This is a genomic window from Companilactobacillus kimchii DSM 13961 = JCM 10707 (assembly GCF_001435445.1).
GTDB classification, from domain to species: Bacteria; Bacillota; Bacilli; order Lactobacillales; family Lactobacillaceae; genus Companilactobacillus; species Companilactobacillus kimchii.
In genome coordinates this window covers 1-57,671 of the sequence record NZ_AZDH01000027.1, presented here as the reverse complement: position 1 = coordinate 57,671, position 57,671 = coordinate 1, and the positions used below count along the sequence as shown (strand labels likewise).

At 35.1% G+C, this 57,671-nt stretch carries 53 protein-coding genes and 1 riboswitch (1 of these 54 running past the window's edge); of the genes, 41 read left to right on the top strand and 12 right to left on the bottom strand.

Annotated features, from left to right (window positions below; genetic code table 11):
• The 6 genes from FC97_RS11745 to FC97_RS11720 form a co-directional block, all read left to right on the top strand.
• Positions 1-534, top strand: the 3' portion of a protein-coding gene (locus tag FC97_RS11745) for an alpha/beta hydrolase (RefSeq protein WP_054641900.1). Its footprint begins 375 nt before the window's first position; only the last 534 of its 909 coding nucleotides appear in the window; its start codon lies beyond the left edge, outside the window; it ends in the stop codon at positions 532-534.
• A gap of 98 nt (positions 535-632) precedes the next feature.
• A complete protein-coding gene (locus FC97_RS11740) occupies positions 633-1,130 on the top strand; it encodes an NUDIX domain-containing protein (RefSeq protein WP_054641899.1) in 498 nt (165 codons plus the stop codon).
• 138 nt (positions 1,131-1,268) lie between these two features.
• Positions 1,269-2,276 carry an ABC transporter ATP-binding protein gene (locus FC97_RS11735; RefSeq protein WP_056968271.1) on the top strand — a complete coding sequence of 336 codons (1,008 nt, stop codon included), beginning with the start codon at positions 1,269-1,271 and terminating at the stop codon, positions 2,274-2,276.
• Complete coding sequence (locus FC97_RS11730; RefSeq protein ID WP_054641898.1) at positions 2,269-3,087, top strand: ABC transporter permease; 819 nt, start codon at positions 2,269-2,271, stop codon at positions 3,085-3,087. The genes FC97_RS11735 and FC97_RS11730 overlap by 8 nt, the downstream gene beginning before the upstream one ends.
• A gap of 1 nt (position 3,088) precedes the next feature.
• The gene (locus FC97_RS11725) at positions 3,089-3,874 is read left to right on the top strand and encodes an ABC transporter permease (RefSeq protein WP_054641897.1); all 786 of its coding nucleotides are present in this window, start codon (positions 3,089-3,091) and stop codon (positions 3,872-3,874) included.
• A gap of 47 nt (positions 3,875-3,921) precedes the next feature.
• Complete coding sequence (locus FC97_RS11720) at positions 3,922-5,919, top strand: beta-galactosidase (protein ID WP_082397444.1); 1,998 nt, start codon at positions 3,922-3,924, stop codon at positions 5,917-5,919.
• Between the two features lie 110 nt (positions 5,920-6,029).
• Here FC97_RS11720 and FC97_RS11715 read toward each other — a convergent pair whose 3' ends face one another.
• Both FC97_RS11715 and FC97_RS11710 read right to left on the bottom strand, forming a co-directional pair.
• Positions 6,030-6,404: a YxeA family protein gene (locus FC97_RS11715; protein ID WP_082397443.1), complete on the bottom strand. Its 375-nt coding sequence runs from the start codon at positions 6,402-6,404 to the stop codon at positions 6,030-6,032.
• Between the two features lie 133 nt (positions 6,405-6,537).
• Complete coding sequence (locus FC97_RS11710) at positions 6,538-6,924, bottom strand: hypothetical protein (RefSeq protein WP_054641894.1); 387 nt, start codon at positions 6,922-6,924, stop codon at positions 6,538-6,540.
• 287 nt (positions 6,925-7,211) lie between these two features.
• Here FC97_RS11710 and FC97_RS13445 point away from each other — a divergent pair, with 287 nt between their 5' ends.
• Positions 7,212-7,352 carry a hypothetical protein gene (locus FC97_RS13445; protein ID WP_156314041.1) on the top strand — a complete coding sequence of 47 codons (141 nt, stop codon included), beginning with the start codon at positions 7,212-7,214 and terminating at the stop codon, positions 7,350-7,352.
• Positions 7,353-7,420: 68 nt separating this feature from the next.
• On the opposite strand, the gene FC97_RS11705 is transcribed toward FC97_RS13445, so the two are convergent.
• Positions 7,421-8,710, bottom strand: coding sequence for a glycosyltransferase family 2 protein (locus FC97_RS11705; RefSeq protein WP_054641893.1), 1,290 nt, complete (start codon positions 8,708-8,710; stop codon positions 7,421-7,423).
• A 205-nt stretch (positions 8,711-8,915) separates the two neighbouring features.
• On the opposite strand from FC97_RS11705, the gene FC97_RS11700 reads away from it, so the two are divergent.
• The 24 genes from FC97_RS11700 to FC97_RS11585 all read left to right on the top strand — a co-directional run bounded on the left by FC97_RS11700 (position 8,916) and on the right by FC97_RS11585 (position 41,951).
• Positions 8,916-9,863 carry a LacI family DNA-binding transcriptional regulator gene (locus FC97_RS11700; RefSeq protein ID WP_054641892.1) on the top strand — a complete coding sequence of 316 codons (948 nt, stop codon included), beginning with the start codon at positions 8,916-8,918 and terminating at the stop codon, positions 9,861-9,863.
• Between the two features lie 93 nt (positions 9,864-9,956).
• Complete coding sequence (locus tag FC97_RS11695) at positions 9,957-11,615, top strand: glycoside hydrolase family 13 protein (RefSeq protein WP_158163545.1); 1,659 nt, start codon at positions 9,957-9,959, stop codon at positions 11,613-11,615.
• Positions 11,616-11,629: 14 nt separating this feature from the next.
• Positions 11,630-12,922 carry an alpha-amylase family glycosyl hydrolase gene (locus FC97_RS11690; protein WP_056968269.1) on the top strand — a complete coding sequence of 431 codons (1,293 nt, stop codon included), beginning with the start codon at positions 11,630-11,632 and terminating at the stop codon, positions 12,920-12,922.
• A 208-nt stretch (positions 12,923-13,130) separates the two neighbouring features.
• Positions 13,131-14,366: an extracellular solute-binding protein gene (locus FC97_RS11685; RefSeq protein WP_054641891.1), complete on the top strand. Its 1,236-nt coding sequence runs from the start codon at positions 13,131-13,133 to the stop codon at positions 14,364-14,366.
• Positions 14,367-14,407: 41 nt separating this feature from the next.
• A complete protein-coding gene (locus FC97_RS11680; RefSeq protein WP_054641890.1) occupies positions 14,408-15,757 on the top strand; it encodes a carbohydrate ABC transporter permease in 1,350 nt (449 codons plus the stop codon).
• Positions 15,758-15,762: 5 nt separating this feature from the next.
• Complete coding sequence (locus FC97_RS11675; RefSeq protein WP_054641889.1) at positions 15,763-16,626, top strand: sugar ABC transporter permease; 864 nt, start codon at positions 15,763-15,765, stop codon at positions 16,624-16,626.
• A 155-nt stretch (positions 16,627-16,781) separates the two neighbouring features.
• A complete protein-coding gene (locus FC97_RS11670) occupies positions 16,782-18,536 on the top strand; it encodes a glycoside hydrolase family 13 protein (RefSeq protein ID WP_056968267.1) in 1,755 nt (584 codons plus the stop codon).
• A 13-nt stretch (positions 18,537-18,549) separates the two neighbouring features.
• Positions 18,550-20,175, top strand: a complete 1,626-nt coding sequence (locus tag FC97_RS11665; RefSeq protein ID WP_054641888.1) for a glycoside hydrolase family 13 protein — start codon at positions 18,550-18,552, stop codon at positions 20,173-20,175.
• Position 20,176: 1 nt separating this feature from the next.
• Positions 20,177-21,814 (top strand): glycoside hydrolase family 13 protein, encoded by a 1,638-nt coding sequence (locus tag FC97_RS11660; RefSeq protein ID WP_054641887.1) that lies wholly within the window; start codon positions 20,177-20,179, stop codon positions 21,812-21,814.
• Positions 21,815-21,846: 32 nt separating this feature from the next.
• The gene (locus FC97_RS11655) at positions 21,847-24,090 is read left to right on the top strand and encodes a glycoside hydrolase family 65 protein (RefSeq protein WP_056968265.1); all 2,244 of its coding nucleotides are present in this window, start codon (positions 21,847-21,849) and stop codon (positions 24,088-24,090) included.
• A gap of 66 nt (positions 24,091-24,156) precedes the next feature.
• Positions 24,157-24,828 carry a beta-phosphoglucomutase gene (gene pgmB, locus FC97_RS11650; protein WP_054641886.1) on the top strand — a complete coding sequence of 224 codons (672 nt, stop codon included), beginning with the start codon at positions 24,157-24,159 and terminating at the stop codon, positions 24,826-24,828.
• 18 nt (positions 24,829-24,846) lie between these two features.
• Positions 24,847-25,833 (top strand): aldose epimerase family protein, encoded by a 987-nt coding sequence (locus tag FC97_RS11645; RefSeq protein WP_054641885.1) that lies wholly within the window; start codon positions 24,847-24,849, stop codon positions 25,831-25,833.
• 270 nt (positions 25,834-26,103) lie between these two features.
• A riboswitch (THF riboswitch) is annotated at positions 26,104-26,198 on the top strand.
• A gap of 28 nt (positions 26,199-26,226) precedes the next feature.
• Positions 26,227-26,766 (top strand): folate family ECF transporter S component, encoded by a 540-nt coding sequence (locus FC97_RS11640; RefSeq protein ID WP_173585298.1) that lies wholly within the window; start codon positions 26,227-26,229, stop codon positions 26,764-26,766.
• Positions 26,767-26,768: 2 nt separating this feature from the next.
• The gene (locus tag FC97_RS11635) at positions 26,769-28,058 is read left to right on the top strand and encodes a bifunctional folylpolyglutamate synthase/dihydrofolate synthase (RefSeq protein WP_054641883.1); all 1,290 of its coding nucleotides are present in this window, start codon (positions 26,769-26,771) and stop codon (positions 28,056-28,058) included.
• 133 nt (positions 28,059-28,191) lie between these two features.
• A complete protein-coding gene (locus tag FC97_RS13595; protein ID WP_225868638.1) occupies positions 28,192-28,752 on the top strand; it encodes an LbetaH domain-containing protein in 561 nt (186 codons plus the stop codon).
• A gap of 3 nt (positions 28,753-28,755) precedes the next feature.
• Positions 28,756-29,343: a maltose acetyltransferase domain-containing protein gene (locus FC97_RS13590; protein WP_054641882.1), complete on the top strand. Its 588-nt coding sequence runs from the start codon at positions 28,756-28,758 to the stop codon at positions 29,341-29,343.
• A gap of 14 nt (positions 29,344-29,357) precedes the next feature.
• Entirely contained in the window at positions 29,358-29,963 is a 606-nt protein-coding gene (locus tag FC97_RS11620; protein ID WP_054641881.1) for a putative quinol monooxygenase, read from the top strand.
• A gap of 81 nt (positions 29,964-30,044) precedes the next feature.
• Entirely contained in the window at positions 30,045-30,857 is an 813-nt protein-coding gene (locus tag FC97_RS11615) for a Cof-type HAD-IIB family hydrolase (protein WP_054641880.1), read from the top strand.
• 160 nt (positions 30,858-31,017) lie between these two features.
• Positions 31,018-33,309: an alpha-xylosidase gene (gene yicI / locus FC97_RS11610; RefSeq protein WP_054641879.1), complete on the top strand. Its 2,292-nt coding sequence runs from the start codon at positions 31,018-31,020 to the stop codon at positions 33,307-33,309.
• A gap of 136 nt (positions 33,310-33,445) precedes the next feature.
• Positions 33,446-34,600 carry an ROK family transcriptional regulator gene (locus tag FC97_RS11605; protein ID WP_054641878.1) on the top strand — a complete coding sequence of 385 codons (1,155 nt, stop codon included), beginning with the start codon at positions 33,446-33,448 and terminating at the stop codon, positions 34,598-34,600.
• 145 nt (positions 34,601-34,745) lie between these two features.
• Positions 34,746-36,044, top strand: coding sequence for a PTS sugar transporter subunit IIC (locus FC97_RS11600; RefSeq protein ID WP_054641877.1), 1,299 nt, complete (start codon positions 34,746-34,748; stop codon positions 36,042-36,044).
• Between the two features lie 3 nt (positions 36,045-36,047).
• Positions 36,048-37,505, top strand: a complete 1,458-nt coding sequence (locus tag FC97_RS11595) for a glycoside hydrolase family 1 protein (protein WP_054641876.1) — start codon at positions 36,048-36,050, stop codon at positions 37,503-37,505.
• 253 nt (positions 37,506-37,758) lie between these two features.
• Entirely contained in the window at positions 37,759-39,015 is a 1,257-nt protein-coding gene (locus tag FC97_RS11590) for a GH25 family lysozyme (protein WP_054641875.1), read from the top strand.
• A 245-nt stretch (positions 39,016-39,260) separates the two neighbouring features.
• Positions 39,261-41,951: a cation-translocating P-type ATPase gene (locus tag FC97_RS11585; RefSeq protein ID WP_054641874.1), complete on the top strand. Its 2,691-nt coding sequence runs from the start codon at positions 39,261-39,263 to the stop codon at positions 41,949-41,951.
• 80 nt (positions 41,952-42,031) lie between these two features.
• On the opposite strand, the gene FC97_RS11580 is transcribed toward FC97_RS11585, so the two are convergent.
• From FC97_RS11580 to FC97_RS11550, 7 genes are all read right to left on the bottom strand, one after another.
• Positions 42,032-42,712 carry a YjjG family noncanonical pyrimidine nucleotidase gene (locus FC97_RS11580; protein ID WP_054641873.1) on the bottom strand — a complete coding sequence of 227 codons (681 nt, stop codon included), beginning with the start codon at positions 42,710-42,712 and terminating at the stop codon, positions 42,032-42,034.
• Positions 42,713-42,818: 106 nt separating this feature from the next.
• Positions 42,819-43,226, bottom strand: coding sequence for an iron-sulfur cluster biosynthesis family protein (locus FC97_RS11575; RefSeq protein WP_054641872.1), 408 nt, complete (start codon positions 43,224-43,226; stop codon positions 42,819-42,821).
• Positions 43,227-43,389: 163 nt separating this feature from the next.
• Complete coding sequence (locus tag FC97_RS11570) at positions 43,390-43,797, bottom strand: iron-sulfur cluster biosynthesis family protein (protein ID WP_054641871.1); 408 nt, start codon at positions 43,795-43,797, stop codon at positions 43,390-43,392.
• 109 nt (positions 43,798-43,906) lie between these two features.
• On the bottom strand, positions 43,907-45,037 hold the full coding sequence (locus FC97_RS11565) for an MFS transporter (protein ID WP_054641870.1): 1,131 nt from the start codon (positions 45,035-45,037) through the stop codon (positions 43,907-43,909).
• 88 nt (positions 45,038-45,125) lie between these two features.
• A complete protein-coding gene (locus tag FC97_RS11560) occupies positions 45,126-45,659 on the bottom strand; it encodes a GNAT family N-acetyltransferase (RefSeq protein ID WP_158163544.1) in 534 nt (177 codons plus the stop codon).
• A 158-nt stretch (positions 45,660-45,817) separates the two neighbouring features.
• Positions 45,818-46,240, bottom strand: a complete 423-nt coding sequence (locus FC97_RS11555) for an SLAP domain-containing protein (protein ID WP_054641868.1) — start codon at positions 46,238-46,240, stop codon at positions 45,818-45,820.
• A gap of 138 nt (positions 46,241-46,378) precedes the next feature.
• On the bottom strand, positions 46,379-46,786 hold the full coding sequence (locus FC97_RS11550) for an iron-sulfur cluster biosynthesis family protein (RefSeq protein WP_054641867.1): 408 nt from the start codon (positions 46,784-46,786) through the stop codon (positions 46,379-46,381).
• A 190-nt stretch (positions 46,787-46,976) separates the two neighbouring features.
• On the opposite strand from FC97_RS11550, the gene FC97_RS11545 reads away from it, so the two are divergent.
• Positions 46,977-47,264: a bacteriocin immunity protein gene (locus FC97_RS11545; RefSeq protein ID WP_056968264.1), complete on the top strand. Its 288-nt coding sequence runs from the start codon at positions 46,977-46,979 to the stop codon at positions 47,262-47,264.
• 53 nt (positions 47,265-47,317) lie between these two features.
• Here the strand turns inward: FC97_RS11545 and FC97_RS11540 are convergent, their stop codons facing one another.
• Positions 47,318-48,679, bottom strand: coding sequence for an FAD-dependent oxidoreductase (locus tag FC97_RS11540; protein ID WP_054641865.1), 1,362 nt, complete (start codon positions 48,677-48,679; stop codon positions 47,318-47,320).
• Between the two features lie 154 nt (positions 48,680-48,833).
• On the opposite strand from FC97_RS11540, the gene FC97_RS11535 reads away from it, so the two are divergent.
• Positions 48,834-49,535: an EAL domain-containing protein gene (locus tag FC97_RS11535; RefSeq protein WP_054641864.1), complete on the top strand. Its 702-nt coding sequence runs from the start codon at positions 48,834-48,836 to the stop codon at positions 49,533-49,535.
• A 44-nt stretch (positions 49,536-49,579) separates the two neighbouring features.
• Here the strand turns inward: FC97_RS11535 and FC97_RS11530 are convergent, their stop codons facing one another.
• On the bottom strand, positions 49,580-50,755 hold the full coding sequence (locus tag FC97_RS11530) for a multidrug effflux MFS transporter (RefSeq protein WP_056968262.1): 1,176 nt from the start codon (positions 50,753-50,755) through the stop codon (positions 49,580-49,582).
• 244 nt (positions 50,756-50,999) lie between these two features.
• Between FC97_RS11530 and FC97_RS11525 the strand changes: the two genes are divergently transcribed.
• The 8 genes from FC97_RS11525 to FC97_RS11490 all read left to right on the top strand — a co-directional run bounded on the left by FC97_RS11525 (position 51,000) and on the right by FC97_RS11490 (position 57,595).
• A complete protein-coding gene (locus FC97_RS11525; protein WP_054641863.1) occupies positions 51,000-51,278 on the top strand; it encodes a hypothetical protein in 279 nt (92 codons plus the stop codon).
• Positions 51,279-51,432: 154 nt separating this feature from the next.
• A complete protein-coding gene (locus tag FC97_RS11520; protein WP_054641862.1) occupies positions 51,433-52,674 on the top strand; it encodes a PTS transporter subunit EIIC in 1,242 nt (413 codons plus the stop codon).
• The gene (locus FC97_RS11515; RefSeq protein ID WP_054641861.1) at positions 52,664-53,533 is read left to right on the top strand and encodes an alpha/beta hydrolase; all 870 of its coding nucleotides are present in this window, start codon (positions 52,664-52,666) and stop codon (positions 53,531-53,533) included. Before FC97_RS11520 ends, FC97_RS11515 begins: the two co-directional genes overlap by 11 nt.
• Positions 53,534-53,630: 97 nt before the next feature.
• Positions 53,631-54,206: a hypothetical protein gene (locus tag FC97_RS11510; RefSeq protein ID WP_054641860.1), complete on the top strand. Its 576-nt coding sequence runs from the start codon at positions 53,631-53,633 to the stop codon at positions 54,204-54,206.
• A 74-nt stretch (positions 54,207-54,280) separates the two neighbouring features.
• Positions 54,281-54,772: a VanZ family protein gene (locus tag FC97_RS11505; RefSeq protein WP_054641859.1), complete on the top strand. Its 492-nt coding sequence runs from the start codon at positions 54,281-54,283 to the stop codon at positions 54,770-54,772.
• A 47-nt stretch (positions 54,773-54,819) separates the two neighbouring features.
• Complete coding sequence (locus FC97_RS11500; protein ID WP_056968259.1) at positions 54,820-55,551, top strand: sulfite exporter TauE/SafE family protein; 732 nt, start codon at positions 54,820-54,822, stop codon at positions 55,549-55,551.
• Positions 55,552-55,630: 79 nt separating this feature from the next.
• Positions 55,631-57,253: an ABC-F family ATP-binding cassette domain-containing protein gene (locus tag FC97_RS11495; protein WP_054641858.1), complete on the top strand. Its 1,623-nt coding sequence runs from the start codon at positions 55,631-55,633 to the stop codon at positions 57,251-57,253.
• A gap of 102 nt (positions 57,254-57,355) precedes the next feature.
• Positions 57,356-57,595, top strand: a complete 240-nt coding sequence (locus tag FC97_RS11490; RefSeq protein ID WP_054641857.1) for a hypothetical protein — start codon at positions 57,356-57,358, stop codon at positions 57,593-57,595.
• Positions 57,596-57,671 lie beyond the last annotated feature (76 nt).

Genomic DNA, 57,671 nt, shown 5'->3' with positions numbered 1-57,671 from the left:
AAATATGCTGGGTATGGTTGGAAAGATCGGACCGATATGATGAATTGGATCAAGCGACTTAATCAGAAGTTTGGTTCTGATTCACAGATTGGATTGTATGGTATCAGTATGGGTGCTGCTACAGTCATGTATACTTTGGGAGAACATCCCAAGAATGTTCGATTCGCCATAGCCGATTGCGGTTATTCGACCATTTCTGGCGAATTATCTTATCAATTAAAAGATATGTTTCATTTACCAAGCTTCCCAATCGTACCTACAGCTAGTCTCTTTGCTGATTTCTTAGCAGGGTATAACTTCTATCAGGCCAGTACTAAAAATAGCTTGAAGAAGAATAAGGTGCCATTGTTTGTTATCCATGGTTCGAAAGATGATTTTGTACCAACTAAGAATGCCTATTTGAATTATGATTATACTAAAGGTCCTAAGAAGCTTTGGATTGTTAAGGGCGCTAGTCATGCTAATTCATATAGCAAGGCCGGGCAACTTTATATTGATAAAGCAACGGATTTTGCTAATAAATATTTCAATTAAAATAATAGCCAGTAACTCGAAATGGGTTACTGGCTATTTGTGTTTTTATTCACATTTTTGGTATATGATGACATTATTAAATGAGGGTAGGTGATTGAATGCAAGAACAAGGTGATTTACGTTATTTTTTGAATCAAAAACAAAAATTTGATGTTCGAGCGGTATTAATCTTATTACATAAAGGTAAAGTCTTTGTTAGACGAGAAAATACGAAGCAGGACTTGTATATCCTACCTGGTGGAGCCGTTAAATTCAATGAAGAAAGTCAATCTGCTGCCGAGCGTGAAGCGTATGAAGAGCTGGGGTTAACTGATTTGAAACTGGAATTTGCAGGAATTTTGGAAAACTTCTGGAAATTGAAGAAAATCGATTATCAACAATTGAATTTGATCTATCGTCAAGAAGTCAACGATGAAATATATCATCAGTTACAACATTTGGATTACCGGAATTTTGATTTGCCACCTAATTCTGATTTGAAATGGGTTAAAGTTGATCAAATGGAAGGTGTTTTGCGGCCGGAGGGAATTGTTAAGACTTGTTATCCCGGGGCTGGAATACAGCATTTAATCAATCATCAAAAATTTGATTTCTAAAAAATGATTCGTTATCGATTTTGTTATCGGTAACGAATTTTTTTTGGAAAATCTAATTGACTATGAAAGGTAGGATGACTAATATTGAAAGTACGCTACTACAGTAAGCGCTTACTATGTATAAAAGGAGGGATTTAGATGTCGATGATTGAAGTATCTAATTTAACAAAGGATTTTCGAAAAACTATTAAGTCACCAGGACTAGTAGGAGCCTTTAAATCATTGATTAAGCCAAAATACGAAACTTTTGAAGCCGTCAAAAATTTGAGCTTCGAGGTACCTAAGGGAGAAATTTTGGGCTTTATTGGTGCTAACGGTGCAGGTAAATCAACAACCATTAAGATGCTAACAGGAATCTTAACGCCGACTAGTGGATATTGCCGGATCAACGACAAAATCCCTCAAGAGGATCGTCAAAATTATGTTAAAGATATCGGGGTTGTTTTTGGTCAAAGAACCCAATTGTGGTGGGATCTACCATTACGTGAAACTTATTCAGTTTTAAAAGAAATCTACAATGTACCTGATAAAGATTTTTATAAACGAATGGATTTTCTGAATGAGGTCTTAGATTTAAATGATTTCATCACTAGTCCCGTAAGGACTTTATCATTAGGACAACGTATGCGAGCTGATATTGCCGCTTCACTATTACATAACCCCAAAGTTTTGTTCTTGGATGAACCAACAATTGGATTGGATGTATCGGTTAAAGATAAAATCAGACATGCTATTGAACAAATCAATCAAGAAGAACAAACCACAATCATTTTGACGACACATGATTTAGGCGACATCGAATTATTGTGCAATCGTGTCTTCATGATTGATCATGGACAAGAAGTTTTTGATGGAACAATCAAACAATTGAAGAATCGTTTTGGACACATTAGAGAAATTGAGTTTGAATTGGTCAATGCGGAGGATGCGAATCGTCTAAACTTTTCTCAATTTGGTTCAGCTATTGAGTATTCGCAGAATGAAAAGAATGTTCGAGTTAAATTTGATAGTAGCAAAGTATCAGTTCCTGATGTTATCAGATTGACCTTGTCACAAGTCGACGTTCAAGATATCAGTGTTAAAGATGCGGATATAGAAGATATCGTTAGGAGGATTTTCCGAAAGGAGGCGGCCGAACATGACTAACTTCTTGAGAAAATATCGTCCCTTTGTATCAGCGGGAATCGAAGAGGCAATTGTTTATCGTGCTAATTTTCTGCTATTTGCGTTGGGTAATACTTTGGGAGCCTTTGTAACTTACTTTTTATGGAAAGCTGTCTTCCAATCGAGTACGAATTCAAGTTTAAATGGTTTCACTTTTCCAGAGATGGTTTTGTATATCTTTTTGAGTTTCTTTACTGGAATTTTGACTTCTAGCGACGGTTCTAGCAGTGTTGGGGATGAAGTCAAAGATGGCTCAATTGCAATGCGTATCCTCAAACCAATCAGTTTTACGGCCAATTACTTTTATGAAGAGATCGGTAGCAAGCTTATCGACGTTGGAGTTTTAGCGGTACCACTATTTGGTGGCATTCTAATCTATCAAATTGTTGGTAAAGGTACACCGGTTCTTAATTTAGTCAATTTGTTGTTGTACTTCTTTAGTGCAACAGTTGCATATCTAATTAATTTTTACTTTAATATTTGTTTTAGCTTTACCGCATTCTTTTTTCGGAATCTGTGGGGATCAAACGTTTTAAAAAATGCTCTAGTGATCTTTATGTCAGGATCATTAGTACCTTTGGCATTTTTCCCACCAGTCTTACAGAATGTTCTGAAAGTATTGCCATTTTCGTCGTTGCTATACACGCCGGTAATGTTATATCTCGGAAAGTATAGTGCAGAGCAAACTATTTCTGTATTACTCCTACAAATCTTTTGGTTGATATTCTTTATTTTCTTAGCAAAAATTATTTGGCATTTTGCTATCAAACATTTGAGTATCCAGGGAGGTTAATATGAGAAGAGTCTTACACTTAGAAAAAATTTTTATTTCACAATATTTAAAGCAGACGATGGAATACAAAGCTGATTTTATCGTTGGAGTTTTAGGAGTTTTACTCAATCAAGTTTTGAATTTGATCTTTTTACAAGTTATCTTCAGTCAAGTGCCGAAGTTGGCAGGTTGGAGTTTACAACAAATCGTCTTTATTTACGGTTTTGCATTGATTCCTAAGGGCTTAGATCATCTTTTCTTTGATAATCTCTGGATTGTCGGTCAAAAATTAGTTAGAAAAGGTGAATTCGATAAGTATTTAACACGCCCTATCAATCCACTATTTCACGTTTTAGTTGAGACCTTTCAAGTCGATGCTTTTGGAGAATTGTTAGTTGGCGTTATCTTACTAGTTATGTCATCAGCTACAGTTCATTGGACTCTGTTAAAAGTGATCTTATTTATTGTTTCAATCCCATTTGCCACAGCCATCTATACAGCTTTAAAAATCGGTACTTCGGCTGCAGCCTTTTGGATGAAGAAAAGTAATACCATCACTTACTTATTTTACATGTTTAATGATTTTGCTAAGTATCCCGTTAGCATCTTCAATCATCTAATTCGCTGGATCATTTCTTTCATCATTCCATTTGCTTTCACAGCCTTTTATCCAGCTAGTTACTTCTTAACTGGAAAGAACGTGCTATTTAACTTAGGTGGGTTAGTGGTTATCTCAATTGTCTTCTTGTTTATCGCAATTAAAATTTGGAATAAGGGAATTTCATCCTATGAAAGTGCTGGATCATAGTTTTAATTTAGTCTGTTTAAAAATAATAATAGAAAGTTAGAGGTAAAATGATGTCAATTTTGTACGGTGGTGACTACAATCCTGAGCAATGGCCTGAAGATACTTGGCAAGATGACTGGGATAAATTGAAACAAGCACATGTTAATTCAGCGACAATTAATGTTTTTTCATGGTCTTTGTTAGAACCAGCGGAAGGTGTCTTTAACTTTGATAAGTTAGATAAAATTGTTGCGCTATTGGAAAAGAACAATATAAAAATTGTTATGGCTACTTCTACCGCAGCGTTGCCATTTTGGATGACTAAAAAGTATCCGGAAATCAATCGTGTAGATGATTATGGCAGACGTCAAGTTGGCGGTAAACGTGAGAATGCTTGTCCTAATAGTCCTGAATTCCAACGTCTGGCTAGTCAACTAGTTGAAAAAGTAGCACAACGTTATGCTTCAGTTAAGAATATTACGCATTGGCATATTTCAAATGAATACAATGGCTACTGTTACTGTGAGAATTGTACGAAGGCTTTTAGAGAGTGGCTGAAATATGAGTATGACAATGACTTGGATAAAATCAATCAGGTTTGGGGAACTAATGTCTGGAGTCATACTTATCATAAATGGGATGAAATTGTACCACCAATGAGGATTGGTGATACATATGATAATGGAAAACCAGTAATGTCAGGATTAGATATGGCTTATCGTAGATTCCAATCGGATAGTCTTTTGAAAAATTTTAAGATGGAGAGAGACATTATCAGAAAGTATGATCAACGTCCGGTAACAACCAACTTAATGGGGTCACAAAAAGATTTGGACTACTTCAAATGGGCTAAAGAAATGGATGTTGCTTCTTGGGACAACTATCCTAGTTTTGATACACCGGCTGGTTATACTGCTATGCAACATGATTTAATGCGTGGTGTCAAAGATCAACCCTTTATGTTAATGGAACAAACGCCTAGTCAACAAAATTGGCAACCATTTAATTCTCTGAAAGCACCCAATCAGATGCGGATGCTCAGTTATCAAGCAATGGCTCATGGAGCCAAAACCATTCAATTTTTTCAATTGAAACAGGCTCGTAATGGTTCGGAAAAATTGCATAGTGCTATGATTTCACACGCTGAATCGACTCAGACACGTGTCTTTGGTGAGTTAAAGAAGTTGGGTACTGAATTGAATCAATTGCCTGAAGATTTGGAAAATTCACGCAATCAATCGAAGGTTGGAATAATTTTTGATTGGAATAGTTACTGGGGCCTAGAGGATTGTATGGGGCCAACGACTAATCTAGATTATGTTCAAGAAGTTTACGATTACTACAGAGCTTTTTATGATCGCAAGATTGGCGTTGATATGATTTCTAAAGAGACTGATTTAGAAAAGTATCAGGTCGTCATCGCACCAAGTATGTATATCAATTCACCGGAAATGACAACTAAGATTGAAAAGTTTGTTCAAGATGGAGGGATTTTTGTCACTAATTACATGTCTGGTTTAGCTGATAAAGACGATAATATTTATCTGGGTGGTTACCCTGGTCTTTTAAGGAATGTTCTAGGGTTAAAGTACGAAGAAACTGATGCTTTACCATTTGATCAAACACATAAGTTGGTATCTGACGGTAAAATTATTGGAAAAGGTAGTTTGGTTTGTGATTTGATTCAACCGCAAACAGCGGAATCACTGGCTCATTACAGTGGTGAAGTCTTCTATCAGAATAATTCTGTTTTGACAAAGAATCACTTTGGAGAAGGTTTTGCTTACTATGCAGGTAGTAGGTTAGATAAGCAGGCTATGGACTTCTTTATGAAAGACATTTTGCAACAGGCTCAGATCGTACCAGATGAGACAAAGACTGGTGTTGAGATTATTACCAGAACAGGTAAAACAGCCCGCTATACTTTTGTTATTAATACTGACGGAAAAACTAAACAAATTAGTAATCCTTATCCCAACAGTAGAGATTTGTTGACACAAACGACGACAACTAAAGAAATTGATTTAAAGCCTTATGATGTATTGATTTTGGAAAATAAATTATAGGCACTAAAAAGGTAGGATTTTTTCTATTTTTTTATATGTTTCAATATTAAAAAGTGCATCTCGAAACGTAAACCGAATTGGTTCTACGCTTTGAGATGCACTTTTTAAATTCACTTTAATATTTGTTCAACTGTCTTACGAGGGACCTGTTTCTTTTGTACTTTTTCCCAAGAAAGAACTTTGTCGTATTTGCGGTTATAAACGACTTTTAAATAATTATCGGCTTTGATAGGACGACCGATGGTGCTATTGAACTTTAATAATTTTTCATTGCCATCCTTATCGTAAGCTTTTTGTTTATAATAGTATTCCTTATAGTCGGCACCAGAATCATCTTTTTCAATGATTTCCTTATATGAGTCGCCAACGTAAGTATAATAATCATCCCCAGTAAAGTTAGGAACATACCATAATTGATAAGCCATCAATGGTATTAAAACGATTAATGCAATCACTAAACTAATGCCAACTTTTTTATTCATCATTTATCCCTCCGAGTTCATTAGGAATAATATCATAGATACCAAAACAATAGTCCTAACGGTTTTGTAAGGTCTGTAAGATGAATAACAAGAAGGTTCTTATAACAATAAATTGCCCGTAGTGAAAATGTTAGATTCAGATGGTGAATTTTTCCTCAAAATTACTAATTTGGTCGTGATACTTCACAAGAATATTCACATCTTGATTTTCGGCGATTGGAAAATTGAAAAACTGACCGGAAAAGAGGTTCTTTTGATTAAGATATGAAAAATCTACTGTATCACCCTGAATTTCATCGATTCTAGCAGGACTATTGCCGACATTACGAATCTCAATAGTTTGTTTATTAATACGACGACAGATCACGTAAGGACGACTCTTTTGGATTAACAATTTATTTTTAGTCTTCATCAACCCTTTGATTTGGAAGAGACTAGTAGAGATTAAAATTAAGCCAACTAAAACTGACAAAGCCAGAATGAAACTGGCGATAACTAATAAAATTTGTGTTGCTGAATTCATGATTTCACCTCAAATTCATTATTTCATAACTATGTTCACCTTACAATTCCGTCACATCAAACTAACAGTTTAGTTATAGAGATACTTGTTAGTTTACATTCGGGTAAATAGGTTAGATAATTACTTTCGATAGGTAAGTACATTGCGTATCTATCAATCAAAAATAATTCAAAAAGGTACATACACCAGTACGTTTACTCCGTAACCAGAGAAGTCGTCTTTAGGACGACTTTTTTGCTATATAAAAATGATGATGAGATAATTATAGCTAATAAGAGGCGAGGATTATGAAATTTAATATATTTGTAAATCAAATCCCTAAAGATTTATATTTTCCTAATTTTTTAATAAATCCTTTTATTGGAGCAATCGTTATAAGTTCAATTATTTTTATAATAATAGAAGTTACAAATAAAATAAGAAAATAAAGAATATTAAAATAATAGATCCAATAACTCAATGTTAAGTTATTGGATCTATTATTTTGTCTTATATTCTAATTACGTTGTGTTTTATCCCAACTAGTGTGTCCAATCAATAAGTGATAACCAGAGATAATTAAACTGAAGAATAAAATAACATAGATATAAGAAATTAGACCGATGGAAAGGATAGTTTTTCTGAGATGCATATTTTCATTGATCATATCATCCTTTTGAATAACCAAGTTGCATTTATCATGCAGTTTAAGCTCTTTATGATAAATAAGTGTAAAGACTGTTCCAAAGAAGAAACTGATGGTGGTCATGATGACTGTTACGATGAAGATAAATTCAGGATTACGAGAGTAATGTGAAATGAAATCGAATGTAAGAAAAATAATACTGAAATCGGCCAGAATATTTAAAATGGGTTGGATAAAAAAGAAGTAAGTATCAAGTTTTTGACCCGTTGTAACAACATTGGAAGTAGTGATCTGTTTAAGATACTTCCAGCAATTCCAACCTCCTTGTGACCAGCGTGCTCGTTGTCGAATTAGTTTTTTGACTTTTTTGAGAGCTTCTTGTTCAACGTATGCCTCGTCAACATATTTTATTTTCAAACCTTTTAATTCCATTCGTAAAGTCAATTCGTAATCTTCCAGTAGAGCGTTACCCCAAGGTTTATTGCCTAATTTTGAGAGAACTGATGAAACACGAAAAAATTGTCCGTTACCACACAAGGAAACTGCTTTAATGTAAGTTCGAATTAATTGAATCATATGATTAACGACAAAGAATTCAACATCTTGAAAAGTTTGTAAAATTTTCTCAGGCTTTTTCATCTTAATACGTAACTGCACAGCATCAGTATCAGGATTCTGGAATGATTGATTTAACTTGTAAATAGTATTGCCACTGAGAACACCATCAGCATCAAGGACTCCAATGATGCATTTTTGAGGATCAAGCTTTTTCTCACTAACAATACGATTTATTTCAGGAATGGCACTGTTCAAGGCATCACCTTTGCCAGTTTGAGCATTAGGAAACTTTCTTTGGATAATACTGATGGGACCAGTAACGCTTTGAGCTTTGGATATAGTGTCATCTGTTGAATTGTCATCGATAACGATAATATGCATGCGACCTTTTAAATCAATTAAGTGGTTTAAGGAATTTTTAATGACTTTTCCTTCATTTAGGCATGGTAGTAACATAAAATAAAAGAATTGATTCAAATCTTGCTGTGGTTCATAAGGATTTTGCATATCCTTTTTAAAACGCTTTTGTTGTGAAAGATAAATATAGAATAAAATGAAACATTGAGCCATGAAAACAGTGATGGCTATTAAATAAATAATCATTTTTATCATCTTCTCAATTAATATTCGACTAGATTTTTGCTCAATTGTAAAAGATGTTCAAACATGTTGCTCATTTAAGTGATTTTAAATACAATTAGTCAAATTTTAAGAGCTAAAAATACTATTTATTTAATTTTATAAAAAAGCACCTGAAAGGGCTTTTAAAGTGTTATATAATTAACTTGTGATGTATGGAGGGGAATTCATGACCACTTTATTAGATGTAGCAAAGAAAGCTAATGTTTCAAAAATGACGGTTTCACGAGTAATCAATCATCCTGATAAGGTTACAGATGAATTAAAACAGTTGGTATATGAAGCGATGCGAGAATTAGATTATCATCCTAATGTAATTGCTAAAGCTTTGGCCAACAATAGTACAAGAATTATTAAGCTATGTATTTTGGAAGATATTGATACAACGGAACCTTATTATATGAATTTGATGATTGGTATTGCTAAGACTTTAGATCTACATCAGTATTCCTTGCAATTGGTTACACGTCGAAACTTTGATATTGGTAACTGTGATGGATATATCATTACGGGAATGCGTATCAGTGATGTTGATTGGATCAAGGATCTTAAAAAACCAGTGGTTCTATTTGGTGAGAATCGTTATGGATTTGACTTTATTGATACAAATAATAAAGCAGGTACTTACTTGTTATCACAATTGGCCTTGAAAAAAGGATATGAGAAATTAATTTATGTCGGCATCGACAGTAAGGAATCTTTCGAATATTCACGTGAAGCGGGTTATTTGCAACAAGTTCAAGAGAAGAGAATGGTTCCTGAATTACATCGATTTGGTAATCATAGTCATCTGTCTGAAGATTTTATCAGACAAAATTGGGATAAGATTCCTAAGAATACAGCGTTTATCTGTGCTTCTGATCGTCTAGCACTTGGAGTAGAACGTGCCATTGTTCGTTGTGGTGGAAAAGTTCCCGATGATTTTGGTGTAACCGGTTTTGATGGCGTCTTTTTGAATCAAGTTGCTTCACCAAAGATAACTACGATCAAGCAATCAATTATTCAGATGGGTAGTGCTTGTGGCGAAACGCTCTTGGATAAAATTCAAAGTGGTGAATCACAGGGCTCTCTAGTCTTTGAGCCTAAGCTCAGTTTAGGCGGTACGTTGAGAGATTAAACTGTTACCGATAACATCAAACAAAGCCTTGCGGTTGTGGGGCTTACTTTTTTATACTGGTATGTAAGGGTTTACAAGAGGGGGTTATGTATTGTGAACTGGTATGATAAAGCAATCGTATATCAAATTTACCCCAAAAGTTTTCAGGACACCAATGACGATGGTATCGGAGATCTTCAAGGAGTAATCGCTCATTTAGATTATATTAAAAATTTAGGCTTTAATACTATTTGGCTGAATCCAATTTTTGTGTCACCACAAGTTGATAATGGCTATGATGTCTCAAATTATTTTGCAATTGATCCAATCCTCGGAGATATGGATGATTTTACAGAAATGATGGAAAAAGCACATCATCTAGGATTACACATAATTTTGGACTTGCCGATCAATCATACTTCGGATCAACATCCGTGGTTTAAAGATGCCATCAGCAATCCTAATAGTATTTTCAAAGATTATTATATTTGGCATAAACAAGTTGATGGACATGAACCTAACAACTGGGGTTCATTCTTTGGTGGTAGTGTTTGGGAGAAGAACCCTAATGATTCAGGAGAATATTATTTCCATTTATTTGATAAGAAAATGCCTGACCTAAATTGGAAGAATCCAGAAGTGCGCAAATCAATTGCGGATATTGCCAAGTTCTGGATTGAAAAGGGTGTCGATGGTTTCAGGTTGGATGCCTTTATTCATATTGCTAAAGCTAACTTGGAACAAAATTCTCTAATTCAGGGTGAACAATTTCCAGCTGATGATACTTTCTATGCTAAATTGCCAAAAGTTAAGGATTACTTAGCTACGTTCGTCAGGGAAATCAAAGACTTCAAATCCGATACTTTCTTGTTTGGCGAAGCGTCTTCAGCTAATGCTTTAAATGCAGCTGAATATACTAGACCGGATGAAGATGGTTGTGATGTAGTAGTCAACTCAGGTAATTATGGTGAAGTTTATGACGATAGTAATCCTGATGTACCAGGATTTTTCCAAACAAGACGATTGTCGCTTGATCGTTTGAAGAAAACCTATGTGACATGGGAAAGCGTATTAGTAGATATTAGTTTGCCAACATTGACTTGGGGTAATCATGATATTAGCCGTTTACGCGATCGCCTGAATTTACCAGTTGATAATGAAGATGTCAGCAAACTACTTGCAACCTTGATGTACTTACAACGTGGTATGCCAATCATTTACTATGGTGAGGAAATTGGGATGCACGGATTAAAGTATCAACAAGTGTCTGATTTTGACGATCAGAGAGCTGTAGACCTAATCAATACGCTGCATGAGAAATCATTTGCAGATGAAGAAATTCTAAAGTTGTTAAACAATCAGGATGAAATGACTGCACGTGGTCCTATGCAATGGGATGATTCTCAATATCGTGGTTTCTCAACTAAAGAGCCATGGAATTGGGGCCAAACGGATAAAACTAGTGTGGTAGCTGAGTTAAAAGATTCCAAGAGTTTAGCAACATTTTACAAGAGTTTATTAAGTGTTAAGAAACATAACTGTTTTACTAACGGTGATTACCAATTATTGATCACTGATCCAGAGATTTATGCATACTTGCGTCAAACAAGAGATAACAAGGGCATTGTTGTAACCAACTTTTCTAATAAGGTAAAGAAGTTTACTTTGCCAGAGACAAAATGGAAAAAAGTATTAGCCAATAAAGTTAAGTTAACTAATAACGAACTAACACTTGATCCATGGGGAAGCTGTGCTTTGGAGTCAAAAATATAGTAGGGGTGTAAATTATGGCAGATAATACTGATATTAAACTAAGAAGAGCTCAAATTTATAGTGTTTTCGTAAGAAATCATACAAAGAAAGGAACCCTCAAGGCATTAGAGGATGACTTACAACGTATTAAGGAATTAGGAACTGATTATATTTGGCTTTTACCAATCTATCCAATTGGTAAAAAAGATCGTAAGGGTAAATTAGGTTCACCTTATTCAATCAAAGATTATCGTTCAATTGATCCAAAGACCGGTTCATGGGACGACTTCGTTCATTTCTCTAAGAAAGTTCATGATATGGGTATGAAGTTGATGATTGATATTGTTTACAATCATACTTCACGTGATTCTGTACTTTTGAAGGAACATCCAGGTTGGTTTTTACGTGACAGCATGGGTAATTTGATGAATAAGAACCCTGACTGGACCGATGTTGCTGAATTAGATTATTCTCACAAAGATCTATGGAAGTATCAAATTGAAACTTTGAAGAAGTATGCTGATTTAGTTGATGGCTTCAGATGTGATGTAGCACCACAAGTTCCACTTGATTTCTGGAAAGAAGCTCGTAAGGAAGTTGCGAAAGTTAACCCAGATATGGTTTGGTTAGCTGAAACTTCTGGTGGTGGTTATATTAAATACTTGAGAGACAGAGGTTTCTGTGCTGAATCAGATAGTGAAATGTATCAGGCCTTTGATATGACTTATGACTATGATGTTGATGAAATTTGGCGTAAGTATGTCAATGATAAAGTTCCATTGGACCGTTATATTGAGGCCTTGGATCAACAAGAATATATTTATCCAAAGAATTACATTAAGATGCGCTGCTTGGAAAATCATGATCAAGTTAGAGCTCATAAGATGTTTATTAATGAAAATGATATGTTCAATTGGACGGCTTTCTCTGAGTTCCAAAAAGGTTCAACTTTGATTTATGCTGGTCAAGAGGCTGGTATGAAACATACGCCAAGTCTATTTGATAAGGATAAAGTTGACTGGAAAGATCAAAAGATGGATCTTAGTGCTTTAATGGTTAGAATGCATGAATTGAGTCAAGATGAGATTCAATATGCTGGTAACTACGAAATCGAGGCTTTGGACAATGATGTTGTTAAAGTAACCTATACTAAAGACGACAAGATCAGAGTCGGTTTGTTCACATTAAAGGGACAACCAGGACGTGCCAAGGTCAATGTAAGAAGTGATCAATATACTAATTTGATCGATAATTCACTAGTTAATGTTCAAAATGGTATTTTAACGATTGATTATGATCCAATTATCATTGAAGGCAAAGCTAGATAGTTAGCAAATTTTAGCAAAAGAGCCACTCATAAACGTTGAGTAGCTCTTTTTTTGACCATTTTTTAAGATGGTTGTCTTTATTTTAGTAAACATTATAAATGAAACTGTTTCTGTTAGCGGTAACATCCTGAAAGCGATTGCAACCTGTGAAAAAATGGGTAATATAGAAGTTGTTAAGTGATTAGATATTTTTTAGGAGGAGAAAAGCATGAAGAAGAATTGGAAAAAGATTCTTTTAGGTGGAGTTGTTCTAAGTATGTCAATGCTAGTTTTGGCTGGTTGTGGCAGCAAGAGCAGTAGTTCATCTAGCGATAGTAGTAGTACTCAAAATATTAAGGTTTGGATCGATACCGAACATGTTGCCGCCATCAAGGGACAAGTTAAGAAGTTCGAAAAGGCCAACCCTAAGATTCATGTTACCGTTAAGGCTGGATCATCAGCTGATGCTCTAAAGGATGTTTCAAAGGATCCTGAAAAGGCTGCTGATGTCTTCATGATGCCTCATGATCAAATTGGTCAAATGGCAGATGCCGGATTGCTTTACCCAGTATCAAAGAAGTATACAAAGACTGTTAAAGCTAACAACGTTCAATCAGCTATTGACGGTGTTACATGGAAGAACAAAGTATATGGATTCCCATATGGTGTTGAATCACAAGTTCTTTACTACAACAAGGCAAAACTTTCAGCAGATGATGTTAAGAGTTGGGATACATTAACATCTAAAGGTAAATTAGGTACAAACTTCGCTGAAGCCGGTGCTAATTATATCTTCACACCACTATTCATGAGTAATGGCGATAACCTTTACGGTAAGAATGGTGAAACAGTTAAGGGAACAAACTTCAATAATGAGAAGGGTATTCAAGTTCTAGATTGGATTGCAAAACAAAAGAGTAACTCAGGTGTTGTTCAAACAAATGCTGCTGCTCTATCAAACCTACAATCAGGTAAGACAGATGCATTCCTTTCAGGCCCATGGTCAAAGAACGATGTTAAGAAGGCTCTAGGTAAGAACATGGCCGTTGCTCCATATCCAACAGTAAACTTCGGTAGTGGTGATGTTCAAATGAAGGCATTCTTGGGTGTTAAAGTTTATGGTGTTAACCAACAAACTAAATCACCAGTTGCCGCTATGAAACTTGCTAATTACTTAAGTAATGAAGCTACACAAAAAGTTGAATTCAACAAGAACGGTGTTGTACCTTCAAATATTAAGGCTCAAGGATTGCAAGCAGTTAAAGATGATGAAACAGCTAAGTCAGTTATGACAATGTCAGCTTCAGACCACTCAGTTGTTATGCCTAAGGTTCCAGAAATCACAAACTTCTGGCCACAAATGGACTCAATCATCAACGATACATACAAGGGTAAGATCAAGTCATCAGATTATCAAAAGAAATTAGATAAAGTTGTTTCAGTTTCCGCAAAGAAGTCAAATTAAAAGAACAATTTTCTCTAAAAAAAAAGTAAGGGTGCGATTATATGTTTAAGAAATATTCCACGGAACAACATATAACATTTAGAGAATTGTTTATGAAGGGCGGATTGCCAGAAAAGCTTTCATTTATCATTATGGGCTTTTCAAACTTTGCAAATAAACAAATTCTTAAAGGGTTAATATTTTTAGTTGCTGAAGTTGGATTTTTATTCTGGCTAATTCGCAATGGTATTCATGCTTTAGCAATGTTACAAACATTAGGTACGAAAAAACAAGGCTTGGTATATAACTCCAAGTTGGGTATGGATGTGTTACAAAAAGGTGATAACTCCATGCTTATCCTCTTGTTTGGTATTGCAGCAATTTTAATTTGTATAGTTCTAGTAGTTCTTTATATTGTTAATTTGAAGAGCGCAAGACATATTTTTGAATTAAAAGCAGCAGGCAAACCACTTCCAACTGCTAAGGATGATTTGAAGAGTTTATTGAATGAAAGATTCCATCAAACTCTTATGACCGTTCCTCTAATGGGTGTGTTATTCTTCACAATTTTGCCACTGTTATATATGATTTCAATTGCTTTTACAAATTACGATCATAATAACTTACCACCAAAGAATTTATTTACTTGGGTAGGCTTTCATAACTTTTCTAATGTTATTACTGGTGATATAGCCTCAACATTCTTCCCAGTGTTGGGATGGACTCTAGTTTGGGCTGTAGTAGCCACAGTATCATGTTTCTTCTTTGGAGTTATTCTAGCTCTATTGATCAATACAAAAGGAATTAAATTAAAGAAAATGTGGCGTACAATCTTTATTTTGACAATGGCTGTTCCACAGTTCATTTCACTATTGATTATGCGTAACCTTCTAAACGATGCTGGTCCTGTTAATGCTATTTTGAAGAGTTGGGGATGGATTAGTAAATCTATTCCATTCTTAACAGATCCAACAATGGCTAAGTTCTCCATCATTGTAGTTAACCTTTGGATTGGTATTCCAGCCACAATGTTAATTACAACTGGTATTATTCAAAACCTTGATCAAGAACAGATTGAGGCTGCCGTTATGGATGGTGCTAATAAGTTCCAAATCTTTAGATCTATTACATTCCCACAGATTCTTTTCGTTATGATGCCATCTTTGATTCAACAATTAATTGGTAATATCAATAACTTCAATGTTATTTACCTATTAACTGGTGGTGGACCTACAAACTCAAATTACTATGGTGCCGGATCGACTGATTTACTTGTAACTTGGCTATATAATTTGACCGTAAATACAATGGATTATAATTTAGCTTCTGTTATTGGTATTCTGATCTTCATTCTATCTGCCGTATTTAGCTTATGGGCATACACACATACTAATTCATATAAGGAGGGATAATAGAAATGGCAAAAAAAGAAATTAATTATAAAGCTCAAAAGAAACGTACCAAATTACTAGTCTATGCTATCCTGACGATTATGTCTGTTGTGTGGTTATTCCCAATTGTGTGGATTGTATTGAATAGTTTCAGAGAAGAAGGTGGAGCTTTCGTTCCATATATTATTCCAAAGCATTTCACATTATCAAATTACGCAAAGTTGATTACCGATGCTTCAGGCAATTATCCATTTGTCCGTTGGTTTGTTAATACATTAATCGTTTCCGTATGTACATGTGTTCTATCAACCTTTATTACAATCTCAATGTCATACGCCTTGTCTCGTTTAAGATTCAAATTACGTAGACCATTCTTAAAGGTTGCTTTAGTTCTAAACATGTTCCCAGCTTTCATGAGTATGATTGCTATTTACTACATTCTTAAGGCTTTGAACTTAGCTGGTAGTTTGTTAGCTTTGATTCTGGTTTATTCAGCCGGAGCTGCTTTAACGTTCTATGTTGCCAAAGGGTTCTTTGACACAATTCCAATGGCTTTGGATGAATCAGCTATGATCGATGGTGCCAACAAATGGCAAATCTTTACTAAAATTACATTACCATTATCTAAGCCCATCATTGTTTATACAGCATTGACAGCATTCATGGGTCCATGGATGGACTTCATCTTTGCTAAGATTATCATGGGTGATGATGTTAAGAATTACACTGTTGCCATCGGGTTATATTCAATGATGACTCAGACAACTGCTAATTCACTATTTATGACATTCACCGCAGGATGTGTTCTGATTGCGATTCCTATTACATTACTCTTCATCTATATGCAGAAGTACTATGTCGAAGGTGTCACATCAGGTGCTGTTAAGTAATTTAGCTTTAGAACTTTGATTCTGGAAACTTGAATTACTAAATTCGTATAGTTTATCTGGCTCTGCATTTAATTAACTCAATACGTGAATGTCTTGAATTTATTTAATGCAGAGCTTTTTTTATTCAAATTTTTTAAAAATGAGAGGTTATTTCAATGAATACACCAGCAATTTATCATCGCCCAGACAGCGAATTTGCATATCTATACAAAGATAATTTAATGCATATTAGATTAAGGACCGCTCGCGGAGACGTCAAAGAGGTAGGTTTACTTCATGGTGATCCGTATACGCTAGATACAGATCATTGGCAAGATCAACCAACACCAATGAAACGCTATTTGACGACAGATTTGTATGACTTTTGGACTATTGAAGTTACAGAGCCATTCAAACGTATTTCTTATGCATTTAAAGTTACTGGTAATGATGGTATAACCATATTCTATGGCGATCATGGTGTGTTCTCATTTGAAAAGAATGTCTACGATAGTCCTGATAATTACTTTAGATTGCCATATTTCCACGAAGTGGATCGTTTCAATGCACCAGAATGGGTCAAAAAGACTGTCTGGTATCAGATTTTCCCAGAAAGATTCGCTAATGGCGATAAGTCTAATGATCCCAAGAATACTTTACCATGGGGTTCTAAAACTCCAAGTGCTACAGATTTCTTTGGTGGAGATCTACAAGGTGTTATCGACCACCTAGATCATTTAACCGATTTAGGCGTCAATGGAATCTATTTCTGTCCTATCTTCAAAGCTAAGTCTAATCACAAATATGACACAATTGATTATATGGAAATAGATCCAGCCTTTGGCGACAAAGCTACTTTTAAAAAATTAGTTCAAGAATGTCACAAACGCGGCATCAAAGTTATGCTGGATGCAGTCTTTAATCATATGGGTGATAATTCATCACAATGGTTGGATGTTGTTAAGAATGGCAAGGATTCAAAGTACGCTGATTGGTTCCATATCAACAAATTCCCAGTATCATATAAGGATGTTGGTTTTGAACAAGCTAAGAATATTTCTTACGATACTTTTGCTTTCACACCACATATGCCAAAATTGAATACTGCTAATCCAGAAGTTAAAGAGCATTTGTTGAAGATTGCTAAGTATTGGATTGAAGAATTTGATATCGATGCTTGGAGACTAGATGTAGCTAATGAAGTTGACCACGAATTTTGGCGTGACTTTAGAAGAACTTGTGACAGTGTTAAAAAAGATTTCTATATCTTGGGTGAAGTTTGGCACTCCTCACAGGGCTGGCTTCAAGGAGATCAATTCAGCGCTGTAATGAATTATGCTTACACTGATTCAATTTCCAAATACTTAATTAAGAAACAAATTCCAATTGAAAAAATGGTTTCAGATATCAATGATCAATTGATGCTCTATCGTGATCAAACAGATCAAATTCAATTCAACGTTTTGGATTCACATGATACAGCACGATTATTGACTGAAACAAATGATGATAAAGATTTAATGAAACAAGTATTAGCCTTTACTTATCTTCAACCAGGTGTGCCATGTATCTATTATGGTGATGAAATTGGTATGGATGGTGGCAATGATCCTGAATGTCGTAAGTGTATGGTTTGGGATAAATCTCAACAAGACTTAAATCTATATGATTTCTTCAAACACTTGATTGCTTTTAGAAAAGATAATCAAAAAGTTCTTTCTGAAGGAGAGATGGTTTGGGAGAAGATTTGTGATGATGGATTATTGATCTTGAGTCGTAAATTAAATGATACTGAAGTTAAAATTATTTTGAATGCAGGCGATACTCCTAAACAAGTAACAACTAGTCAGAGTGTGGTTTTGAGTAACTTAGTTACAGAAAATAATCATGAATTAACGGTTGATCCTAAAGGATTTGCATTAGTTAAATAGAGAGGTGCTTAATTTGCAAAAACATTGGTGGCAAGAGACAACAGTATATCAAGTTTATCCCCGTAGTTTTAAGGATTCAAATGGTGATGGAGTTGGTGATCTTAAGGGAATCATCAGTAAATTAGATTATTTACAAAATTTGGGTATCGGTGCAATTTGGCTTTCACCAGTTTACCGTTCACCTAATGATGATAACGGTTACGATATTTCTGATTATCAAAATATTATGCAAGAATTCGGTACAATGGCTGACATGGATGAGTTAATCAATGAAGCTAAAAAGAGGAACATTCGTATCGTTATGGATTTAGTTGTTAATCATACTTCTGATGAACATAAATGGTTCATTGAATCAAAGAAAAGTAAAGATAATTCTTACCGTGATTACTACATTTGGCGTGATCCTAAAGATGGAGGCGTACCAAATGGTCTTCAATCAACCTTCAGTGGCCCAGCTTGGCAATTTGATGAGAAAACTGGTCAATATTATCTTCACCTCTTCAGTAAGAAACAACCTGATTTGAACTGGGAGAATGAAAAGGTTCGTCAAGCTGTATATAAAATGATGAATTTCTGGATCGATAAAGGTATTGGTGGTTTCAGAATGGATGTTATCGATTTAATAGGTAAGCAACCAGACAAGATGATCACTGGTAATGGTCCTAAGCTTCATGACTATTTACAAGAAATGAATAAAGCAACTTTCGGCGATAAGGATATGCTGACAGTTGGTGAAACTTGGGGTGCTACTCCAGAGATTGCTAAACTTTATTCTGATCCTAAACGTCATGAATTATCGATGGTTTTCCAATTTGAACAAGTTGGATTAGATCAACAACCCGGCAAAGATAAATGGGATCTTCGTCCTTTGCAAGTGGGTGAATTAAAGAAGGTCTTAGCTAGATGGCAAACAGAATTGGATGATCAAGGTTGGAACTCTTTGTTCTGGAATAACCATGATTTACCAAGAATTATCTCTCGCTGGGGTAATGATAAGGAATACCGTGTTCAGAGCGGTAAGATGTTCGCTATTCTCTTACACATGTTAAAAGGAACTCCTTACATTTATCAGGGTGAAGAGATTGGTATGACGAATAAGCCAATCAAAGATTTTTCTGAGATTTCTGATATTGAAAGTCGCAATATGTATCTTCAAAGAATTGATGAAGGTTATAAAAAAGAAGACATTATCAAGTCCATCAATACTAAAGGACGCGATAATGCCAGAACGCCTATTCAGTGGGATGAAACAGAACATGCCGGTTTTACAACAGGAACTCCATGGTTGGGAGTAAATCCTAATTACAAATCAATTAACGTTAAAGATGCGTTAGCCGATAAGAATTCACTCTTCTATACTTACAAAAAATTGATTCAGTTGAGAAAAGACAATCCAATCATGATCTGGGGTGATTTCAAATTACTTGATACATCAGATGAAATCTTTGCCTTTGAAAGAGAATATCAAGGTGAAAAGTGGTTGATCGTCAATAATTTCTCCAATAACAAACATAAACTGCAATTAGCAGATGTTAACATTGGTGAAATGATTATTCAAAACTATGATCATAAGATAACCGATGTTTCTGATTTGGAATTGAACCCTTGGGAATCATTTGCAGTGAAAGTGGTGGACTAAAATGGCAGATCAAACATGGTGGAAAAATGCCGTAGGCTACCAAGTCTATCCTCGTAGTTTTAAGGATTCCAACAATGATGGTATCGGTGATATCCGCGGAATCATTGAAAAGCTTCCTTATTTAAAAGACTTAGGTGTTGATTTTATTTGGGTCAATCCAATTTATAAGTCACCTAATGTCGATAATGGTTATGATATTTCTGATTACGAAAGTATCGAACCTGAATTTGGAACAATGGATGATTTTAAAGAATTATTAACTAAGGCTCATGAAATAGGCATTAAAGTTATTCTCGATCTAGTTGTTAATCATACTTCGGATCAACACCCATGGTTTATTGAATCACAAAAGAGCAAAGATAATCCATATCGTGACTATTACCTGTGGGCTGATGCAACACCGGATAAAATGCCAAATGATTGGAAGAGTTTCTCTGGTCACTCAGCATGGACCTATGATCCTAAAACTGAGCAAGCTTATTTCCACGTTTTTGCAGCTCAGCAGCCAGATTTGAATTGGAAAAATCCTAAAGTACGTGAAGAAATTTATAAGATGATTCGTTGGTGGCTCGACTTAGGCATTGATGGCTTTAGAATGGATGCTATCAGTCATATTCAAAAGGAACCATGGGATTTCAAGATTAAAGATAATCCTTGGGCGCCATTTATGAATGTCAAGGGTATTGATAAATACATGACTGAGTTAAGGAATATCTTCAATGAATACAACGTTATGACGGTCGGTGAAGCTAGTGGCGTTACAAGTCGTAAGGCTATCAACTGGACTGATCCTAATCGTGCCGGCTACATCAATATGATTTTTGAACTTGAGCAGAACGTTCAAGAGAGAAAACCTGGAGAACAACGTATCAATCCTTTAGGCTTCAAGAAAGTCTTAGCCAGATGGCAACGTGATTTAGCTGATGGCGGTTGGAATGCTTTATATGTTGAAAACCATGATAATCCAAGATTCAATACCGTTTTGGGAAATGAAACTAAACATTCAGCAAAAGCCATTGCTGCAACGTATATGTTATTACGAGGAACGCCATTTATTTATCAAGGTCAAGAATTGGGGATGACAAACTTCCCATTTACCAAGCCTGAACAAATGGATGATGATGATACTAAAGATCGTGTTGATCAAAAGATTACTGAAGGGTATACGCCAGAAGAATCAATGAAGATTATTTCTCACTGGTCACGTGACAATGCTCGGACACCAATGCAATGGGCTAATAAAGCTAATGCTGGTTTCTCAGATAGCAAACCTTGGTTAGCGATTAATGAGAACTATCATACGATCAATCAGGCCGATGAAGCTAACGATGCAGATTCAGTTTTGAACTTCTACAAGCAATTGATTTCTTTAAGAAAGAGTCAACCGGTGTTTGTCGATGGGACCTTTGAACTGATTCTTGATAATGATCCAGACATCTTTACCTACATAAGACAGGATGACAAACAAGAATACCTTGTCATCAGTAATCTCAGTCAAAGCGAACATGAAGTTACGATGCCAAATAAGATTGTCAAAAATGAATGGCAAGTTAAATTGACTAATAATGAAGAAATTGAATTGAACAAGAATATGACCTTACAGCCATACGATGTTGTAGTAATGGAAAAAGTTAATTAAAAGATAAATTTATATATATGGTGGGTTTGATTATGAAAAGAATATTTGAAGTGGCTCCTTGGAATGTAGTCACACACAAATTGGATAAGGAAAATAAACGATTACAAGAAAGCTTAACTAGTTTAGGTAATGGTTACATGGGAATGCGTGGTAATTTTGAAGAAGATTACTCAGGCGATAGTCTTCCTGGTAGCTATTTAGCAGGTGTTTGGTATCCTGATAAGACACGTGTCGGCTGGTGGAAGAATGGTTATCCAGAATACTTTGGTAAAGTTATCAATGCCGTTAATTTCATTAAGATGAACTTTTTAATCAACGGTTCTAAATTAGATTTATACACTGATAAAATCAGTGACTTTACACTTGATCTTGATATGAAGAATGCTCTCTTAAAGCGTTCATTCATTGTTGAAAAAGATGGAGTTAAAGTAAAATTTAATTTTGAAAGATTTTTAAGTGTTGCTCAAAAAGAACTATCTGTTCAAAAGGTCAGCTTTGAAAACTTGTCAGATGATTCTGTTGAAGTTAAAGTTATTTCTTCATTGGATGCTAATGTGAAGAATGAAGATGCTAACTATGATGAACACTTCTGGGAAGTTTTGGAAATTACTGATAACAGTATTATTGCTAAGACAAAGCCAAATGATTTTGGTACACCAAGATTTACATCAGGCATGCAAGTTGGTTATGTAACTGGACTTAAAGAAGTCGATCAAACAGTCGATAAATTAGAAACTAGCAAGACTTTCGTAGCGGATTTGAAGGCTCATGAAGTTGGTACGATTGAAAAACGTGTTGCCGTAGTTACATCACGTGATTACGAGACAATTGATGACTTAAGAGATGCTATGGAGGGTATTGCCGCCAAAGTTAGCGGTGTTTCTTATGAAGATTTGTTAAATGCACATGAAAATGTTTGGGATAATCGTTGGAGTCAATCTGATATTAAGATTGATGGTGATACTGACGCTCAACAAGGTATGCGCTTCAATCTCTTTGGATTGTTCACAACATATTCTGGTGAAGATTCACGCTTGAACATTGGGCCAAAGGGCTTTACCGGTGAAAAATATGGCGGGGCTACATATTGGGATACTGAAGCCTTCTGTATTCCGGTTTATCTAGGTGTTTCCCAACCAGAAGTATCACGTAATCTACTGATGTATCGTTATAACCAATTGAAAGGCGCCTATATCAATGCCGAAAGACAAGGATTAAAGGGTGCGTTATATCCAATGGTTACTTTCAACGGTATTGAATGCCATAATGAATGGGAAATCACTTTTGAAGAAATTCATCGTAACGGCGATATAGCTTTTGCCATTTATAACTACACTCGTTATACAGGTGATAAGTCATTTGTTCTTCATGAGGGTAGTAAGATGTTGACTGAGATGTCACGCTTCTGGGCTGACCGTGTTCATTACAGCAAACGTAACGAACAATATATGATTCACGGTGTTACTGGACCAGATGAATATGAAAATAATGTCGACAATAACTGGTACACAAACTTCTTGGCTCGTTGGACTTTGAAGTATACTCTTCAAATTCTTGGTGAAGTAAGTAAAGATCAATTTGAAAAGTTGAACGTTTCTAAAGAAGAAATGGATCACTGGCAAGACATCGTAGACAAAATGTATTTGCCATATGACGAAGATCTTGGCATTTTCGTTCAACATGATGGCTTTTTGGATAAGGACATCCAACCAGTTAGCTCCATTCCAAAGGATCAATTACCAATTAATCAACATTGGTCATGGGATAAGATTCTACGTTCACCATATATTAAGCAAGGTGATGTTCTTCAAGGTATTTGGGATTTCATCGATGATTTCTCAGAACGTGAAAAGAAACGCAATTTTGATTTCTACGAACCATTAACAGTTCACGAATCAAGTCTTTCACCGGCAATTCACTCGGTTTTGGCCGCAGATCTACATTATGATCAGAAAGCGGTTGCATTATATGAGAGAACAGCTAGACTAGACTTAGACAATTATAATAATGATACTGCAGATGGTTTGCACATTACTTCAATGACAGGTGGCTGGTTAGCCATGGTTCAAGGATTTGCGGGTATGCGTGTTCATGATGATGGTACTTTGAGTTATAAACCATTCTTACCTAAGAAATGGAACAGTTACTCATTCAGACAAGTATTCAGAGGTCGTGTTATCGAAGTAGCCGTCAAGGAAAATGGATCAGAATTTAAGTTGGTATCTGGTGATCCACTTCAAATTCAAGTCAACGATAAACCACTAATGCTAAAATAATTGTAAACTTAAGATGTCTGGAAGTTATTTCAGACATCTTTTTATCAAAGGAGTTAATAACGCGATATGGTAAAATTTGAACAAATTAAAGGTTTCATCTTCGATTTAGATGGAGTAATTGCTAATACTTCAGTTTTCCATGCAAAGGCATGGCATCAATTGGCAGATAAATTAGGTGTTACATGGACTGAAGATTTGGCTAACCAACTAAAAGGTGTTGGTAGAATGGATTCACTTAACCTGATTTTAAAATCTGGTGGTAAAGAAAACGATTACACAGAGGATGAAAAGGTTAAGTATGCTACTGAAAAGAATGACAACTACTTAGGCCTTTTAAAAGGACTCACTGATAAAGATATTCTTCCTGGTATGAAAGAATTTATTGAAGATTTAAGTGCAAATAATTATTTGATTTCATTAGCTTCATCTTCTAAAAATTCTCCAAAAGTATTGGAAGCGCTAGATTTGGAAAAATACTTTGATGCTAGAGTCGATCCAAGTACTTTGAAGAATGGAAAACCAGATCCAGAGATTTATGTTCGTGGTGCTGAAGTATTGAACTTGAAACCTGAAGAATGTATTGGACTTGAAGATGCTGTTTCAGGTATCAAATCAGTTAATGGTGCTCATGAAACATCTGTTGGTATTGGTGACCCAGAAATCTTAAATGAAGCCGATATTAACTTCACTGATACATCGCAAGTAACATTAGCAAACATTAAGAAGGCAATGAACTAAAAAAAGAGGGGTAATAGAATGGGAATTTCAAAAACAATTTTTGGGGAAATTGATTCTGAACCGGTTTACCTCTATAAAATTACTAATAAGAATCAAACAAGTATTAGCGTTATGAGTTACGCTGCAACTTGGCAAAATTTTGAGGTCGTTGAGGATGGTAAAAAACATTCATTGATCGAGCATTTTGATAATTTGGAAGACTATATCAAAACACCTTATCAAGTTGGTAAAACAATTGGTCGTGTGGCTGGAAGAATTAAAGATGCTACCTTTAAAATCAATGATGAAAGTTATCAAATGGAACAAAACGAAGGTGAAAACTTTTTACATGGTGGTAGTCATGGACTCCAATATCAAAACTTTTCCAGCCGACAAATTTCTAATAAGGCCGTGATGTTCAGTCATACCGTAAGAGGCGAGGATGGTTTTCCTGGAAAACTCGAGGTCAATGTTATTTATATGTTGACTGATGACGATGAAGTTTATATTACTTATGGAGCAAATACTGATCACGATACTTTGTTCAATCCAACTTGTCACGTTTATTTTGATGTTGATGATGAAAATATTACTCAACAACAATTACAAATAAATTCTGAGAAATTCTTGGAAGTCGATGATGGGAAGATTCCTACAGGACAGTATTTACCAACTGAGGGACCTTATGATTTCAAGCAGTTCAAGACAATTGGTAAGGGATTGAATCAATTATCATTATTAGATAAGCATGAATATGACGATACCTTTGTCGTTGACGGACATGCTGCTACAATAAAATCTGATAAGCGTGCCGTTGACTTGTATACGGATCGTAATGGTATGGTTATTTTTACCGCCAATCCTGAAGATGCCCAAAAAGCCGCAAAATATAATTACAGTTGTCTAGCAATGGAATTACAAACGTTGCCAGATGCTATTCATCATCCGGGCTTTGGAGATATTGTTTTAAGTAAGGATAAGAAGGTAGCTTATACTAATAAGTATAAATATCGTAAGTTGGATTAGAGACTGGTTATCGATTAATATTGCCATGCTATTTAGTTCAAATGAACGTGTTGACGAATTTAACAGTTTAAATTTTAAAGAAAAATAATCGGTATAAAAATTCTGGAATTAGAATTTTTGTACCGATTTTTTTAATATTTATGAATACGTGTTATACGAACTATATACATAAAATGTATTGACCTTGTTCGATGTTAGACGTTATATTTAAAAAGTTAAATAAATAGGGAGGGAAATAATAGCAATACCACGATTTAAAAATAAAAGGATAACAGAGTAGAGAATAAAGCGTTAAGTGTCAAAAAGACGGAATGTGCTTTTGAACGAAGAAGTAAATTCGCGGTTTTATTCTCGCATTCGCTGCATAATGATATGTAGCAGCTCTAAGAGGAGATGCTCAAAATGAACAAAAAAAACAGTATTTATGCAATTTCAACAATGGGTCTTTTAGTGGCAATGATGATTGTCTTAACTAATTTTTTAAGTATTCAGACACAATTTTTACGTATTTCATTTGATTTTATACCACGAGCCATTTTAGGAATGCTTTTTGGTCCACTTTGGTCTGGAATTTCATCAGTAGTAGCTGATGTTGTCGGGACAACACTATTTGGTAAAGCTGGATTCTTTATTGGTTTTACATTAAATGCGCTGATTTCAGGTGTGTTATACGGACTTTTCTTCTACAAGAAAGAAATTACTTTAAAAAATACTTTCATCTGCGTTTTACTAAATACCCTTATTATTAGTTTGTTCTTAACACCACTATGGTTATCAATTATGTATCACGTACCATTCTTTAATATGGGACTTTGGATTCCTAGAATTATCAAAGCAGTCGCTATGCTCTTTATTCAAACCGGTTCAATCATGTTCTTTGGCAAGGCACTACCACTAAAAATGCTTGCCAGTCGTTATATGGCAAAGGGATAAAAATGTTTACAACAGGCTCGAAAGTTATTGAATGGATTATTTCACGAGGTTATTTTGGTAGTTGTCCAGGATTAGAGCGTATCACTGAATTATTACGTCTACTTGGTAATCCTGAACTAACTTATCCAACAATTCATGTTGCGGGGACTAATGGTAAAGGGTCAACAACACGTTATTTGGCTAATCTATTACGTGCTGACGGATTAAAAGTAGGTACGTTTAATTCACCATTCATTAAGGATTTTACTGAACAAGTGGAGATCAACGGACAAGAGATTGGTAATTCTGATTTAGTTAAACTTGGTAATCAGATTAAACCGTTAGTTGAACAAATGGATAATCAAAAGGAATTCTATGGTATCACTGAATTTGAAATTCTTACTGGGTTAGCATTTTACTATTTTAAAAATCGAGTGGATGTGGCGATTATTGAAGTAGGTATGGGTGGCCTACTAGATAGTACCAATGTTATTGAACCGGAATTGACTGCTATTACGACAATTGGATTAGATCACACTGCCTTTTTAGGGGATACAATTGAAAAAATTGCTTATCAAAAGGCGGGTATTATCAAGAAAAATACGCCATTAGTTGTTGGAAATATCTCTGAAAATGCTTTGAAAGTCATTGAAAATCAAGCGTTTAAGAAGAATTCATCAGTGTATGTTTGGAAACGAGATTATCAAACTGATTATCAGGGATTTGTTGAACAACAGTTTGAAAAATTTGATTTCCATAATCATGCGGTAAAACTAAAGAATTTGGAAACGCCACTGATTGGTCATCAACAAGTTGAGAATGCAGCTGTGGCATTGGAAATGTACTATCTTTATACACAAAAGCATAATTTATCTTTTGATGAAGAAAAAATAGCTAATAGTTTACTAGAAACTAAATGGCCAGCTCGAATGGAAATTATTAATTCGAAACCTTTAGTTATTATGGATGGAGCACATAATCCCCATGCTATTAAAAGATTAAAAGAGAATCTTTTAACTGACTATCAAGATTATCATGTAAAAATACTATTTTCGGCTATTGTTACCAAAGATATTGGAAAAATGCTGGAAGAGTTATTACAGATACCTAACGTTGAAATCACTATGACTACTTTTAATGATGAAAGGGCTTTGAAGCTAGAAGATTTTAAAGCTTGGCAACCACGGATAAAATTGACTGCAAATTGGCATGAAGCTTATCGTAATTTAAAAGACAATTTGAGGTCTGATGAGTTACTTTTGATTGCGGGGTCACTGTATTTTTCATCAGAAGTACGTTCACAAATCAAATAAGAGATTGAGATGTAATTATTCAAATTATGTCTCAATCTTTTTTGTTATTCAAAAAATGAATTTGTCTAAATACAGGATAAGTATTAGACGAATGTACGTCCTACCTTTATTCTAAGGGTAAAGAGGTAAGAAAATGAATGCATTAGATAAGGCTTTAAAGGGTGGAGTCCTAAATTATAGCGAGGCTGATTTCAAATTGGTTGACCAAACGGTAGAAAAGAATACGCAAATAATTAATAAGATTAATTATCAAAATAATACAATTGATGAACGGCGTGAACTGTTTAGTCGCTTGTTTGGTTATCAGGTTCCTAGTACTAGTGACATTAAGGCGCCATTCAATGCTGATCTAGGATGTCATACTTTTGTTAAAGAGAATGTCTTTATCAATAAAGATTGTTTCTTCATGGATTTGGGTGGTATCTGGATTGATGAAGGTGCTAAGTTGGGTCCGAGAGTGAGTCTAATTACAGTGAATCATGGTGAAGCACCTACAGAAAGAAGAACATTGATTACTAAGTCAATTCATATTGAAAAGAATGTCTGGTTGGGAACTGGCGTCACAGTACTTCCTGGGGTGACGATTGGAGAGAATTCAATTGTTGGAGCGGCTTCAGTGGTAACTAAGGACGTGGCTCCAAATAGTGTTGTGGTTGGTTCACCAGCTAGAAAAATTAGGAATGTTAGGGGATAAATTATGATGACAGAACATGAAAAATTATTAGCCGGACAAGAGTACGATTATCGAGATCCTGAATTACAACAAATGATTGTACGTGGTAAAAAAATGATTCAAGAAATCAATACTCAAATTGATGTCAAAGAACGAAATGAGACAATGAAATCATTGTTCAAGCATGTTGGAACTAATTTAACAATTAATGGGCAATTTGGTGCTGTCTATGGCTCACATATCAGTTTTGGTGATGATGATTTTATCAATGGCAACTGTTATTTCCAAGATTCCAATTTAATCACTTTGGGTGATCGTGTTATTGTGGCTCCGGATACTAAATTCTACTGTGGTGAGCATTCGATAGATGCCAGTCATCGTTTTGGCGTTCGTGAAGATGGCAGTCATTATTTGATTACACATACAGAACCCATTTCAGTTGGTGATGATGTTTGGATTGGTGGCAATGTGACAATTATTGGTGGTGTCCATATTGGTAATAATGTAATTGTTGGTGCTGGAGCTGTAGTTGTAAACGACGTACCTGACAATTGCGTTGTCGGAGGCGTTCCTGCTAAAGTAATCAAAAAGTTACCTAGTTTAAAAAATTAATGAGGCGGATAATTGTGAAATTACTAAAAAAACCGATTTTCAGCTTGTACAAATTAAACATCGATCCTAAGAATAGGCAGGCTTTTCTAACAGAAGGGATGAATAATTTAATAACTTCTCATCGAAATGAAATGGGTACTTTGATGATGTGTGCTACACATGAAGATGAAGCCGGTAGTGTTAACTATATTTTTGAAATGTATCGAGATGAAGCAAGTTACCAAATTCACGCTGGCTCGCCACAATTTCAACGTTATGCTGAATTTGCTCAGAAAGTGGTTCAATCTAAGGAGATTCACAAATTAAACTTAGAGATGATTCAGACAAATGATCAAGCATTAGAGATTAAAGGTGAAAATCCGTATTTTGCCCGTTTGCTTGAAGTAACTACAGATTATAGCAAGTTAGAGACTTTAAAAAATATCTCTCGAGATACTATAGCTAGTTTTGTAAGTAATACTGACCCTGGGCATTGGGTAATAATTGATATCTTTCAGAACAAATCAACTATGAAAAAAGAAAATATTAGTCAACAGTTATCAAAGATTTCAACTGAATATTCGATTCATGAGTTGGATATTGATACAATGGTTAATCAAGCTAGTTTAAAATTAGAATAATTAGCAAATTTAAGTAAACGTTTTCAATAGTCTGCTACAATAGAGTATGTAATTATTTATAAAGCAGACGAGGACTTTAAAATGTCAAAATATTTAGTATTTATGGATTTGGATGGTACGCTTTTGTCAAGTGACCATAAACATATTTCAGTTCGTACAAAGGCTACAATTGAACGTTTACAAAAGCACGATGTTAAATTTTATATTGCTACAGGAAGAATGTATGAGTTGGCTAAGATTACTCAGAATTTGTTGAATCCTGAAGTTGGCCTAATTACCTCTAATGGAGCCGTTTTCGATGGTATCAATGGTCGTGAAGTGACTTTGTTAGGCAGTAAAACGGTTGAATTGGCTTATCAAATAACGCAAGTTAATAAGCTGCCAATGATGTTGTTTACACCTGAAACAGCTTACTTTACTGAAAAGATTCCACATTTTATTGCTCAGAACGCTGGTAACTTTGATGAGGCCTTTGGATATAAAGAAATCGAGAATTTAGAGGAGTTACGTCAAGTAGCTGATAAGATTACTAACGGAGTCGTCTTGAGTCGTGGGGATATGGATGAATTAAATCAAGCCAAAGAAAAATTAGCTGATAGTAAGAAGTTACGCTTGTCATCATCAGGACCCGATAATATCGAAATGATTCCTTTGAAGACTGATAAGGCCACGGCTGTTCAACAAGTTCAGTGGGAACAACGTATTGATGCTGATCATACCTTTGTCTTTGGTGATGGCATGAATGATTTAGGGATGATGCAACAGGCTAAATATTCGGTTGCTATGGGTAATGGAGTAAGTACGATTAAAGAGCAAGCCAACTATGTGACGGAGACGAATGCTAAAGATGGTATTGCCGTATTCTTAGAGAAATTCTTTAAAGAAGAATTCTGAAAAAGTTAAATATCAAAAACTCACAAAATACAATATTTGTGAGTTTTTTTAGTTAAGGTGATTGAATTAGTTAGTTGTAAATGTGTATAATGTAAGCGTTATCGTTAGTTTTTTGTTTAAAAAAACTAACTAAATTTTTCTTGATAGGAGGCTGTAAATAGTGAAATTTACAAATGGTTACTGGATGAATCGTGAAGAATATCAAATTGATTCACCGATGGAAGCTTATGATGCACAAAAAGATGGGAATAGTCTAAAAGTCTTTGCACCGTTTAAAAGGGTTTTAAGCAGAGGTGATCAACTCAATTTAGGAGCAACAACTATAACACTGACTTCTCCTATAGAAAATGTTATTGGTGTTAAACTGGAACATTTTGATTCTGAAGATCATGGTCCTAGTTTTAAAATTAATAATTTGAACCCTAAGGTGGACATCCAGGTGAAGGATAAATTAGCTTCCTTAGAAAGTGGTGATTTAAAAGTATCATTACCATTGAATGATGATTTTTTAATGAAGTTTACTGCTAATAATCGTTTGGTCACTGAATCAGTCCAAAAGGCTCAAGGAGTTATATATAATCGTGATAAAAAACTGAGTTACATGCGTGAACAATTATCAATGGATATTGATGAAAAGATTTATGGGTTAGGAGAAAGATTTGGTAATTTTGTCAAGAATGGTCAGTCTATAGATACTTGGAATCAGGATGGTGGAACGGGAAGTGAGCAAGCTTACAAGAATATCCCGTTTTATTTAAGCAGTAATGGTTACGGTGTATTTGTAGATGAACCTCAAAAAGTTTCATTTGAAGTAGCGTCAGAAAATGTTGATCGGGTACAATTCAGTACTGAAGGTCAGTCATTACAATATTATGTAATTTATGGTCCAACATCTAAAGAAGTATTGCATCGCTATACTCAATTAACTGGGAAAATTAATTTACCGCCAGCATGGTCATTTGGACTTTGGCTAAGTACTTCATTTACAACCGATTATAGCGAGAAAACTGTTCTTAAATTTATTGATGGTATGAAGGAACATAATATTCCTTTGGATGTTTTCCATTTTGACTGTTTCTGGCAAAAGGGTTTTGAATGGTGTACTTTAGCGTGGGATAAAGATCAATTTCCTGATCCTGTAGGATTATTAAAAAAGATTCATGAACGTGGTGTGAAAGTTTGTGTTTGGTTAAATCCGTATATTGCTCAAAAGTCACCACTATTTAAAGAGGCCAAAGAAAAAGGTTATTTAATTAAGCGTCAAAATGGTGATGTATGGCAATGGGATTTGTGGCAAGCAGGCAACGGCTTTATTGATTTTACTAATCCAGCTGCTAAAAAATGGTATCAAGATAAATTAAAAGAGTTATTAGATATGGGTGTAGACTGCTTTAAAACTGATTTTGGTGAACGTATACCTGTCGATGATGTTCAGTTCTATGATGGTTCAAATCCACAACAAGAACATAATTACTACACATTACAATACAATCAGGCAGTTTACGATATTATCGCAGAAGTTAAGGGTAAAAAAGAAGCCGTTGTTTTTGCTCGTTCAGCGACGGTGGGTTCTCAATCATATCCTGTTCACTGGGGTGGTGACTGTCTATCTAACTATAATTCTATGCGTGATACCTTACGTGGTGGTTTGTCATTCTTAGTATCTGGTTTTGGATTCTGGAGTCATGATATTGGAGGATTTGAGGATGGCGATGATCGACCAACGCCTGATTTATATAAGCGTTGGACCCAATTTGGATTGTTATCATCCCATAGTAGATACCATGGAAGTAACGTTTATCGTGTACCATGGAATTTTGATCAAGAAGCTGTTGAGAATACTAGACGTTATGTAAACTTGAAATTATCATTGATGCCATATCTTTATACGCAGGCCGCTTATGATGCCAAATTTGGTAATCCCTTGATGAGACCAATGTTCTTAGAATTTGGGGACGATCCTAATGTTTCGGATTTAGCTACGCAATATATGTTTGGTTCTCAAATTTTAGTTGCACCGATCTTTAATAATCAAGGAAAGGCACACTTCTATTTGCCAGGGGGTAAATGGACTAGCTTGTTAGACAATAAAGTTTACCAATCACCTAAGTCAGGAGAATGGCTAAATGAAAAATTTGATGAATTAAGTTTGCCAATTTTAGTACGTGAGAATACTATTCTAGTGCGTAATGAAAAGACTGTTCATGCTGAATATGATTATACCAAGGATGTTGATATTCACTTGTATCAAATAAAAGAAGGAACCGTCTCAACTAATATTGTCAGTTCTAAAGGACTAGAGGCAGCTTCTATTAGGGTTCAAAAGGATGATCAGCAAATTAAAGTGTCAACTGTTGGCATTAAAGGTAAAGTAAAGGTATATTTGCATGAGGATGAAAAGACTATACAAAAAGAATTAATTGATAATCAGGCTTTGTTTAATTTAGAATAAAATTATATTGGCAGATTCGTTTAAAGAATGGATCTGTCTTTTTATTGCTAATAGTTGCTGACTGGTCTATACATATGTAGTATATAATTAGGATTATTAAATTGTTTATATTAAAGCCGTTGAGAGGGAATGTTTAATGAATAGATTAACTATTAGAAGGATAAATGAGCTGAATGTATTGCGCGAAGTGTTTAACCAGACACCAACCTCTCGAGCTGCTGTAGCAAAGAAATTGGGATTGACTAAGTCGACTGTCTACAATATTTTTACTAAATTGGCTAATGATAATTTGGTATATGACATTGGTCAGGGAAATAGTACCCGCAGCGGTGGACGTAAGCCAGTTTTGACTAACTTTAATTCTCAAGCTGGATATACTATAAATACAAAAATTAATCAGACCACGATTAGTTGTATGACAAATTGGTTAGATGGAAGTATTGTGAATTACCAGGAGTTTCCCATTGATGGCAAAGATGCATCTAAACAATTGCTAGCGTTGTATCAAGCTATTAAATTGTCTACAATTGATAATGTTGATTTAATGGGGATTTCTGTGGCAATTTATGGAGTCGTTAAGGACAATCATATTGTTAAAGCTATGAATCATGATTTAGTTCAGTATGATTTGGTTCAAATTTTGCAAAGTAGATTTAATGTGCCAGTATTGTTAGAAAATGAGGCTAATCTAGCGGCTTTGGCGATAAAGGATTTTTCAGGTGGTTCAATTCAGGATGCTGTGGCACTTAGTTTAACTGATCAAATTGGAGTAGGCTCAATCATTAATGGTCAACTTTATTCAGGAAAAAATAGTCAAGCTGGAGAAATCGGTTCTGCCAAGTATTACGGCTTGGGTAATAAAAGCTCATTGCCTTTAGAAGATGTCGGTTCTGATCAAGCTATTTTTAAGCAAATTCAGGATTTAAAACAGTCTTCAGTAGTGATTGCGGATATTCGTCGTTGGTATGACTTGGGGGATGAAGTTGTGCAAGAAGTTTTGAAAAATTTTGAAACTAGTATAATTATTATTTTACAAAATATCTTCTTATTATTTGATCCTGAAAAGGTGGTCATAAGTTCTCGAGTCTTGCGGGCGATTCCTGAAGTAATGGAACGTATTGAAAAAGAGTTGTCGCAAGTAGTAGATCATGAATTTAATATTGAAGTTTCTGATAGTGTAAGTAGTAATAGTTTATTGGGCGGTTGTGCGATGATAACTAGAGAAATATTAGAACTTCCAGACGCCGACCTACAATTTAAAAATAGAACTATGCCCACAGTTAGTGAGTGATGAAAAGGACTGATACAGAGATATTAGTCTTTTTTATTTACAATTATTTCGAATAAATTTTCGAATAAGGACTTGACGTTCTTTTAGAAAACGGTTACATTTTAGTTAGTTCTTTTAATGAAAAAACTAACTAGGAGGGTTATTTATGAAAAGTATTATTTCTGGATTCCAAAATAAATTTTTGCCGGCTTTAGCAAAATTTGGAAATCTGAAGTATATGGTTGTACTTCGTGATGGAATGATTATTACAATTCCATTTACTATTTTCGGCAGTATTTTTATGATTGTCGCCAATTTGCCATTTACTTGGTGGGCCGATTTTATTAAGCCTATCTCAGGCTACTTGAATGCTGCTGTAACAGTTACTTTTGGTATTTTAGCTTTGATTGTAGCTATGGGAATTAGTTATCAATCAGCTAAGGCTAATAAGCTTGATACAATGACAGGAACAGTTATTCCTACTGTTGCATTCTTATTGGCCATGTTGAACAATAAGCTGACTATCGATCCGGCCGATCTTGGATCAGGTGGTATTTTTACAGCTATTGTCATTTGTATTATTACTAGTGAAATTATTCGTTTCTGTGTTGCCCGTAATTGGACGATTGAATTACCTGATTCCGTTCCACCTGCAGTTGCCAAATCATTTTCATCTTTGATTCCTGGTTCAATTGCATTGTTCCTTGTTTGGTTAGTTAGAGTTGTGTTACATGTAAATATTAATTCAGTTATTCAATTGATTTTCTCACCACTTGTTGTCGGACTAGATAGCATTTGGGGTATTGAATTGGCTATTTTCTTGGTTGTTGCTTTATGGGTTGTTGGTGTTCATGGTACTAACGTAATTGGAAGTATTTATACACCAGTATTCTTAAGTTTCTTAACAGCTAATATTAATGCCGTATCTAAAGGACATGCTCCAGTACATATTGCTGCCGATGGTTTCTTGAATTTTGGATTGACTATTGGTGGTACAGGTGCCATTTTAGGACTAGTTCTTTGTATGTTTACTGCTAAGAGCAAACGTTACAAGGCTATGCGTAATCTAGGATTCATGCCTTCAGTCTTTAATATCAGTGAACCTATTATGTTTGGTTTACCTGTCGTTTTAAATCCTACTTTGATGGTTCCATTTATTGTTACACCAATGGTTCTTGAATTTATTACATATTATCTTATGAAATTTGGTGTTATTGGAATGATCGTAGCTCAAGTTCCTTGGACAACACCTACAATTATTAGTGGATTCCTTATGACTGGTGGCGATTGGCGTGCATCTCTTTGGCAATTGATTGAATTGATCATTGCTGTTGCAGCATATTATCCATTCTTTAAAGTTTTAGATCGTCAAGAGTTAAAGGTTGAACAAGCTGAGGAAGCTGAAAAAGAAAATACAGTTACAGATGATTCAATAGATGCTGACACTTCTGTAAAGGGAGCTTAATTAATGTATTATCAAAAATTAAAAAAATTTCCTAAGAATTTTCTTTGGGGAGCTGCTTCGGCCGCTTATCAAATTGAAGGTGCTTTTGATGAGGATGGTAAAGGCCCTTCAATCTGGGATACTTTTTCTAAAATTCCTGGTAAAACTTTTAATGGTACAAATGGTGATGTTGCTGTTGATCATTACCATCGATATAAAGAGGATGTCCGTTTGATGTCAGAGATGGGATTGAAAGCTTACCGTTTTTCAATTGCGTGGTCGCGGATAATTTCAGATGGTGATGGTGATGTTAATCCAGAAGGTTTGAAGTTTTATGATAATTTGATTAATGAATTAATAAAATATCAAATTGAACCGATTGTCACCTTGTATCATTGGGATATTCCCCAGGCCTTGCAAGATAAATATAATGGTTGGGAATCTAGAAAAACCATTCAAGCCTTTAAAAAATACTGTCAAACTGTTTTCAAAGCATTCGGAGATCGAGTTAAATATTGGGTAACGTTTAATGAGCAGAATGTTTTTACAGCAATGGGCTACCGATGGGCATCACACCCACCTAATGTTAATGATGTTAAACGGATGTACGCGGCTAACCATATTGTTAATCTTGCCAATGCTGAAGCAATTAACTTATTCCATCAAATGATTCCACAAGGAAAGATTGGACCTAGTTTTGGTTATGGTCCAACCTATCCAATTACAGCAGATCCTAATGATGTTTTAGCAGCCGATAATGCTGATGATTTTAATAATAATTGGTGGTTAGATGTTTATTGTCGAGGAACTTATCCAGCTTTAGTCATGAATCATTTAAGGGATCTTGGCATTGCTCCAGAGGTGACTTTGGATGATGAAAAACTATTGAAATCGGCCAAGCCTGATTTTCTAGGTATCAATTATTACCATGGGGGGACATTTCAACAAAATCAAATTGAACATCCTGATAAAACTACACAACATGAAAAGGATTTTTCTAAAACTGATCCATATTTGATGCAACCTAAAGGTACTCAGGCACAAACACCGGAGATGGCAATGTTTAACAATGTAGAGAATCCTTATTTGCATAAGACGCAGTGGGGATGGGAGATTGATTCAGTGGGTTTCAGAATCTCGTTACGTCGAGTGTACGAAAAATATCAGTTACCAATAATGGTTACTGAAAATGGTTTGGGAGCTCACGATAAATTAGAAGACAATAATGTGATTAATGATCAATATCGAATTGATTATTTACAAACCCACATAACCGAAATGCAACGTGCTTTGACCGATGGCGTAAATCTATTAGGATATTGTGCATGGTCCTTTACAGATTTACTAAGTTGGTTGAATGGATATAAAAAGCGTTATGGCTTTGTCTATGTCGATCGTGATGATAACGGTCCTAAAAATTTGACGCGAATACCGAAGAAGAGTTTTTATTGGTATCGTGATTTTATACAAAGAAATTCTTAAATGAAAATCTCCTAGACTAAAAAGTCTAAGAGATTTTTTTGGTTATTTGATCATTCATACCATTTAAAACTTATGATTAACATAACTGGTATTTAATACAAAAATAAATTATCAATAATTCAATAGTTATTTTTTCTTTTTTTGTTACAGTTTAGTTACTATCAGTGAACAAAACTGTAACTTTCATTCATTGTCAAGATTTCTGCTTTATAATTTGTTTTGTTGCGATAGCGACGAAAGGGAGAAGGGAATTATGGCTTTGAAAAGAAGAATTATTGTAGCTCTTACTACAGTAATGTCGATAGTTTTGTTTTTCGTGGGTGCAACAGATGTCCAAGCTGCACGTGCTGATATGGTTGATGTGTCCAATAACAATGGGGCGATGACCGTTTCTAATTTTACTGATATGCATAATAATTATGGTATCAAGGCAATTGTTACTAAAATTAGTGAAGGTACATCATTTAAGGATGCAACAGCTGCTGGTAATATTGCAGCCGCTAAGTCTGCTGGTTTGTATGTTAACGGATATCATTATGCTAGATACAGTACTGTCAGTGGTGCTAAGGCCGAAGCTGACTATGCTGCTAAGATTGCTCAAGCTGATGGTTTACCAAGTGGAGCTGTTTTAGCAACTGATGTTGAAAGTTCAGAACAACAACATTTATCAACAGCTCAAAATGATGCTAATAACGCAGCCTTTATGAGTGAAGTTGCTAAGTACGGATATCGTTCAGCTATTTACACTATGGGTTCATGGGTTGGTACAACTATGACAGTAGATCAAGGTTGGATTGCTGCATATCCATACAATGCTACAGGTGTAGAAGAATACACTACTCACCATGCATGGCAATGGTCAAGTTCATACACATTCAATGGTAGTTATGGAAACTTTGATGTTTCAGAATTGTATGACAACTACTTTGCAAGCTATACAGCACCAGCAGGTTCTAGCTCAACAACTACGACAACTACAACGGACAATAGTGGTTCAAATAGTACAGCCTCAACTGACAGTGGTTCAAACAGTGCCAGTGCAAGTAAAGATATAATTACTGTAAAGAATTCTTCTAGTAATTACGTTCCTGTCATGGCACTTCAAAGTGATGGCTCAATGAAGAGAGTCACTACCGAAGTTCTAGGTAATAACACACCATGGCAAACTGATCAAACTAAATCAGTTAACGGCGTAACATATTACCGCGTTGCTACAAATGAATGGGTTGCTGCAAGTTATGTAACTGGAAACAGTTCAGTATCTGCATCCACTAATAGTGGCTCAAACAGCTCATCTAGCAGTAGTAAAGTAATTAAGGTGAAGAATCCTTCAGGATTATACGTTAAGCTTCAGGCTTTACAAAGTGATGGTTCAATGAAAGATGTTACTACTGAAGTTTTAGGTAATAACACACCATGGAAAGTAGATCAAACTAAGGTTGTTAATGGCGTAACATATTATCGAGTTGCTACTAACGAATGGGTTAACGCAGCTTATGTTATTGCTTAATAAAATTTGAAATTATTTTGGATGTTGTGAATATTCACAACATCTTTTTTTATGGAAAAATAAGTAGCTTGTCCTTTGCTTTAATTTTTAGATTCCTTTATAATAAAATCACAACAAGGGAGTAACTTGCAGGTTGCTGTGACAAAATCGTCAACAAGACGTAGCTCTGGTTTTGTCTTAATTAGTGAGACTTGTGCGCATATTTAGCGTGCAAGTCTCTTTTTTTATAGAAGGAAGGGATACTAATGAAACAAGTCGAAGATAGAGGATTTTCTCGATACTATGCTTTAAGTAAGGAATCCTTGCTAAGTAAATTTAAAACTAGTGAGGATGGATTAAGTGACCAACAGGCCGCAAAGCTCTTGAAAGAAAATGGGCCTAATGCTCTAGCTCAAGGGAAACGGAAGAATATTGTCCAGCGTTTCTTAGATCAGTTTAAGGACTTCATGATTATTGTTTTGCTGGCAGCCGCACTAATATCTGGATTAGTGGCCAAAGAATGGGCCGATGCAGCACTGATTTTAGCAGTTGTAATCATCAATGCCGTTTTTGGCGTTTTTCAGGAATCAAAAGCTGAGGAAGCTATTGATGCTTTGAAGGAAATGTCGACTCCAGAAGCTCACGTAAGACGAAATGGAAAATTAGAAACCATTAGTAGTGAGAATCTGGTTGTGGGGGATGTAGTTTTACTAGAAGCTGGTGATATCGTACCTGCCGATATTCGTTTGCTTGATTCAGCTTCCATGAAAATTGAGGAATCAGCTTTAACTGGTGAATCTGTTCCTGTAGAAAAGTCTGATGAAGTGTTGGCAGATGAAGATATTCCTTTAGGTGATCGTAAGAATATGGCCTATATGAATAGTAATGTGACATATGGTCGAGGAGTCGGAATTGTTGTCGGCGTTGGTATGGACACACAGGTTGGACAAATTGCCGGAATGATTAACCAAGCTGAAGATACCGGAACACCATTACAGGATAACTTGAATTCTTTGGGAAAAACTTTGACATGGCTAATTTTGATTATTGCCGCAGTTATTTTTGCTGTAGGTATCTTCAATAATCACGATGGTCTACCAATGAATGAATTGGTTATTAATATGTTGCTGGTAGCAATTTCATTAGCGGTTGCTGCTATTCCTGAAGGTTTACCTGCTATTGTTACAATTATTTTGGCTTTAGGAACAACAAGGATGGCCAAAAGAAAAGCTTTGGTACGTAAATTGCCAGCTGTAGAAACATTAGGAAGTACAGAAATTGTTGCTTCGGATAAAACTGGTACGTTAACACAAAATAAGATGACCGTGGAGAAAGTTTATCAATACGGTAAATTACAAGATGCCTCAGAACCAATTTCGGGTGCCGATAAAGTTCTACAGGTTATGACCTTTAGTAACGATACAAAGATTCAAAGTGATGGAACTCTAGTAGGTGATCCAACTGAAACAGCTCTAGTACAATTTGGCTTTGATCATGATTATCACGTAGAGGATGAATTAGTTAAAGAGCCGCGTGTGGCGGAAGTACCATTCGATTCGGAACGTAAATTAATGTCAACGATTCATCAACTGCCAAACAATAAGTATCTGGTAGCCGTAAAAGGTGCACCTGATATGTTATTGCAGCGCGTTACTAAGATTCAGGCTACCCCAGATGAAGTACGTGATTTTACAGAAGCCGATAAAACTGAAATTCTGAAACAGAATAAAGGCATGGCTGTTCAGGCTTTACGAGTCTTGGCAATGGGATATAAAATCGTTGACCAGATACCATCAACAGTAGATTCTGACACTGTCGAAAATGATTTGATTTTTGCCGGATTGATTGGAATGATCGATCCAGAACGCCCAGAGGCTGCCCAAGCTGTAGCAGATGCTAAGAAGGCTGGCATTCGCCCAATTATGATTACTGGTGATCATCAAGATACCGCTGAAGCGATTGCCGGACGATTAGGTATTATTAAACCAGGTGATGATGCAGCGGTTATTACGGGAGCTCAATTGGATCAACTAAGTGATGAGGAATTTGATAAAAAAGTTCAACAGTATTCAGTTTATGCTCGTGTCTCACCGGAACACAAAGTTAGAATTGTTAGTGCTTGGCAAGATAAGGGTAAAGTTGTAGCGATGACAGGGGATGGAGTTAATGATGCCCCCGCTTTGAAGTCAGCCGATATCGGTATTGGAATGGGTATCACTGGTACCGAAGTATCTAAAGGTGCTTCTGACATGGTTTTAGCTGATGATAATTTTGCTACTATTATCGTAGCTGTTGAAGAAGGACGAAAAGTCTTCTCAAATATTCAAAAGTCGATTCAGTATTTACTTTCAGCTAATTTAGGAGAAGTTTTGACTTTATTCATGATGACACTGTTGGGGTGGGACATTTTACTTCCAGTTCAACTATTGTGGATCAATTTAGCAACGGATACTTTCCCAGCAATTGCATTGGGTGTTGAACCTACAGAACCAGGTATTATGGATCGAAAACCCCGTGGTCGTAAGTCTAGCTTCTTAGGTGGTGGAATTGGTTCCTCGATTGTCTACCAAGGCATTCTAGAAGGTCTGATTACATTAGGAGTTTATGGATTGGCAATTACATTCCCAGTTCACACTGCAAATGCTGCTATGCACGCTGATGCCTTGACAATGGCTTATGCTACTTTGGCCTTGATTCAGTTATTCCATGCATTTAATGTTAAATCAACTTACCAATCAATTTTCAAAGTACGTCCATTCAAGAATAAGATGTTTAATATTGGAGTCGCCACTTCATTTATTATGGTTGCAGCTACAATATTAGTACCAGGCTTCAATGGATTATTCCATGTAACAGAGTTGAATTTGTTACAATGGTCAATTGTTTTAGGTGCTGGTGTCTTGATGGTACTTATTGTTGAAGTTGTTAAGTTCTTTCAACGCCGTGCTGACAAATAGAATAAGATAATTAGAATATTTATCAATCAAAAAAAGGGTGTTCATGTTGACCAATATGAACACCCTTTTTGTAGAAATAATTATTTTGATAGGTTAAGCAATTGTTCCAAATCATTGATTTCATAAGTTGCTTTGAAAGTAGTTTTATTAGTAATCTCTTTAGGATTGAACCAAACAGAGTCCAAGTGTGTAGCATTGGCACCGGAAATATCCGCTGTTAATGAGTCACCAATAACTAACATTTTTTGTTGAGCGACGCCAATTTTGTCGATAACGATTTTGAAGAAGTTAGGATCAGGTTTCTGATAGCCAAGATCTTCGGATAAGAATAAATCATCGAAATCAGTCAGCAAATTTGAGTGAGTTAATTGTGAATATTGTTTTTCTTTAGTACCGTTTGAGACTGCAAAGATATGATGAGTTTGATGTAGAGTGTCTAAAACTGACTTAGCGTGTGGTATAAGAATATTTTCCAGTTTAAAGAGTTTGAGATAGGTTGTATTGATTTTAGTACCATCAACTTTTTTACCAAAGTGATCAAAATATAATGTAAAACGACTATTCAGAAGATCATCACGTGTGATTTCTTTGCGTTCTAGTTTTTCCCAGAGCCCATCGTTTAATTCATGCCAGTAGGCAATCTGATTGTCGGTAAAGGGAAAATCAATCTGCTTTGATAATTTGTGTAGGGCTTTTTCAGCATTGGCTTTAGTGTCAAGAATGGTGTTGTCGAGGTCGAATAGTAAAATAGGATATTTCATATGATTCCTCCGTAAAGATTATGTTATATACATTATACCGATAAATTTGTTTGCAAAAAAAGACTTAGGAGAATTGTCCTAAGTCTTTCGTTTAAATGTAATCTGATTAACAGATTTGGTCTCCAAGTTTAACCATCTTTTCACGACGTTGTTCAGCAGTTTCAGGCTTTACGTTTCTCCAATCAACAACTGAAAGAGCACCATCGAGGATACCACTATTGTCTTTAAGAGCTAAGGCATTGTGCCATAGAGAGATATTCAAACCATCTGTTAGTAGATCAGCATCAGAAGGGGATGTCTTCAAATCGTAACCAGCGTTATTTTCAAGATCTACGGTATATTTAGGATCTTCATCCTTTAAAATAACGATTTGGAATTTATCACCGATGGCACAACTACCGCCAAGACTAGAATATTTATTTGAACCATCATCTGTTGTAAGAATCATTGGGAATCCACTAGGAATTCTTTCTGCTAAATATGCTTGTGCTTCATCTTCAATATTAATTTTCATAGTTGTTTTCCTCACTTATTTATATTTATTTAAAAGTTCTTTTGATTGAATCTTTATTACAATTATTACTATACATCATATTTAGATTGAATGCAAATTAATTGTACACAATCTTTCGCTTTGAAGAAAAAAGATGCAGTTATTCACATCTTTATTAAGTTTATTAGCAAATTTGATCGCCGAGTTTAACCATCTTGTTATGGCGTTGTTCAGCAGTTTCGGGTTTAACATTTCTCCAGTCAACGACTGAAAGGGCACCATCAAGAATACCACTGTTGTCTTTAAGAGCTAAGGCGTTATGCCAAAGTGAGATATTTAGACCATCAGTAAAGAAATCAGTGTATTGATCTTCAGTGGTCATGTTGTAACCAGCATTGTTTTCGATTGGAACAGTATATTTAGGATCAGCATCTTTAAGAATAACTAATTGAAATTTATCACCGATAGCACAACTACCACCCAAACTGGAATACTTATTAGAACCATCATCTGTTGTCAAAATAACAGTACTGCCAGTAGGGATTTTATCTTCCAAATATTTTAGTGCTTCATCTTTAAAGTTGATTTTCATAGTTAAGATCCTTTCTATTAACAAATAAATTGTGCAATTGTTATTTGCACACAACCTTTATTACACTTATTAATTTACAGCATAGAAGAGTTAGGTGCAAATAGTTTGCTCATGATTTTTTAGGAAAAATGGTAGTAATGGAAATAATAAAGAGAGTCACTGTGATCCAGAGTAATACGTTACTAGTCAAATTTTGAGGTCCGAAGTTTCCCAAATAATTCCAAACCAGTGGAGCAAAGAAGGCACTAATAATCGTAGAAATAGTCAGGTAACTGCTTAGTAAGTTAATTTGTTCTGATTCTAGCCCTTGATTACTAGCAAAAACTAAATAGGGTCCTGTAAATGAATAGACAAAATTAAATAAAATAGCTGCTGTGATTGCAATATAACTGGTATCGGTAGCCCATAAAATCAGAACAGTAAGGGCAGCCCCTAAATAACCTATCGTTAAAATAAAACGGTGAATTTTCTTATGTAGAGTTCCAAACAGCAAACCAGCGACTAATCCACCTAAATTCATAGCTGATAGGGTCAAATTAATAATTTGTGGATTACCTAATTGCTTGATTTCAAAGTAACTGGGTAATTTTAACTGCACACCCCAAATTAATAGATAAGTGATAAAGGTTAGGATGATTAGTTGCCATTTTTGCCAAGGAAGTTTAACTTTTGAATTCTTGGTCTCTATGGAAGGTTTCTCTGGTTCGGGTACGAAGAGACCAATTAGAATGGCAATAAAAATAAGAATCAAATAAAGTCCAAAAACTGCATGCCAGATTCCCACTAGTAATCCAGCTAAACCTAGTAAAATTGCATTGCCCAGAGCTGTCAAGCCGGTTTGATACCCTAATAATTTAGCCCGAAGCTCATCACTGTAGTTGTGAGCAATCAGGCTGATAGCGTGTGGTGTGAAGAGACCAACACCTAATCCTAGGATAAAACGACTGCACATTATCAGTAGAAAATTATTACTGAAAGCAGGTATTATTCCAGTAATAGCGCTAATAAGCAGTCCAATAATAACAACTTTTTTAATACCTAATTTTCGGCTGAGAAAAGGATTAGGTAATATCGTTAGCAAAGCACTGAAATTGGCAATAGTGACCAGCCATTCAATCATAGTTGTTGGTACGTTGGGAAATTCCTGTCTTAATTGGGGAATGACTCCTGTAATGACAGTAGTTATGTTACTAACCGTGGAAAGACTAAGGATACTGATAGTTGTTTTAGTGGACTTCATAATAACCCTCGTTAATTACTTGATAGGCGTAGTCTATCATCGAAAGTTATTCATTAGCGGACAGTTTTGAAAGTGGATGGTGACAATTCTAAAACTGTTTGTACAGTAGAAAACAGGTCAGGGAATCGTCGTTCAAAGCAATCTTCTTTTGAGCGAATATCTGAAAACCCTTTGCCAAATAAAATTGATAGTTACAATTAGAATCGGTATATAGATAAATGGATTTTTGCGATAAATAGTCTTTGACCGCTGCAAGTAGTTGGCTACCGATTCCTTGTCCAGTGATAGTAGGATCGACAGCAAAAAAATTAATTTCTGCGGGAACGGAGGTTCGATCAAATAACTTTTCTAACATTTGCTTGTTTGCTTGATCATATTTTTGAGCCGTATTTTCAGTATCAAATTTATTTACAAGCTTATGACCAACATTAATAAATAGATTTTCAAAATTGGAAATGTGATTAGTGACTTGAAAATTGATTTTAGCAAAAATAAATCCAACTAATCTGTTATTTAAATAGGCTCCCAAAGCCAAAGTGGATTTGGAAAACTCTGAGAGGATAACGTATTTACTATAAAGATATAATTCCAGGCCATTGGAAGTGTACTCTGAAAAATGCATACCTATTAGGGCAAATTTGCGTGCATGATTAAGATCAGATTTATTAAAAGGCCTTATTTCAATTTTTCCATAAAAAAGCTCCTTTATGAAGATGATTGTATATATCATAACGGAGTTTTGGTTAATTTTATAGTTAAATACTTGAAAACTAAAATTTGCTAATAGATTTCTGTCATGGGAACAAAATGTTTAGTACTTACTTTGTAATAAGTTTTCTCAGCGAATTTCTTTTGACCGCCTAATGAGCAAACAGTTCCTTGAGATAAAGTATGTGATAATTTGGTTCCTTTAAAATTGTATGTGGCAGTTTTAGGAACCAATACTTTAATAATATAATCACTGGAAGAAGTTGCTTCATCCATTCCAGTTACATCAGGTGAATCGTTAGTAGTTACTTCAACACCTTTAGCTTTAACTAGTTCATCTTTACCAACAAGAAAGTAGAGATCTTTTTCATTGAGTTTTTTAACGTCATACTCCTTAGTAGTGGACGCTGCTTGAACAGGTATGGTTGAAATTGTTGGGACTAAACCAATTGTAAGAAGAGGGATTAATAGTAAACATTTGTTAAATAGTTTCATAATATTATCTCCTAAAGATACATTTATTAAGTGATGAACTAATAACGAGTTGTTTAATATCCTGTTATTGGAGATATAATAACGCATCGTATTAAATAGGGGATAGTATGAGAGGTTGTCAATCGGTACAGTTATGAATTAACAGATTTGATCACCAATTTTAAGCATCTTTTCGCGCAAATGTTTTTCAGTCTCAGGTTTAACATTACGCCAATCTACGACTGAAAGAGCACTATCCAGAATGCCACCATTATCTTTTAAGACTAGGGTTCCATGATCAAAATCAACTGTTAAACCATTTCCATACAGATAATTTTCAAAAGGTAATATATTTAGATGATAATTAGTATTAGTATCTAAAGTTTCATTAAAATTAGGATCTGATTCTTTGAGAATGATCAATTGGAATTTGTCAGCTAGTTCACAGGTGGCACCGACGCTAGAGTAATTATTGGAGCCATCATCAGTAGTAAGAATCAAATTACTATCTTCAGGGATGATGGTGTTTAAATATTTTTCAGCATGATTAGTAAAAGTTAATTCCATAATTTAGTGCCTTCTTTAAAAAGATTTTGAGAAATTAATTTGTATAAAATTCGTTTACACCTTTATTAAATTCTTAATATTCATTTCAAGCAAATAATTTGATTAAAGGTTGACAATCCGTCAACCGGGTATTGACAGTAAAAAGTTACTAATGGTAACCTTTTCATAGTACGAAGGGAGATTTTAGATTATGGCAAATATAGAGCCTGCTGAAGCCTTGATGGAAGCAATTCATGTTGCAAGTCAAGATAAAGAAGTTCAAAAGAATTCAGAATTGATGGACATTTTGATTAAGAGTGCCAAACAATTGAAGTCCACAAACAACTACCATCAAGTAGCTGCTAATCTAAATAAATCATTACAATTTTGGGGAATGGGTCATGTTGGTGGTCCAGCTGCTATTGATACTTTGTATCAAGCAACAATCAATGACACTCATGGTCGTGCTTATCAAAAATTGCCTACAGGAATGGAATAAAAAGTGTAAAAAAATAAAGATACATAATCGTATCTTTATTTTTTTTAACTAATTTAATCCATACCCCAATAGTCTAGTTCCTTATCAATTGCTTTTTGAGCAACTAGATTAAGATAGTTGAAAGGTTCATCGAAGTTAGGTGAGAAAAGCATATCAACGTAAGCCAGATCGTCAATTGTATTATTGTTTTGGATGATTACAGAAACAGTGTTGGCTGATTGTGCAACTTCGTGAGAGCTCATGAATTGAGCACCTAGAATACGACGACTTTTACGATCGTAGACCAGTTCAATATTTATTTTAGTATTGGTTGGCATGAAATCGGGACGGTAATTGCTTTCAAAATAAACGTGATGGGCATCATAATTAGCATCTTTAGCGGCATTTAAAGTTAGACCAGTACAGGCAATTGTCTGACCGAATAGCAACATACCACTAGTTGCTTGACTACCCATTGATTTGCGACGACGTTTGAAAAGATTCATACCAGCTAAAGTACCTTGACGAACGGCGTGAGATGCCAAAGGAATATATTTGGAAGTCAAAGTTGGATTATATTGAATTTCGGTAACATCACCAGCAGCAAAGATATCAGGATCAGATGTCTGCATGTAAGCATTAGTAATAATAGCACCGTTCTTTGCAATATTAACTTGTCCCTTAAGTAAATCGGATTGAGGAAGAACTCCAGGACAGATAGCTACCATGTCGGCGATGTATTCAGTATCATCTTCAGTGGAAATTTTAAGATGTCCATCTTTAGTATCGCTAAAACGAGTCACATTAGTGCTAGTTAAAACAGTGACATGATTGTCCTCCAAGAGTTTCTTGACACGTTCTGAGATAGTAGCATCAACGTATTCATCCAATAGTTGATCATTTTTTTGGAATAAGACAACTTCATGTCCAGATTTAACGAAGCCTTCAGCTAATTCAACGCCGGCATAACCGCCGCCTAAAACAGCAATTTTATGATTGTTTTTAGATGCTGCGGAGAGTTGGTGCGCTTGGTTACAAGTTTTGCACAACATGATTTTAGGATTTTCGATTCCTGCAATGACAGGGATACTTGTTCTTGACCCCGTCGCTACGATAAGTTTATCGTATTTGTCATGAAGAAATTCACGTGTTTTCAAGTTCTGAGCCAGAATAGTGTGAGCTTGAGCATCAATTTTAATGACGTCATGTTGCATACGCATATGAACACCTTTTTTAGTGAATTCTTCTGGATTAGCGTAAAAAACGTCCCCTAAATCTTTTACATCGCCGCCAATGTGTAAATACGTTGCACAGGATAGATAGGATATGTCGGCGTGTCGCTCATAAACGGTTATTTCTGCATCTGGATAATATTTAAGACATTCATTCATAGCAGAAATTCCCGCGTGAGTACAACCTATAATGGCTACTTTCATTCAATTACCACGACTTTTCTATTATATTTACATTTATCATTTTTCATAAATTATTTTATTTATTCTAACTTATAGTATACTTAAATTATAGACGTTTGATATATAAATAGTAGGTAATTAACACTTTATTTTAAATTTAGAAGGCGATTTAATATTGAAACCGATTTATCGTTATTTTGTACAACCACAGATAGATGTGAGAACACACTCTATTTTTGGCTATGAACTTTTAATCAAGCAATGGACTCCAGACGGCTGGCGACTTCCCGAATCTTTTGTCGATATTGACTTGAATGTAAACGCAAAATTGTTAGTTGAAACGACTAAAATTTTAGGAAAAAAGGTTCAATATTGTTCTGTAAATGTTAGTCGTGAGCAATTGATGGATACGCAAATGGCTAAAGCTATCATTAAAAGTCAGACGCAATTGTATCCTACTAAATTGGTTGTGGAGTTAACTGAAGAACAGGGACCACGTCAGTATTGCGACTCTGGGTTAGTGCCATATTTACGTAAATTTATGGAACACGGCATGCAAATTTCACTGGACGATGTAGGTACCGGTGATAATAGTTTTGACAGCGTACGTAGTTTCTTACCACTGGCTTCAGAAATAAAGTTTGCTTTACAAAATTTCCGTTCAAATATTGAAGATCCTAACTTGCGTGAGAAACTTCGTGCTTGGAAGGGAATCAGCAACGAATATGGACAACGTTTGATTCTTGAGGGAATTGAAGACCCTGAAGACGATGAGATCAGTGATAAATTAGGAATTGATTTTCGACAAGGTTATTACTATGGAAAGCCTGAATTATTGCCATTGATTGGTGATTCTAATGAAATGAAAAACATATGAAAATGGATCATAAGAGAAAAATCTCCTATGACCCATTTTTTAGTTTATAAATTATTTTTTCGTGCAATTGGTAAGTAAGCTAGCAACATGATTAAGCTTGTGATTAGAATAAATAGCGGCAGTGAAAGAATAGTTCCGTTATGGATAAAACTCACTAGATAGGTTAGTCCACTGACAATTAAGTAATAGCCGAAACTGAATAAACCACTGGCACTACCGATGACATCTTCATAACCTTTTAGAGCTAGGTTTAAAGTAATTGGCAAAGTTGTGTTCAATCCCAGAAAAATCAGGAAGAATCCAATAATCATTAAAAGTGAATTATTAAATTGGAGGCTGATTACTAAGAATAAAGCTGAAATACTACTAAAGACGAGCCCAATTAAACCAATATATTCGGCTTTGATATATTTAGCTAAAAAGTTGACTAAGATGGCGCCTAATAAACTGGCTAGTGCCAAGGATAAACCTAAACTTCCATATTGAATTGAAGAGTAGTGGAAGTGCTTGATAAAAATGAATGGTGCTTCGGAGTAATAGCCGAATAAAATACCATTTATTCCACCGATTAGGATACTGTAGATCCACACGATTGGATCTTTTAATAGTCTCCAAGTCACTCTAAACAACGATACCCTTTGGATATTCTCACGATCAATAGTTTCAGGCAGACGATAGTAAGCATAGAGTAAAGTAGCTATCGCCATGGCAATTAAAAAGCTGAAAACATTTTTATAGCCTAGATAAGTTTGAATCAATCCACCAATTAATGGACCAAAAGCAGGTGACAGAGCCATTGCAGCCCCAACCTTAGAGAAAACTTTGGTACTGGTAATACCAGAAAAACTTTCACGCATGATAGTTTGAGTGATGACTGAACCAACACTAGCTCCAAAAGCTTGAACAAAGCGAGCTGCTAATAAGTAATTAAAGTTAGGACTCAATAATAAACCGAAGTTTCCTAATAAATAAAAGATAATACCCATCAACATGGCTAAACGGCGGCCAATTTTATCAGATAATTGACCCCAAAAAAGAACTCCGATGGCAAAGGCAACAAAATAAATGCTCATTGTTAGTTGAGAAGTTCCGGCGGTGACATTCATTTGGGAACTGATTTGAGGTAGAACGGGTGTAAATATTGATTCACTGATTTGTGGGAAGCCCACAAGTACAATGATCAATAAAAGTGATGGTACGGTGTTACGGACGTTTTTCATTTTAGACTCCTAAATTTTATTTTGCTGAAAAACGTCCTAAATCATTTGCGGGCATACAAGCCATGATGTTAGTTAAATCCATGGTTCTCACCTAATTTCTATAAAGTATGTTTATTATGTTATAGGAATTATTGAAAATTTACAAATAATTTTATAATACTAATGTTTTCCATCTAATATTTGAAAGCGGTTTCTAAAATTTGGTGATATATTAAACTTATTAAATAATGAGGGGGAAGATAGAATGGATGAAGAGACACCACGTGTTAAATCAGTTCTTTTGTTACCAAATTTTTACCTACGAGTAAATTATGATAACGGTCAAGTGAGATTTTCTAAGAGTAAAATGTACTATATGGAAACTCACGTCTTCCAACGTCCACACTTGGGATTAACATCATTGACTCCAGGCTGGTATTGGATCGGTAGTGATATTAAGTTATTGGACGACAACAAATTTTCTGTTAACGATGCAATTTATGATGGTAATGAGATTTATGGTAGTAGAGTAAAACCATATTAAAGAAAATAGAGGCAGGTAATCGTGTTTTGATTACTTACCTCTATTTATTTTTTCAGATAATTTGGGTGTTTTTTATGGATAAAAATGTATAAGAAGTCAATAATATGAAATTGAATAACGAACATACTTTGTTGAATAGTTAAGAGGGGTAAACATGGTCACTCGTTTATTGAATTCTTTTGCTCAGATTCGCAACACCAAAGTTGCGAGTGCTGTTCGTAATACGTTAACTTTATTATTTCCGATTATGTTATTGGGCAGTTTTGCCGATGTCATTAAGTTTGCGTTTTTAACTAAGACTGGATATATGGCTCAAATGTTTGGCATTACTAGTTGGCTGCCATACTCACGTGAATTGGGCTGGGTTATGGAAGTTATTTTCCACTGCACAATCGATATGATTGCCCTTTATGCGGCTTATGGAATAGCCTATTTTACTGCTAAAGAATATAAGAAGGATGGTGGCAGTGCTGGAGCCATCGGGCTACTATCATTTTTGATTATTTCATATCAGCCTACTGAAGATGGATTACCAAATTTTAGTCGCTTTTTTATGTCACAGGGAATGCTGATAGCTTTGATTATCGGTTATCTCTGTGGACGACTTTGGGTTAGTTTCGATAATTCAAAGATTCAACAGCGTTACAAAATTATTATTCCAGTTCTCATTGTTTTATTAGTTTCAGCAATTTTAAATTTAGCTGGATTATTTGTAGTGAAATTGGAAATACCAACTTATGTAGCCAGTTTTGTAACTGAACATTCTCCGTTCAATTCACTGGTTTATGTTTTAGGTATGGGCTTCTTAACTGACTTACTATCTTGGATGGCAGTTGGTGGTCCATTTAGCAATAATCCTACCTTTAATGATGCGCCTTCGATGGCTAATATGAATGCGGCTTTGAAAGCTGGTTCATCTTGGAATGTACCGTATAAGTTTACCGATACAACTTTATTTCACAGTTTCGCTAATTTTGGTGGAAGTGGGGTAATGATTGCTTTAATTATTGCTATTTTAATTTTTTCTAAGAAGAATCGAAATCGTAATGTTGCTAAATGGTCGATTTTTCCAGCAGTATTTAATAGTCATTATTCTATGATGCTGGGTATACCTGTGCTCTTTAATCCGGTTTTTCTAGTACCGTTTCTCATTACACCACTATTTAATATGATAGTAGCTGCGATATTTATTCTTTTACATTGGATGCCAGTGGCTGCTTATCCAGTGCCTTCGGGAGCTCCAGGTCCATTGATTGCCTTTATTGGTACGAATGGTAACTGGATAACTTTGGCTTTGGGGGCTATTTTATTAGTGCTTGATGTCTTGATCTATATGCCATTCGTTAAATTGTCAGATCGAATTAGTCAGAAGGCGGGTGACATTAATGAAAATTAATCATTGGTTTTGGACCATATTAGGAATTGCTTTGTCAGTGACACTGATTTTTGTTTCATTGAACTGGTCGCATCAAAATACGACTGAATTGGCTAAGATTCATAATTCCAAACTATCACCGGTTATAATGATTCCGGGTAGTTCTGCTTCAGTCAATCGGTTTGATACGTTAGTCGACAAATTGAATAAAAATAATAAGCATCCCCACAGTCTGATCAAAATTCGGGTTACCACTGATGATAAATTACACATCTCTGGTCGGTTACGTCGTGGTGATAATGAGCCGGTGATTGTTGTTGGTTTTGAAAATAACCATGATGGTTATGACAACATCAAGAAGCAGGCTAAGTGGTTTAATACAGCCTTTAAATTTTTAACAAGGCAATATAATTTCAATAATTTTAAGGCCATCGGACATTCGAATGGTGGATTGATCTACACGGCTTTTTTGGAGAATTACTATTCTGAATATTCGGAACAGGTAAAGATTAAACAGTTAATGACAATTGGCTCACCATATAATTTTAATGAAAAGTCGGTTCGTCATAAGACTCAAATGTTATCTGATTTTATTGACGACCGTGATAAGATTCCGTCAAGTCTAAGCGTGTATTCAGTCGCGGGGACAGAAACATACAACTCTGATGGATTAGTACCTCTGGGAAGTGTTATGGCCGGAAAATATATCTATCAAGGACAAGTTAAACACTTTACTTCCATCTCTGTTTCAGGGTCGGATGCTCAACATTCTGATTTACCTCAAAATGATCAGATCATTGATTTAATTAATCGATATATTCTCGATCCTAAGCAAAGGCCACAGCAACGACAGGGTGCAATCTCTTTAGATGGACAATAACTATAAAGAAAAATCGAAAAATACAAACCTTATCGTCTTCAAATTGTGAGTTATAATTGATGTAAAGGCTTACATGAAGATAAAGGATGTGTTTAAAATGGGTTTAAGTTTTGGTCGTAAGATTAATTATATGCCACTGATAATTTCTTTATTTGGTGGAATTCTCATTGGATTCTTCTTTTATTTATTATCGCAGAAAGTATTGATAGCCGTTTTGTTTGGTGTCATTTGTCTGATAGCTATTGTAATGTTATATACTCTTGAAATGAGAGATAATTTAGATCAGTGGAGTGTTGATGACCGAGGTATTCATTATCAGGATTACAGCACTACTGGTAAAAGAATTAGGACCATATTATTGCCAAACTCTTCTAAAGAAGAGACTGTAAAGTTCAATGAGATTAAGGCTTTCTCAATTGTCGTTGGTAAGGAAATGGATGTGCCAGAAGGAATTGGGCCGGATGGACCAATTGATGCTGCGTTTTATGTTGTAGATTCGGCATATCAAACTTTTAATAGTCCTTATTACCTGTCATTGAAATTGGCTAAGGGTAGGGATGTTGATTTAGATTTATCTTCCAATTCTCAAGATGTGACAGCTGTAAATGATGTTATTAGAAAGATTGAAGAAAAAACTAAACTGCAGGTTAAATTAGAAAAGCAGCGCGTATAGTGGCATAATAAGTCGACCGATGAATTGCAATGGGTCGATTTTTTATTATAAAAAAGGAAGAGAGGTGTATAGCAATGCGTTGGATACCGACATTATTTATTTTGCTATTAGCGATGGTCAGTGGCCTATACATTCTTGGTAATTTAAAGAGGCTTTCTCAACCATATTTTGTTCTCTTCTATTGGCTGTATTTCGTGGGTCTGATGGCTATTTTATTCATGCCAATTTCTATTGATGGAATAACAGTCAAAATTCTGCCACCAGGTTTGGGTCGCGTGAATCTGTATGAATTACAATTATCTGGAATTGAATTTTATGAAAATATTATTATGACTGTACCATTTGGTTTCTTTATTAAAAAAGTATTCCCAAAATTTCCTTTGATATTACTGATTGTTTTAGGATTTTTGATTGGATCTAGTTTTGAATCTATGCAGTATGTTTTATCACATCATTTCTTGATTGATCGTACAAGCGATATTAATGACGTGATTTCTAATGCTACCGGTGTTGTTATTGGTGGTGTGATGGCAATGATTTACAATTTTCTTTCAAAAGATAACTGATAAACTACCTATTAATACGTTAATATATTAATATGGAGGGACGGTTTATGAGTTGGGTATTTGTAATGATTTTGGCGGCAACATTGGCAGGATTTGTTCAAGGAGTGACTGGTTTTGGTTCAGGAATTGTCTTGATGGTCTTTTTGCCACAACTTTTGCCGATTAATCAAAGTGCCGGAGTTTCTACATTGACGATGTCGATTGCTATTATCATGGTTGCTTGGAAATATCGTAAAGCCTTAAAGTGGCGAAATTTAGTTGGACCGTTTCTGATTTATATTGTGATGGCCATTTTTTCGTTACATTTGAGTAAATATTTGGCAGCTGGCTATTTAAAAGTTTTATTAGGATTATTATTGATTATTTTGGCATTGTATTACACCGTAATGAATTTGAAATCAATTTCAGTTAAGTCAATTCCGTTTTATGTCATGGTGGCCTTTGCGCTGATTTCAGGATTTTTCAATGGAATGTTTGGTATTGGGGGACCATTAATGGCATTGTATTTTTTGACTATTTCTGATTCCAAAGAGAATTATTTAGCTAGTATTCAAACTTTCTTTTTAATTGATACGATTGTCATGACAAGCTTACGTTTTTCAACGGGAATCCTAACGGTTGATAATCTAAAATTTGTTTTGGTAGGGTTTATAGGTGCTATTTTGGGAACAATTTTAGCTAATCATTTGGTTAGTCATTTGAATATTCGGATTATGGAATTTTTCATTTATGTTTTTATTGGAATTAGTGGCGGTTATTACTTGATAACGGCTTTATAATGAGAACATTTACTTGCATACATGGAAAATAGTCCGTATAATGCAATTTAATTATGTTTAAGAAATGAGGATTATATATTTGATTACTGTAAGTAACGTTAGTTTGCACTATGCTGATCGTAAGTTATTTGAGGATGTAAATATTAAATTTGCCCCAGGCAACTGTTACGGCTTAATCGGCGCAAATGGTGCCGGTAAATCAACTTTTCTAAAAGTGTTATCAGGTGAGATAACTCCTTCAACTGGTTCTGTTAAATTAGGACCTAATGAACGTTTGGCTACTTTGAAACAGAACCACTTCGACTATGATGACTACACAGTTATGGAAACTGTTCTTATGGGCCATGCCGACTTGTATAAGATTATGCAAGAAAAAGATGCCATCTACATGAAGCCTGATTTTAATGAAGAAGATGGTCTAAAAGCTGCTGACTTGGAAGCAAAATTTGGTGAAATGGGTGGCTGGGAAGCTGAAGGCGAAGCCTCACAAATGCTTCAAGGCCTAAATATCCCTGAAAGTCTTCATCAAGAAAAAATGGCTAATTTAACAGCCGGTCAAAAAATTAAAGTGTTGTTAGCTCAAGCTTTGTTTGGTCAACCAGATGTTTTGCTATTGGATGAGCCTACTAATGGACTTGACGTTGATTCAATTGATTGGTTAGAAGAATTTTTAATCAACTTTGAAAATACTGTTATCGTTGTATCCCATGACCGTTACTTCTTGAATAAAGTATGTACATACATGGCTGATTTGGATTACAGCAAGATTCAACTTTATGCTGGTAACTATGATTTCTGGCAACAATCTTCAGAATTAGCTCAACAAATGAAACAAGATCAAAATTCTAAAAAAGAAGAAAAAATCAAAGAGTTGCAAGACTTTATTGCTCGTTTCTCGGCGAATGCTTCCAAATCTAAACAAGCTACTTCTCGTAAGAAGATGCTTGATAAGATTACGTTAGATGATATTCAACCAAGTTCACGTCGTTATCCATTTATCAAGTTTGTTCCTAATCGTGAAATTGGAAATGATTTACTACAAGTGAAAGATTTGACGATTTCTATCGATGGGAAAACCGTTTTGAAGAATGCTAACTTTATTTTGAATAAAGATGATAAAGTGGCCTTTTTAGCCAAAAATGATATGGTAACAACTGCCTTATTCAAAGTATTGACAGGCGAATTAGAGCCAGATTCAGGTACAGTGACTTGGGGTGTTACAACTAGCCAAGCATACTTACCAAAAGACTTTAATTCAATGTTTAATGAAGATACATCAATTATTGATTGGTTACGTCAATTTGCCGAAAAAGGTGAAGATGATGATACATTCTTACGTGGTTTCTTAGGTAGAATGTTGTTCTCTGGGGATGACGTTACTAAGAAAGTTAACGTTCTATCTGGTGGAGAAAAAGTTCGTGTCATGTTATCAAAAATGATGTTGTTGAAAGCTAATGTTTTACTACTTGATGATCCAACTAACCATTTGGATTTGGAATCAATTACAGCTTTGAATGATAGTTTGATCGACTACAAAGGGTCAATTATCTTTGCTTCACACGATCACCAATTCATTCAAACAATTGCTAACCGTTTGATTTACCTAACAGCAAATGGTGTGATTGATCGTGCAGATACCACTTATGATGAATTTAGAAATAATGATCAAATTGAAGCACAAATTAACGAATTAGATAAATAAGCAAAATCCCGATTCCAAAATGGAGTCGGGATTTTTTTGTAATGATTACACTAGAATATAATGATATTATGTATTCAAATTTATTTGAGTGGAGTGAATGTAATGTCCGAGATAAAGCCAATTTCATCATTAAGAGAATATACAAAAGTATTTAGTGAATTAAGAGAAGGTAACCCAATAACTTTTATAAAAGATGGCAATGAAGTGGGAACCTTAGTTAATTCAAAAGAATGGAATAAGATACAAGCTGAAATAAAATTGTTGAATGAATTGAATTATGAAGATAATTTGTTTGATGGTATGTCGTTGAGTAAGTTTAGAAAGTTACATGATAGGAAGTAATTAATAAAAAAGAACCTGTGATTGAAGTGCCCTAAAATTGTTAGACATAATCTAACAATTTTAGGAGCACTTTTTT

Bases quoted from the DNA above. Each gene is read 5' to 3' on its own strand.
- FC97_RS11740 (WP_054641899.1), top strand. From the start codon at position 633: ATGCAAGAACAAGGTGATTTACGTTATTTTTTGAATCAAAAACAAAAA.
- FC97_RS11735 (WP_056968271.1), top strand. From the start codon at position 1,269: ATGTCGATGATTGAAGTATCTAATTTAACAAAGGATTTTCGAAAAACT.
- FC97_RS11730 (WP_054641898.1), top strand. From the start codon at position 2,269: ATGACTAACTTCTTGAGAAAATATCGTCCCTTTGTATCAGCGGGAATC.
- FC97_RS11725 (WP_054641897.1), top strand. From the start codon at position 3,089: ATGAGAAGAGTCTTACACTTAGAAAAAATTTTTATTTCACAATATTTA.
- FC97_RS11720 (WP_082397444.1), top strand. From the start codon at position 3,922: ATGATGTCAATTTTGTACGGTGGTGACTACAATCCTGAGCAATGGCCT.
- FC97_RS11715 (WP_082397443.1), bottom strand. From the start codon at position 6,404: ATGATGAATAAAAAAGTTGGCATTAGTTTAGTGATTGCATTAATCGTT.
- FC97_RS11710 (WP_054641894.1), bottom strand. From the start codon at position 6,924: ATGAATTCAGCAACACAAATTTTATTAGTTATCGCCAGTTTCATTCTG.
- FC97_RS13445 (WP_156314041.1), top strand. From the start codon at position 7,212: ATGAAATTTAATATATTTGTAAATCAAATCCCTAAAGATTTATATTTT.
- FC97_RS11705 (WP_054641893.1), bottom strand. From the start codon at position 8,710: ATGATTATTTATTTAATAGCCATCACTGTTTTCATGGCTCAATGTTTC.
- FC97_RS11700 (WP_054641892.1), top strand. From the start codon at position 8,916: ATGACCACTTTATTAGATGTAGCAAAGAAAGCTAATGTTTCAAAAATG.
- FC97_RS11690 (WP_056968269.1), top strand. From the start codon at position 11,630: ATGGCAGATAATACTGATATTAAACTAAGAAGAGCTCAAATTTATAGT.
- FC97_RS11685 (WP_054641891.1), top strand. From the start codon at position 13,131: ATGAAGAAGAATTGGAAAAAGATTCTTTTAGGTGGAGTTGTTCTAAGT.
- FC97_RS11680 (WP_054641890.1), top strand. From the start codon at position 14,408: ATGTTTAAGAAATATTCCACGGAACAACATATAACATTTAGAGAATTG.
- FC97_RS11675 (WP_054641889.1), top strand. From the start codon at position 15,763: ATGGCAAAAAAAGAAATTAATTATAAAGCTCAAAAGAAACGTACCAAA.
- FC97_RS11670 (WP_056968267.1), top strand. From the start codon at position 16,782: ATGAATACACCAGCAATTTATCATCGCCCAGACAGCGAATTTGCATAT.
- FC97_RS11660 (WP_054641887.1), top strand. From the start codon at position 20,177: ATGGCAGATCAAACATGGTGGAAAAATGCCGTAGGCTACCAAGTCTAT.
- FC97_RS11655 (WP_056968265.1), top strand. From the start codon at position 21,847: ATGAAAAGAATATTTGAAGTGGCTCCTTGGAATGTAGTCACACACAAA.
- pgmB (WP_054641886.1), top strand. From the start codon at position 24,157: ATGGTAAAATTTGAACAAATTAAAGGTTTCATCTTCGATTTAGATGGA.
- FC97_RS11645 (WP_054641885.1), top strand. From the start codon at position 24,847: ATGGGAATTTCAAAAACAATTTTTGGGGAAATTGATTCTGAACCGGTT.
- FC97_RS11640 (WP_173585298.1), top strand. From the start codon at position 26,227: ATGCTCAAAATGAACAAAAAAAACAGTATTTATGCAATTTCAACAATG.
- FC97_RS11635 (WP_054641883.1), top strand. From the start codon at position 26,769: ATGTTTACAACAGGCTCGAAAGTTATTGAATGGATTATTTCACGAGGT.
- FC97_RS13595 (WP_225868638.1), top strand. From the start codon at position 28,192: ATGAATGCATTAGATAAGGCTTTAAAGGGTGGAGTCCTAAATTATAGC.
- FC97_RS13590 (WP_054641882.1), top strand. From the start codon at position 28,756: ATGATGACAGAACATGAAAAATTATTAGCCGGACAAGAGTACGATTAT.
- FC97_RS11615 (WP_054641880.1), top strand. From the start codon at position 30,045: ATGTCAAAATATTTAGTATTTATGGATTTGGATGGTACGCTTTTGTCA.
- FC97_RS11605 (WP_054641878.1), top strand. From the start codon at position 33,446: ATGAATAGATTAACTATTAGAAGGATAAATGAGCTGAATGTATTGCGC.
- FC97_RS11600 (WP_054641877.1), top strand. From the start codon at position 34,746: ATGAAAAGTATTATTTCTGGATTCCAAAATAAATTTTTGCCGGCTTTA.
- FC97_RS11595 (WP_054641876.1), top strand. From the start codon at position 36,048: ATGTATTATCAAAAATTAAAAAAATTTCCTAAGAATTTTCTTTGGGGA.
- FC97_RS11590 (WP_054641875.1), top strand. From the start codon at position 37,759: ATGGCTTTGAAAAGAAGAATTATTGTAGCTCTTACTACAGTAATGTCG.
- FC97_RS11585 (WP_054641874.1), top strand. From the start codon at position 39,261: ATGAAACAAGTCGAAGATAGAGGATTTTCTCGATACTATGCTTTAAGT.
- FC97_RS11580 (WP_054641873.1), bottom strand. From the start codon at position 42,712: ATGAAATATCCTATTTTACTATTCGACCTCGACAACACCATTCTTGAC.
- FC97_RS11575 (WP_054641872.1), bottom strand. From the start codon at position 43,226: ATGAAAATTAATATTGAAGATGAAGCACAAGCATATTTAGCAGAAAGA.
- FC97_RS11570 (WP_054641871.1), bottom strand. From the start codon at position 43,797: ATGAAAATCAACTTTAAAGATGAAGCACTAAAATATTTGGAAGATAAA.
- FC97_RS11565 (WP_054641870.1), bottom strand. From the start codon at position 45,037: ATGAAGTCCACTAAAACAACTATCAGTATCCTTAGTCTTTCCACGGTT.
- FC97_RS11560 (WP_158163544.1), bottom strand. From the start codon at position 45,659: ATGCATTTTTCAGAGTACACTTCCAATGGCCTGGAATTATATCTTTAT.
- FC97_RS11555 (WP_054641868.1), bottom strand. From the start codon at position 46,240: ATGAAACTATTTAACAAATGTTTACTATTAATCCCTCTTCTTACAATT.
- FC97_RS11550 (WP_054641867.1), bottom strand. From the start codon at position 46,786: ATGGAATTAACTTTTACTAATCATGCTGAAAAATATTTAAACACCATC.
- FC97_RS11545 (WP_056968264.1), top strand. From the start codon at position 46,977: ATGGCAAATATAGAGCCTGCTGAAGCCTTGATGGAAGCAATTCATGTT.
- FC97_RS11540 (WP_054641865.1), bottom strand. From the start codon at position 48,679: ATGAAAGTAGCCATTATAGGTTGTACTCACGCGGGAATTTCTGCTATG.
- FC97_RS11530 (WP_056968262.1), bottom strand. From the start codon at position 50,755: ATGAAAAACGTCCGTAACACCGTACCATCACTTTTATTGATCATTGTA.
- FC97_RS11525 (WP_054641863.1), top strand. From the start codon at position 51,000: ATGGATGAAGAGACACCACGTGTTAAATCAGTTCTTTTGTTACCAAAT.
- FC97_RS11520 (WP_054641862.1), top strand. From the start codon at position 51,433: ATGGTCACTCGTTTATTGAATTCTTTTGCTCAGATTCGCAACACCAAA.
- FC97_RS11515 (WP_054641861.1), top strand. From the start codon at position 52,664: ATGAAAATTAATCATTGGTTTTGGACCATATTAGGAATTGCTTTGTCA.
- FC97_RS11510 (WP_054641860.1), top strand. From the start codon at position 53,631: ATGGGTTTAAGTTTTGGTCGTAAGATTAATTATATGCCACTGATAATT.
- FC97_RS11505 (WP_054641859.1), top strand. From the start codon at position 54,281: ATGCGTTGGATACCGACATTATTTATTTTGCTATTAGCGATGGTCAGT.
- FC97_RS11500 (WP_056968259.1), top strand. From the start codon at position 54,820: ATGAGTTGGGTATTTGTAATGATTTTGGCGGCAACATTGGCAGGATTT.
- FC97_RS11490 (WP_054641857.1), top strand. From the start codon at position 57,356: ATGTCCGAGATAAAGCCAATTTCATCATTAAGAGAATATACAAAAGTA.